Raw genomic sequence first — 50,758 nt, 5'->3', positions numbered from 1 at the left:
TAGAGCAACTGACTTGTAATCAGTAGGTCCCGAGTTCGACTCTTGGTGCCGGCACCATAAAAAACAAAAAAGCCACTCTTTGAGTGGCTTTTTTGTATCTGTGATTTTAGCAATTTACTTTATCAGCTCATGCACTATCGGCCTATCCCCCGTTTGGACTTGATGCTGCAAGTGTCGCCAACCATGAGTTAACTCGCTTAGCGGCTCTTTTCGCTCAGGAAAGTGCGAAGATAATTTGTCGATCACTTCAATTTGCATTTTACACAATAACGACCAACGGTCTGCATTTGATAGGTACATAGCGTTTTCCTTAACGAAGGGGATGATATTTCCTTAATTGATTAACACTAGGTCATAAACCTAACGTTGCCAAATTAAAATTGCGTGTTAGCGCACTGTTAAACATTGCTACTCCAGAGTATCTTTATTCTATAAACATAAGATAGGAGACATCATGACAGCTACGATTTTTAAACTTATTTTTATCGCAATTGGTTTGTTTCTGGTTTATAAGCTGATATTTGGTGGTAAGAAGGGATCGACTATTTTCGAAATGCACTTTAAAGACGGCCGTATGACTCACCACAAAGGCAAAATCCCCGAGCGTTTCGAGAAGGAATGTCGACATCTTGCTAAAGCAGATAAACTCACTTGTACTATCAGAGCCGAGAAAAATACCGACGTCCGACTACATATATCTGCCAATGTAAATGACAATCTACAACAAAGGATCCGTAATCAATTTCCCTTTGAGTATTACGATAAGAAGACAGTGGATAATAGTCGTCAAGCGGGTTAATTTTCCGAATCATCAGCCCTTATGTCAAAGTAAGGGCTGCACAATCCACTCAAACTCTATTGAGATTGATCAATCTTAGAATTTAATCGGATCCTTTGGCTCTAGCTTTCCATCTTCGCGCGCATCACGAACACGGCGCTCATTATCTTGCATCATAGGATCGCCACTCGATTGATGAGGATCTGCTTGTTTCTCTGAAGTGTCTTCGAAACGAAAATCAATGTTAGAACAAGCTGTTAATGAAATACTTGCTAACACAGCCAGTAACATCCAATACTTTTTCATTATATGATTCACGATAGATTGCTTTGAGCCAGTCTAGAGCAGTCAGAGAGCGATTATTAGCCAAGCCATACCGTTAACCATGGCAGCAAGTCGCTTAATCTAGCTTTTGGATCACTAAAGTCACCTTAGCAACGGTAACCCCCCACTTAATAATGTCGCTTTTATTGATGATGGTATTGTCATTAACTAAAAACATCCAATCATCAAAATGCACTTGGTATTCATCACCATCAACAGGCAATAACATATCGTAGCGCCAGCGCAGCGCGCTTCCCCTCGCCTCACCTACTGCAGTACCAATAATATCGCCTGCCGTGCCGGTATATTGTCCATCACCTAGGGAGGTTATACGCCAGATACGGGTTTGGGTTTCACCGTCATCATAGACAAACCATTCATCGATAACACCTTCGTTCCCTTTCCAACTCGCCTCCATAGTGACATTGAATTTACGGATCACTTTGCCACTAAAATCCTCAACGATGCCCGATGCCTTAAGCGGGCCATTAAAGAATTTTTCCAATACTAATGGTGGATTTGTACCTTGATAATCAGCTACTTCAACCGAGGAACAACTAGATAACAGGCTGAGCATCAATAAACTTAAGATGACATTTTTAGTCCAATTTAGCGTTAACAATCGCATGATTTTTCTCCTAGTAATTGCGCTCGCAAACTTGGACGACTGGTTTTAGTCGATAACCAAATCGCTAAAAAAGCCTGTGCAAATTGTGGTTCTTGGATAAGCCCGAGGGGTTGTTGATTAAAATAAAATTGACTCTGGTTTGCATCGATAATCTTAAAACTTAAATGATCACCTGGCGTGACATCAGGCCAAATACCTTTTAGTAAATTAAGCCAGCGACCAATATCACTATCGGCATAACCTAAATGTCGCCATTGGTCGGCTGTGGCTTCCAGTAAATCTGCAGCATCAATATCACGATAATATTCAATATCTAACAGTTGCGGATACTCCCCCTGCTGATACTGACCGGTTGGCGTCATCAGACGAGCTTTATATAAGTTGAACCACAGCCAATCCATTTCGCCGCGCCCAACCTCAACAAGATCCTGGGTCATCGAGTTATCGACCGTAGAGGTTGAATTTGCATATCCAGCAAAAGGGAGTAACAACCCAAAGATGACGCTAAGATAGGTTTTAGTCGATAGCATAGACATCCGATTCCTCCACTTGAAAATTAACGATCGCACAAGCGACGATGTTCAAGCCCATAACGCCTAACCGGCCTATAACTACGGGATATTTTGATAAACAGCGGCAATAAGATAGCCCAAACAACAGCAAGGATAATCATGGAAATACTTTCGCCAAAAGGAAGCGTCACCGCATTAAATTGCGCGCCCGCAATGTAGCTAAGACTGCCAAATACACCACCCAATATAACCTGCAAAATAATAGGTAAAGCACGCATAAAAATGAGGCTATGGTGCAGGCTCAAGGCAAAATGCAGCCATAGACAAGCAAGCCACCAAGGTAAAACGGTAAACTCAAATATCCCGAACAAAGTGAGCAAGGTATCAATCGCAATACCCAGCAACCCCACCTTAATCATGGTACTGAAGTCCCGAAACACAGCTTGTCGGTTTTCAACCAAAGCCAACAGTAAAAAATGAATCAATAACAATGAGATATTGAGTAACAACACTCGATTACCCCATAAGATGCTACTCCACCAAACACACTGAAAGCTCAAGGCGTTGTAGATAATAACCCCTTGAAGCTTAGACATATTTTGAATGTATCTGACCATAGGGAGCATCTCAGCGCGACGTTAACTACGGTTAATCGTATTAGGTAAACGATACCCGGGACGTACAGCCACTAAATGCACAGTGCTTGTGGTGCGCTCTAAAAATCCGCCTTCGCAGTAACTGAGGTAAAACTTCCACATGCGAATAAAATCTTCTCCATAACCAAGGGCTTGGATTTTGGCAACGGAACGATCAAAGTTGTCGTGCCAATCCTTTAAGGTTTTGGCGTAATCTAAGCCCATGTCATCAATCGACCAGACCTGCATATCGGTGCGCTTCGCCAAATGGCCAACCATTTGGTGAACCGAAGGCAAACAGCCACCAGGGAAAATATATCGCTGAATAAAATCAACGCTTTTACGATAACTATCGTAACGCTGATCTGAAATAGTGATTGCCTGTAATAACATCCGCCCTTCGGGTTTGAGCAATGATTCCAGCTTTTTAAAGAATCCAGGCAAATATTCATGACCTACGGCTTCAATCATCTCGATAGACACCAATCTATCGTATTGACCGCTAAGATTTCGATAATCCTCGGTCAGCAAAGTCACACTGTCACTTAGCCCTTCACGTTCGACCCGCGCTTTAGCATAGGCATATTGGGCATCGGAGATGGTAGTGGTCGTAACGTGCACGCCATAATGTTTAGCTGCGTAAATCGCCAAAGCGCCCCAACCAGTACCGATTTCTAATAGGGTTTGCCCCGGCTTTAAATCGAGCCGTTCGCAAATGGTTTTGAGCTTGTGTAGCTGCGCATCAGCAAGGCTTGCCTCGCTATGGGGATACAAGGCACTGGAATACAGCATTTCACGGTCTAAAAACTGCTCATACAACGCATTGCCCAAATCGTAATGGGCAAGAATATTACGCTTAGAGCCCTGTTGAGAATTACGATTAAGCAAGTGCTTAAAGCGATTAATCGAGCCAGTAAGCCAACTAAATTTAGCTTCAATCTGGTCAAGCAACGGCAAATTTCGAGCAAAAAGTTGCACGACTTTGGTTAAGTCAGGGCTGGTCCAATGGCCTTGAATATACCCCTCACCTGCACCGATGGAGCCTGAAAACATCACTTGACGATAAAAGCTCGGATGCTTCACGACTAGCGTTGCATGTAGCTCACTGTGGTGCTCACCAAAACGATAGCTTTTATCACCCTCGACTAAGGTTAAACATCCGTTAGGGAGATTTTCTAATGCCTTAAGCAGTAGCTTACGGGCAAGACTGTCAGGCAATTTTGCCGTAACAACTGAAGATTGCGATGCAGTGTTTTCCATATTATTTCTCCATTTGAGCAGGATGTGGCACAAAAGGCACTCGTTTGTAGAACAGCTTTAACGCCTGCCAGTAAATCCCACCGAAAATTTTCAACGTCATAAAAGGGAAGCGAAACAACAGCGTCCTAAGTGATGTGGCATTAATGTCTTGGCGAGTCATCGAAAGCGTTGCATTAAATAAACGCTTGCCTGAATGATTCGGCAGATTTTCTATACCAATATTTAAGCGTTCACTGGGTGGGGCAACATGCCACTGGTAGCGCATATCAAGATTCATAAAAGGCGAAACATGGAACACTTTATCCGTTGTTTCAGGAGCCGATAAATCCACTAAATAGCAGTGGCGCTGATCCCACGGGGTGTTACTCACTTCGGCAAGCATGTATAAAGGCTGTTGATTTTGATAACAAAAATAGAAATTTACCGGGCTAAAATACACGCCAAAATGCCGAATTTGCCCAACAAATAGCACTCGATTACATCGCTCTTCACCGCCCAATTCTGCCACTTGCTTCAACACTCGGCTCTTGAGGGCTGAAGCACTCGGCTCCTCTATATCGAGTTTGCGGTTAAGATTGTCCTTTGAGGTAAACGTAGTGAGATAGTCCGCAGGATTAAATCTCAGCAAGGCGCGGCGCTGACTAGCAAATATCCGCCCCATACGACTGATAGAATCAACTTCATCCAAATCAATCGCCAGCAACGCCATTTGGTAGCTAAAGTGATGTTTTATTGGGGTAAAGCGACTATGCGTCACAGTGCCGTAGTAAATACCACTATTGAGCTCACTCATAGGCTGATCCCAAAATGGTCGCAAACATCTAACGCACTACGTACACCATCTTCATGGAAACCATTGTGCCAATAGGCCCCTGCAAAATGGGTGCGGTTTTTGCCAGAAATCTCCTCCCGCCTTGCCTGTGCCTGTAAACTACGTTCGTTAAAGACTGGATGAGCATAGTTGAAACGCCGCAAAATTTTCGACTCATCAATGAGCTCACTCTGATTAAGCGTTACGCAAAAGGTTGGCGCGTCGCTAGGTAGGCGCTGCAGAATATTCATATTGTAAGTCACAGAGGCGGGGCGTTTTTTATCGCCATCTAAGCGATAATTCCAACTTGCCCAAGCCGCTTTACGCTTAGGTAAAATGCGGGTATCCGTGTGCAGCACCACTTCATTATTTTGATACTGTAAGTCGCCCAAAATAGCTTTTTCAGCGGAGGTTGCATCGGTTAGCATCCCAAGCGCTTGATCGCTATGGCAAGCTAGAATCACTTCATCGAACACATGCCACTCGCCATTAACCTGAAGCTTGACGCAATCATCATGGCGCTCGATGGCACTAACTGGGCTGTTTAAATGGAGATTATCTTTAAATGGTGCAATTAAATCAGGAATATAACTGCGTGAACCGCCCTTCAGCACATACCATTGTGGTCTGTCTGTTACATTTAACAGTCCATGATGCTCGAAGAAACGGATAAAAAAGCGCAGCGAAAAAGCCCGCATATCTTCAATGCTCGATGACCAAATCGCCGCGCCCATTGGCAAAATATAATGCTCCGCAAAAAAAGCTGAAAAGCGCTCTCTGTCGAGGAAATCCCCTAAATTAGCATCAGGATATTGGTCCAGCTGATAAATGGCTTTACAGCTTTTATTAAATTGAACAATTTCATTTAAAAAGGCCCAAAAGCGCGGATTCAGGAGGTTACGCTTTTGGGCAAACAAACTCGCAAAATGATGGCCATTGTATTCAAGCCCAGTGAGCGCATTGTGCACGCTAAAACTCATCTCTGTCGGCAAAATACTGACATTAAGGCGGGCTAATAACCGCTCAAAACGGGGATAAGTTCTATCGTTAAATACGATAAACCCAGTATCTATCGCATAGGTTTTACCTTGATAATCCACATCCACAGTGGCAGTGTGGCCACCGATATAATCATTAGCCTCAAATACAGTCACTTTGTGTGACTGGCTCAATAGATGAGCGCAGGTCAGCCCTGAAATCCCAGTACCTACAATGGCAATATTTTTCATCTTCCGGTGTCCTTTAGCGCTTTTGCTTGGCTATCTCTTTGGATCATTTTTTGCCATACAAATGCTGGTAAAAATGACATCAATTTCAACAAATAAGTAAATCGTTTTGGAAAATGGATCTCTGCGTCGCCGCGTTCGATACCAACACGAATCGCCAACGAAGCTTCATGCACATCAATTTGCATTGGCATGGCAAAGTCATTTTTGGCGGTTAAGGGGGTTGCTACAAATCCAGGGCAAATCACGCTGACACGAATATCATCTTGCGCAACATCGAGTGACAGACTCGCAGCCAAGTACTTAACGCCCGCTTTAGATGCGCCGTAAGCCTCGGCACGGGGAAAGGGTAAATAAATCGCGCTGGAACTCATCAAGGCTAATTTCGATCCTTTTGGCATTAGAGGCAAAAATGCCCCTAAACAGTAGCCCATTGCAATCAAGTTAGTGTGAATGACTCGCTCAAAGAGCTGATCATCAAAATGTTTTGCATCGTCGATATACTCACAACTACCGGCGTTGAGGATCACAATATCCAATAGACATTCACTGCTCGAGAGCATATCGCCTAGCTCAGTAGCAGCCTGCTGGACTTGAACACGATCGCTAATATCAAAACTCAAGCAAGTGGCGCCTATCAATTCCTTCTGCGCCAACAAATCAAGTTTTGAGGCGTCACGGCCACAGGCAATCACATGCCAACCCAAGGCCAGATAATCCTTTGCTAACTGCAAACCGATACCTGAACTTGCCCCAGTTATCAGCACTGTATTGATTTTTTTGGTGAGCAAAGAGGTCATTACTTAGCCGCCCTATCTTTAAGCAAGCGAATAAGTCCGCCCATACAAGGCAAATGTTCATACAGCATTTGCCCGAGGTCGAAATAGTCCCGATGAAAATAAATGCGCTGATGAAACTTAAGCTGGCTCATCCCATCAACCCGAACTATCTCTCCTTTATTGAGCTTAGGATGACGATATTGCATTTGCCAAAACAGCGATGCTTGAGTGTCATCCTGTAATACTTCTTTGATTTCAAAATGAATATAGCCAATATTTTGATAAAGCTTGGCAAAATACTGTGTCAACGCGTTTAAGCCATTCACTTGATGCATAGGATCGATAAAACAAATATTGTCATCATAGACATCTACAAGTAGATGCAGATTATCCTTATTTAACGCTTGATAGAGGCCGATAAAATCATCTACTAATCCGCTATGCTCAATCTTCGCTTGGTTTATCATCCAGACACTCCCTAAGGGATAAGTATTAAGGTTGAACTTGTGGTCTAAGCCTTTTTCAGCACACCCAGTACCGTCAGCGCTCTTGCTCTTGCCGCATTGTGCTCAACAATCGCATAGGGATAATCCGCTTGCGATGCAAATAATGGTGCTTCAAACAACGAAGGCGTTTTTTGCTGATTCGGTTGATGCAATCGCTTAACGCCCCAAGATGCGAGTTCTGGTAAGTACTTACGAATAAAGCGGCCATCTGGATCAAACTTTTCGCTCTGGCTCATAGGATTAAAAATCCGAAAGTACGGCTGCGCATCACAACCACATCCTGCCGACCATTGCCAACCGCCATTGTTAGCCGCCAGATCGCCATCGATAAGATGCAGGCGGAAATACCGCTCACCCCAACGCCAATCAATAAGCAAATGTTTGGTTAAAAAGCTCGCCACCACCATACGCAGGCGATTGTGCATCCAGCCGGTTTGATTAAGTTGCCGCATAGCTGCATCAACTATCGGATAGCCGGTTTTGCCCTCGCACCAAGCTAAAAACTCATCGTGATTGTTGCGCCACGGCACATGATCGGCTTGGCGATTAAAATTATGTCCCTTGGATAAATCAGGAAAAGCCACCAGCAAATGACGGTAGAACTCCCGCCAAATCAGCTCATTTAGCCATGTACGCCCGGGGCTAGTGTCATCAACCATTACCTCAGGGAAACGTTGTAAAAGCGCCGCGACACATTGCCTTGGGCTGAGCACACCAATCGCCAGATAAGGGGAGATAACACTGGTGCCATCAATGGCGGGGAAATCTCTATCTTGCTTATAGTCTTGCACTTTTTGCTGAATAAATTGATTAAGCAGCCGCTTGGCTTGCCCCTCACCTGCCGCCCACTGTTCACTCGAGATAAGCGGGGTTGATATGGTTTGATTTAAACCTGTTTCTGATGGCGTAGTGCCCTTGTTAGTCGGAGAATCAGCAAAGCCGATATTTTTAAAAAATAATGGCTTAGGCTCCGATAAGATAGGACCAAGCGGTGCTGGCACACCCAGCGGCACAATCGGCTGCTTTGCGGCAACCTCTCGCCACTTGCGGCTAAAAGGAGTAAACACCCGATACATGTCACCGCTTAAATTGAGCACAGTTCCCAGTGGTAATAAGCAATGTTCATCACTAAGCACCAAAGGAATCCCCGCTTCAATACAAGCTTGATCGCGCTTTTGCTCATTGATCTCAGGTTCTCGTCCTGCAAATACCCGTCCAATACTATGCTCTTCACAATAACCCATTAAAAATGCGGGAATATCTTTAAAGCTATCAAGTTGAATGAGTTCAAATTCAACCCCTAAACTCGCCAGTCCTTGGGCCAGTAGATTCACATGCCGCTGAATAAAGTCGAGTTGAATTGGCGCGATATCATGCCGACGCCATTGACTTGGGGTGGCAATGTAAATCGCTTTAAGCTTGGTGGCATGATGTTGCCTTACCCAATCACAGGCGGCCGTAAACGCTTGATTATCAGTAAGGCGCAGATCTTGGCGAAACCACATTAACGCCTGTTTCTCCAAACCGCATTGATTAATGCTCATCAGCGCTCCCTCCTTCAATCAGTGCGGCGTTAGCCTGGTTTTTCTGTCTACGATACTGTTTTTTATGTTGCTGCTTTGCGGCCGTTATTTGCAGAATGATCTCAGTAACGCTAGGGGCCATATAGTCCGATAAAGTGGTTAGTGTCGGCGCGAAAGGGCCAACGAGATAGCAAGCGAGTGACTTAGTTTCCAGCAACATTTGCAGCTCTGTCTGCTTTGATAGTGAGTGATTCGCCTCTGGCAATAACACTAACGCATCAACCTTAAGCCTGTTATTGATTAGCCCAAGACTGCTGATATGTTGCACGCCTAAGTTGACCACTGAGACTCTTAAATCGGCAAGTTCCAGTAATAGTGCAAGGCAATACAAACGGTTAGTAAGGCTTGAACTGGGCGCAAGCGTAGGCTCTGTATTTTTTTGCGATGTAACATAAGGCAAACGCACTAACGCAATCTGGGGCGAACTTGCTAGCCCCGCTACGCTTAAACGCCCACCGATACGGCTAGCTAACTCACTGTCTAACCAAGCAAGTAGCAGCTCCACATCTAAACGCGGCTCCAATAAAGGCATTAATTGTGCAAACCAAGCTTGTAGCAGTTTTTGTTTAACCAATTGAAATGGATATAAGCCCAAGGCTTCATCTAAGATTTGGTGAAACTTGAGCTGATCTAACTCAAAAAATGCAGTATTTAACGCCAATATCTGCTCATGCCAAAAATCAGACGATTGAGATTGCACACTCGCGACATCTATCGCTTTAGCCGAACTAATCAATAATGGCTTTACCTTACTGATGGCAACGCCTTTTGCTAACCATGCATTAATCTCATGGATTTGTTGAATATTTTCGGCAGTATACAGCCTGTGCCCCTTGGGAGTACGCTCAGGGATAACAAGCCCAAAACGCCGCTGCCATGCCCTTAATGTCACCGCATTAACGCCAGTAAGCCGCGACACCTCACCGATCGGCAGCAATTCGCTACTGCTGGGATTATCAGCTGCAAGCTCTAAATTATGATCTTCCATTTTTGTCTCTTAACTCATGAATCAGATTGGTTGGCCCAAGCATGTTGTGCTAAACCATTTCGTCAATCGTGGTTTGTATCTGTTAAGCCATTTTGATCAAACGCACCTATCAGCAAAAACCTAGTAGGCATAACGCAGTTTTAACTCCTCCGGATGGGGATTTAAGTACACTTGATCTTCAATATATGGCGTTGGGAATTGTCTTAAGTAATGGTTAATCAAGGTGATTGGCACTAACAGAGGCAAGAGTCCTTGACGATATTTCATAATCATTTCAGACAGTTCTTGTTTTTGCTCCTTAGTTAAGTGCTTTTTAAAATAGCCCTGAATATGCTGCAAGGTGCTGGTATGATTTCTACGGGTCGCATTGATTTTTAAGGCGGTCATAAAGCCTGTAAAATAGCGGTCAGCAGTCGCTTCAATATCCTCAATATTGGCCACAATCGGTCCAAGCTCGCGATACCATTTAGGACTGTGGGCCATTAATAAGTACTTATAACGGGAGTGAAACTTCACTAACTTATGCTTAGTCAGCCCCTCGTGACGCATTGTATGCCAATCGTGATAGGCGTAGACCCGAGTAAAAAAGTTTTCCCGCAGCACCATATCGTGCAAACGCCCTTCTTCTTCAACCGGTAAATGAGGATAACGTTCCATCAATTTGCGGGCAAATACGCCAATACCGGATTTAGAGCCGTTATTGGTGCCAATCTTGTACTCTGTCACACGTTCCATACCGCAGGTTGGGGATTTAGCACATAGTAGATAACCGCCTAAAAAATCTAACTCTTCTACTTTGCGCTCACTGAAATCATTGAGTTTTTCGGTGACATCTAAACTTCCATCCGCGCTCTGTACCCGTATTTGTTCACCATCGCGTACTAAACGAATACTTTTACGTGGTGCGCCTAGGCCAATCGCCATTTCTGGGCAGATAGGAACATAATCAAAAAATGGGGCAATTTCTTGATTACAATAGGAGGAATTTTTATGACCACCGTCAAAACGTACCTTCTCCCCTAACAGGCACGCACTGATCCCTATTTGAATACGTTGCGGATTAAACTTGTACATAATGAGATTCCTTGTATCAATTTAGATACTATTACGGACCAATCTTGTACAAGGATCAAGTTTTTGTACAATTTTTTATAAAAATATTTTTCTACTAAAAATCCAACGAAAGTCGCCAGAGTTTGGCCTTGATATTGCTTAATTTATTTGCCCTATTGGCGCGGCATCTGAAAGTGAAAATCAACGAGGAAAAATAAGGAAATGACTGTCATCAATCCCAATAGCTATGCGGCCATCGCGTTGAACCAATTAAAATCGTTGCAAACTCAGCAAACGCAAGGTGTATCAAGCCCAGCGGAGAATCCGAGAGCTCAAATGACAGCCCCGCAAGATACAGTCACCCTATCTGGCGGCGTGACTCGAGATGCTGAAAGCAGTGATACCTATGGTCAGCTTGCGCCTAATGCCAAACAACATTACACCGCCAATGTGCAACATATTGCCGGTACGGCAGAGACTGAAAAGCCGCATAATAGATTAGAAGACGCAATGCAGGCGATTCTCGATAAACGCACAGGCATTGATAGGGATAAGCTTAAACAGCTAGATGCGGAGATAGCAAAAATAGCAGGTGATGACAGCTTATCCGAAGAGGAAAAAGCAAAAAAAATTGAATTACTCCAAGCTCAAAAAGTGGAGCTAATTAAAGAAGCGACTGAGAAAAATGAAGAGCGACAACGCAATAACCAGGCTGAAGTGTATTTTAGTTAACCTGAACTCGGGGTAACGAGTGTCTGAAAAATCTAAATTTAACAATAAAAATCAATGCTATAAATGATTTTTTTGAAAAGAAGAATCTTTTTCCTGACTGAATGCGCAGATTTTTGCGCATATCAAGGCGCTCTGTTGTATGCCATAGCGAGCTATGGTTAGACAGAGCAACGCAGAGAGGCCCTAAAAGATGCCTATTCAGCGGCTCTACTTATCCCGAGCTCAGGTTAGTTAATAACGCGAGCGGTATGGCGAGCACAACAAGCCCAACTTAATCATCATGCAAAGCCATTGGTGAAATGATTATCCGCCCTATCAAAGGGCGGCTCGCTATCAGAAACAACCTTGTCGCCTTAATTAGCGCTTTTTACCACCTAAGGCGCGTTTTTTAGCCCGTTGTTTTTGAGCAGCTTTGCTATTGCGCCTTGGCTCGGAGACCATTTTGTTAAAATCGGGTTCAAAGCCAGGATACCATTGTTGTGGCAAACGCTTATCGAGCAAGGCTTCGACTTCTTCTAGCAGTAGCGCATCCTCTTGGCTAAAAAGCGTAATGGCCACCCCGGCACTGCCAGCGCGACCAGTACGACCGATACGGTGAATGTAATCTTCAGCAATAAACGGCAATTCGAAATTAATCACATACTGTAGTTCAGCAATATCAAGCCCTCTTGCAGCCACATCGGTGGCAACTAAGACTTGCACTTGTCCTTGTTTAAACTCCTGCAATACCTTTTCCCGCGCACCTTGGGACAAGTCGCCATGGAAAGCTTGCGTTGCCACCCCGAGTTGATTGAGCTGAGTGGTCAGCTTATCGACTCCCTGTTTAGTGCGACTAAATATCAACACTTGCTGCCAATTTTTGCTACGGACTAAATGGCTGACAAACTCAGTTTTACGATCGCTATCAATGGCATAGACTCGCTGCTCTATCTGGGCCGCGGTCGTATTACGTTTAGCCACTTCAATCAGCTTGGGATTACGCAGAAGGTTTTTGCTGAAACTAAAAATCGAATCATCCAAAGTGGCGGAAAATAGCAGGGTTTGTCGGTGAGCAGGCACTTGCTTAAGCACGGCTTTGATTTCATCCATAAATCCCATATCAAGCATCCGGTCGGCTTCATCAAATACCAGTGTGTTCAATTGGTTAAGATTGAGTGCTCCTTGACGTAAATGATCAAGCAAGCGGCCTGGGGTTGCAATCAACACATCGATCCCGGCGTTAAACACCGCTTGCTGCGCCTCGATACTGACGCCACCATAGGCTATGCCGACACGAATATCTGTGCCTTTCGCATATTTTACAAAGCTTTGCTGAACTTGTAGTGCCAACTCCCTTGTTGGCACTAAAACTAAGGCGCGGATTGCTTTTGGCGCCTTAAGGTTTTCGTTATCAGCGATTAAGTGTTGCAGAATGGGTAATGCAAAGGCTGCGGTTTTCCCCGTCCCCGTTTGAGCCCCCGCCATCACATCCTGTTTTGCTAAAATGGCGGGAATGGCTTCAACTTGAATAGGCGTGGGTTGTTGATAACCAAGTTCAGCTAAGGTGTTAACTAATTGGGTATTTAAGGAAAGCGCGCTAAAAGACATGAAACATCACCAAAAACAATCATGCCGCAATGTTAGCAGACCGGACTGACTGCGACCAGTTTACGATCGCGCCTTTAATATCATGCTTATCGGTCACAGCCACACCACTACTTAGGTTTGGTAAACAATTCCGCTTCAGTAAAAAAGGCCTCAACATCCGCTGGTAATTGTGGGCGGCTAAAGAGATATCCCTGTGCTTGGTCGCAAAAATTTTGAGTTAAAAACTCGGCTTGCTCGGTGGTTTCTACCCCTTCCGCAACAATATCTAATTTTAAGGCATGACCAAGGGCAATCACAGCTTTAGCTATCGCGGTATTGTTGGTATCGAAGGGAATGTCTCGTACGAAAGACTGGTCGATTTTAAGCTTATGAATTGGAAGTTTTTTCAAATAATTCAGTGATGAATAACCCGTACCAAAATCATCGACCGAGAGCTCAATGCCCAAATCACCTAACAATTTTAAATCACGAATCGCGACATCCGGATTATTCATCATCACACTTTCCGTCACTTCAAGCTCAAGGCACGTTGCAGGTAAGCCTGTTTGCGTTAGGATACGTTTCACGTCCTCCACAAAGGAACCACGTTGCAACTGCTGTCCTGCGACGTTAACCGCAATGCGGCCAAACTGTTTACCGACAGCCAACCAACGCACACCTTGCTGGCAAGCCGTTTCAAGCACCCATAAACCAATATCGTAAATTAAGCCAATTTTCTCGGCGACGGGAATAAACATCCCTGGGGAAATTTGTCCTAAAATCGGATCGTTCCAACGCAATAGCGCCTCAACTCCAACGGTTTTGCGGGTCACCAAATTTAATTTGGGTTGATACATCAAATACAGAGAATTTTGCTCAAGTGCACCATAAAGTGCACTCTGCAACTTTAAATGCTCGATCGATTCTTTGGTCAATGATTCAGTGTAAAAGGCATAATTATTTCGCCCCTCACTCTTAGCGCGATACATGGCGGCATCGGCATTGCGTAGCAGCGTATCAGCATTACTACCATCACTTGGGTAAAGGGAAATCCCCATACTGGCGGTAAGGCGTAAATGATCCCCGGTGCTTACCACAAAAGGCAGATCAAATACTTGGCGCAATTGGTTAATTGCCGCTGTAGCATCCTCATGGCCTTGAATGCCGGAAATCAGCGCCACAAACTCATCGCCACCAATACGTGACAACACATCTTGCTCCTGTAATTGGCTGCGAAGACGTTTAGCCAGTTCCACCAGCATTTCATCGCCAATACTATGGCCAAAACTGTCATTAATGTGTTTAAACAAATCCACATCAATAAAGACTGTCGCTAGTTGGGCATTGAGTCGTTTCGCATGTCTGAGTTCTTGCTTAAGCTGCATCATCAGCTTCATGCGATTCGGCAAATGAGTCAGTGGGTCAAAATAAGCTAAATGAGCAAGTTGCGCTTCACTCTGCTTTTGAGCGGAGATATCGGCAAAGACTGCGACAAAATAGCGGATCTCCCCAACCTCATCGTAGATGGCGCTAATAGTGATATTTTGCGGAAAAATAGTGCCATCTTTACGTCGATTCCAAATTTCACCATTCCACTTACCAGCATCGAGTAAATGATTCCACATGGTTTCAAAAAAAGCTTTATCGTGACGGCCGGAATTAAATAAGCGTGGATTTTGCCCAAGTAACTCTTCTCGCGAGTAACCTGTAATCTCGTAAAAGGCACCATTAACATCGGTAATATTACCGTGCCTATCAGTCACGACTACACCTTCAAGGGAGTGTTTAAAGACATTGGTAGCGAGGGTAAGTTGTTCTTCCACTTCTTTATGTTTAGAGATATTACGGGTCATGCCTATCACGCCCGCCAGTTCACCCTCGGGCGTTAAGGCGGGGATTTTAAGGGTCTCTAGCCATAAGTGTTTATTTTGATTCTCACCATCTAAACATTCGGCAACAATAATTGGCGCCCCAGTCTCAATAGCAAGTTTGTCACCATTAAGAAAAATATCCGCAATCGCTTTGCCAAATAACTCTTCGTCGGTCTTGCCAATAATGTCTCTACGGGGTAGCTCCCACGCATTTTCAACACTTTGGTTGCAAATGGTGTAAACACCGTCGGTATTTTTGACCCAAATATGCTCTTCAAAACTATCGATAAAGGTCTGCAAGTCAATAACATCCATCGGCTTCGCATCACCGCGCAAGGCGGCCATTTGCAGTCGTTGAGCCCTGTGCAACTCACTCAAATTAAGCTGTAGGCTATTAACCGTTAGGGACGCGAGTTGCAGTGCCTTATCATCTAACTGTAAAGGAGTATGATGATATAAACAAAATACCCCGAAATGCGCTCCAGAATTCCAGATGATAGGCAAATAAATTAAGCTTCCAAGTCCGGTATCACGCCATTTTGGCGTTGATTTTACATCTGGGATCAAGGCTTGCTTGAATGCAGCAGCATGACGTACATCTAACGGAATATTAACCTGATGATGGCTAAAGGTACTTGATTCGTTGAAGGGATAATGGGAAGCGGAGCGAGTGGATGGGGTATTAACTTTAGGTGTCGCATGTTGATAGAGGTTTAAATGAGCTTTATGATTAAAATGCCGAACCAGAGCTTCTATATCAACAAGTTGGCACCGTTCAGACTGAATTAACTGACGATATTCACCCGCTGCATTCGCAGTTAAAATCACCGCATGCGACTGAGTGATATTGGCGACTAACTGTAAGTCGTTTGCCCAATCTGTTAACTGCTTTTGTGAAATTGCAAAATCAATCATAAGCTTGCTAACTATAGCCTCTACAATTCCATGTTAAATAAGGACAACAAGCGCCCCCCCTAAAAAACACTACACCGACAACAATACCCACCCACTGTCTTAATAAGATCTGAGCCTAGGCTGAAGTACAAAACCAGTACAATCCCACCCTCAATTGACAGATATTACCGCAGACACTCAATCATCGTCATTCACTAATACATAATTATTTGAGTTATTAGCAGATTAGTTTGTTTCAGATAACGAAATTTAAACACCATTATCGCCAATAGACTCACTCTCGATAAAGGTTAGGCTCAAAGCTACTCAAAAATGAGTACGTCAGTAAAAGCTTAGCAATAAAACATTTGAATAAAAATCAAACATCTTCATCTTCGTTTTGCAAGCAAAAATTCACGCCTACAAACAGGGCAGAATCCCAAGGTATAGCCCCCTCGCATAAGGATTGTTTAAGTAGAAATTACCGTCTTTTCATTGACAATAACATTATCCTATTGTCTACAATGGAAATAATCAGAAAGAAAAACAAGGATTTTTATGCCTACCGTGCCTACAGCCACACCCGCCATCCCGTTAACGAGCCAGCAACTTTACCGAAAGTCAGAACTTAAACAGCTTAATACTGAGTGCCAATCTACAGCCCAACTCACGCCACTCGATGATATTGTTGGCCAAGAACGTGCCCAACAGGCGGTAGAATTTGCCATGGGGATAAAAGAAAAGGGCTATAACATCTATGCGATCGGCCAAAATGGTCTCGGTAAACGAACCATGATGCTGCGCTATCTCAATCGCCACGATCCCATAAAACCCGCGTTATTTGACTGGTGCTATGTGGTCAACTTTGACGATACCCGCAGCCCTAAAGTGCTAAAACTCACCGCTGGCACGGGGCAAGAGTTTAAGAAATCCATCGAGAAACTCATGCTCAAACTGGTAAGAGCATTACCCTTAGCCTTTGATAATGAAATGTATTATGCCAGAGCTGAAAAACTTAAAAGCCAACTGATACAAAAGCAAGAAGCCGCACTCACAGAGCTCAGCGAAGAGGCCAAACAAAAAAATATTAGTCTGAGCTTAACCATGCAGGGAGATTATCAAATGATCGCCCTCAATGGTGATGAACCCCATGATGAAGCCAGCTTCAGCGCCCTCACGGAAGCCGAGCGTAGTCAATTTGAAAGTAATATCAATGGGCTAGAAGTAAAACTAAGGAGCATTATTCGCCAAAACACTGAATGGGAAGAAGAATTTAGTGATACTCAGCAGGAACATGATGAACAAGTTGCCAAGGATGTGTTGATCCACTTTTTTAAGCCATTGAAGGATAAGTACAAACATCAACCAGATGTCAGAGCATTTTTAACCGGAATGCAGGCAGATATCCTAAGTAATTTAGATATTTTCCTTGAAGAAAGTGAAGAACAACTCGCCCTTGCCTACGCTTCACTTGAAAAGAAAATGCCCCGCCGCTACCAGGTCAATGTACTTGTATGCCAAGGCGAACAGAAATTCCCCATCGTGGTCGAAGAAAGCCCAAGCTACCACAGCCTGTTTGGTTATGTTGAAAACGCCACCTTCAGAGGCACAGTGTTTACCGACTTCTCATTGATTCGGCCTGGAAGCTTACATAAAGCAAACGGTGGCGTGCTGTTAATGGACGCGATCAAAGTGCTTGAACGCCCCTATGTTTGGGATGGGTTAAAGCGAGCATTGCGTTCACGCAAGTTGGATCTGAGTTCATTAGAGCGGGAAGTCTCATTGTCAGGCACCATTTCATTAGCACCGGAACCGATCCCGTTAGATGTTAAAATTATCCTGTTCGGTGACCATGAAACCTACCAACTATTACAGCATTATGATCCTGATTTCAGTGAACTATTTAGGGTAACTGCCGACTTTGAAGATGTCATGGATAGAACCGACGACTCCGAAGCCCATTATGCCCGATTTATTTCCAGTATTGTCCACGATAACAACATGCTGCACTGCGACCGTAGCGCCATTGCACGCATCATTGAATACAGCTCACGTGAGGCACAGGATCAACAGAAGCTCTCACTGCACTCTGCCAATATTGCCAACCTATTACGGGAATCTAACTTTTGCGCAAAAGCCGTAGCAAGTGCACAAATAGAAAAGCAACATGTTGAACAGGCACTTAAAAATCAAGAGAAACGCGTCTCCCGCCTGCATGACAACATCATGGAAAGCTTCGTTAATGGCACCACACTAATTAATACTCACGATAAAGTCGTTGGTCAAATCAATGCGTTATCTGTTGTTTCTACTTCAGATCATCAATTTGGTCTGCCTAATCGCATCACCGCCACGACCGCGTATGGTAAAGGAGAAGTGCTGGACATCGAACATAGGGTCAAACTGGGTGGGCGAATACATTCTAAGGGCGTTTTAATCCTTACCGCCTATTTAGCCTCTGTGTTAGGTAAAACCGCGCAAATTCCTCTCACTACTTACCTCACCTTCGAGCAATCCTACAGCGGTGTCGATGGTGATAGTGCGTCAATGGCCGAATGCTGCGCTATTATCTCCGCCATCAGTGAGTTACCCTTAAGACAAGATATTGCCATTACTGGCTCAATGAATCAGTTTGGCGAAGCCCAACCTATCGGCGGGGTTAATGAGAAAATTGAAGGCTTTTTCGATGTGTGTCAAATCAAGGGTAGAACCTCGAGTCAAGGAGTGATTATTCCCGAGTCGAATATTGCAAACTTAATGCTACGCCAAGATATTGTGGAAGCGGTTGAGCGTGGTGAATTCCATATTTGGGCGATTAACCATGTTACTCAAGCGATGACTTTACTATTAGGTAAAGCCGCTGCGATAGTGCAAACCGATGAGAGTAAACACACTGAGCACTATGCATCGGATTGCGTGTTCGGCATTGCCCAACACAAACTTAATGCTTTGAGAGCACTCAGCAAAACGAATTCATAGTCTCGATTGAACAACAGATACAAAAAGCAAAAAGGGTTAGCTTAGCTAACCCTTTTTTTACCAGCGTTGCAATCTAAACCTTAAATCAAGGTTGCTAACATCTCGTCACTATAAGCCACCAGCTCCTCGCCTTTACGCACTTTAGCAACATAATCGGGGTTAGCAATAAAGGGGCGACCAATTGCAATTAAGTCAAATTTATCCTCAGCAATGGCCTTGCTCGCCGTCTGTGCACTATAGCTGCCCACACCCACTAGCGTTTTGCCATAGTGTGCACGAACATAACTTGATGCAGAGCCGCCTAAGTAATCAAACTCCATACTGTCATCGAAAATACCGATATGCACAAAGGCCAGATCGCGTTTTTCTAACTCAGGAAGTAAATAATCAAAAACCGCACGGTCACGGCTATCGCTTGCCATATTGAAATAGGCGCCAGGGGAAATACGTAAACCCGTTCTGTCTTTACCGATACGTGTGGCAATTGCATCGACCACTTCTAAGGCAAACCGTGACATATTGGCTGGTGTGCCACCATATTCATCGGTACGACGATTACTATCATGGTGTAAGAATTCATCAATCAAGTAACCATTAGCACCGTGGATCTCAACGCCATCAAAGCCGGCTTCAATCGCATTCTCAGCCGCTTTTGCATAATCACGCACCAGCCCCTGAATATCTTCAACCGTTGCAGCTTTTGGCGTTACATAGGTCAATTCACGCATTCTTGGCACACTGCCTTCAATTTTCTGGGCAGAAGGAGCCAGCACATCACCACCACCGAAGAAATGTGGATGAGCAACACGGCCTGTATGCCATAATTGCACAAAAATCTTACCGCCATTGGCATGCACAGCATCAGTCACTTTGCGCCAGCCTGCAATTTGCCCTTGGGTAAAAATACCGGGAGTGTTTGGATAGCCTTGGGCATCAGGGCGAATAATCGTGGCCTCGGAGATAATCAATCCGGCTTCAGCACGGCGTGCATAGTAAGCCACCATATCATCGGTAGGAACCAAGTCGGCATCAGCCATGCAGCGCGTTAATGGCGCCATCAAAATACGGTTTTTTAAGGTTATAGTGTCATTAAGCTTATAGGTGTCGAATAGATTACCTACAGAGTTCACTGCATTTTCAATCGTCATTGGTTAAACCCCATTCTTGAATGTACGTTCAAGATATTACTATTTGAATGATCATTCAAGAACATTTTTGAATGTTTGTTCAAAATTAGTTAGAATCTCCGGCAAGTATCGGTAAGAGGTAAGAATGTAATGCGAAACGCAGAGTTTGATAGGGCGCAAGTACTCAGGGGAGCAATGGCGGCCTTTATGCGTAAGGGATATACCAAGACCAGCATGCAAGATCTCACCCAAGCCACCGGATTACACCCTGGATCCATTTACTGTGCTTTTAGTAATAAACGTGGATTACTCATTGCCGCTATCGAGCAATATCAACAGGATAGAAACGAGCAATTCAAGCTTATCTTCTCCAACAACCAGCCAGTGCTTAAAAATTTAAAAACTTACTTAGATAATGTCGTCGTCGAATGTATCAGCTGCGATAGCCAGCAAGCCTGTTTACTGACAAAAGCGTTAAATGAAATCGCCGAGCAAGACGATGAGATTCAACATATTATCAGTCAGAATCTCCACCTATGGCAAAACGCACTCACCGTACAATTTGAACTTGCAGCTTCTCAAGGAATGTTACAAGGGCAGCTCAATAGCGAGCAGAGAGCACAATATTTAATGATGGGAATCTATGGCTTACGAACCTTCGCCCACACCCATCCGCAGGCGGAGATATTGCAGCAATTAGCCAATAAACTGTTTGATGATGTTTGCAGATAACAGCCGAACCTGACGCTTATTTAACCGAACACATAAAGCAAAAGGACGATAAATCAACTTATCGTCCTTTCAATATGATGTTTTGCCAGTATATTTTTTCTTAACCTATATTTGCCTGTGCAAAAACACGCTCACCGAGTGAGTTCAAAATCTTACATTCACCTTCTAATACGGCAATAATGGATTTTCCTTTGCGAAAACTTGCAGGAATCATCACACGACCTGACTCGCTAACAGGTAAACCTTGTAACACCGAATTGTGCATAATTAACCCAACGGGCGCATCATAATACAAAACTGTAACAGTCGCTTGTGTTGCTTGCATAACTTTTAACTCACATTAAGCAGAATCTACTGCTATCGATCAAAGTGGCAAGAGTCTCCATTCATCTCTTATGAAAACAAAACTCAAAACTTGTTTTACCATTTAAAATCAACAAATTAAAAACTCAAAGCGATATAACTTTGTACAAAAGATAAAGACATCATCGCGCCATGAATATCACATCATTTAAGCACTTCGGCAAATAGATGCCAATCTATTTCTATTTTGTTAATCAAATCCGCGCAATCGATCACACTTAAGTAACAAGGGCAGATGAATATTTATCTACAAAATAAAAGCGTTAATTCTATATTAAACTACTGTTACTTCGCTTTAAACCCTACTCGAAAACCGCCCCAGTGTTTACCATTAACATAAATGGGTACTGACAAGTCATGCATAATCTCCCCGGTATCTCGCTTATAGGTTTGCAGTAAAACAGGATCCGTATGTGTCCCACAACGGCTGCCCGTTGGGTCATTAAATAAGCGTTTAGTGCGATTATGCACCATATCAACCTCAACTTTGCCCGTTAATGCTTGGCTAAAGCGTTTATTATGGGTTGGGAAATAACCTTTTTTATCAACGGCTCCAGCATAAATGATCTCACTATGCTTAGCTAAAATCGGTTCTTGAATCGCGGGGAAATGTTGATCGGTGAAACGGTCAAATGCTGTGGTATATTTCTGCGGCTGAGTATTGGCAATTGGCTGATATTTGGGACTAAACAACTCTGCTTCCGTAAAACTACCATTAGCTAATCCTTGCGCAAGTTTCTCTCCGCAAGCTTTTGCCGCTTCATTAGCGACTAATAGCACTTGTTGATCAAAGGTTTGAGTATCCCAATGAGACAGTGCTTTAAATATACCCTCTGTCGTTAATGACAGGGTAAACGCCTGCTCAGAAACCGTCATGCTTTGTCTTCCTGTTGCAGTCAGCGAGTCACGGATCTGCGCTACCGAGTTGCTAATCTCATTGGTGGTATGATTGTATTGCTTAAGGGAGTCCTCCATATCTCCAAGGGCATGCGCAGAACGAGTTACAGAGGTTGAGATATCAGTAAAGTGACCATCCAACTCCCCCATCGCACCGACAACATCAGCAGTTTGCAAAACCACTCGTTCCATTAACGCTGAACTTTTGTCTGTTTCAGCACGAATTTCGAGCAGCATCTTACCGATATCTTGGGTCGCTCCAGCCGTTTTTCCGGCAAGGCTTCGAACCTCATCAGCTACCACAGCAAATCCTCGCCCTTGCTCTCCAGCTCTTGCCGCTTCAATAGCAGCATTTAATGCCAGTAAGTTTGTTTGTTCCGCAACCGAATTAATGACCTCGGTGATTTTTTGAATTTGTTCAGCTTTTGACTTTAAGGCCTGCACTTGCTGAGCGGCAGTGTTGATATCAGCATTTAATGATTCGATAGCAGATACGCCCTTTTGTGCTTGAGTTCTGCCTTGCACACTCAAGCGCTCAGCCTCTTGGGTTTGGACTAAAATGCTGCTGGCATTATCACCAAGCAAAGCAGTTGTGTTACTCAATTGCGCCGCAGCCACCGCGATAGCACTCGCATGTTCACCATTGGACTCAATCGATTTATTCAATAAATCAATAAAATGTGAGACCTCAGCTGCACCAATTGCAATCTTACTGGTTTGGACGCTGATATCATGCTCAGGAGAGCTTAACCGATTGAGCCTAAGAGCATTTTCATCAGGATTTGGCGCCTTGATACTCAAAAAACGCTTAACAATCCATAATACCCACACACAAACTATCCCGCCTAAAACCAAGGCATGTGTCAAACCGGATAAGGAGATGGCATTAAGTAAAAGGCTGCCAAACACAACTAAGACTAAACTCAGTGCAATGACGATTTTATGTTGTAATTCCATATTTGTATCTCACCAAGAAAACGCACATGCAAAGTGAGAGAAGTGAGTATTCACTTGCTATCCATTGCTATTTGATTGGCCGCAGTAAGCAGAATAGACAAATTCAAACACTGCGTAGTGAGTCTATCCTTCTGACTAAATTGAACTATTCATCCTAAAACCCATAGTCTATCTTCAGCGCTCTAACGCGCTTATGGCATTAGACATTAGTATAGATTTCGCCAAATTACCCAATAAATCCTTCCTAAAATCCTCTGGCCATTTTTAGCTGACAAAATGTGGTGCTTATCGCTTTATTGACAAGAATTCCAACTCGAGTGACTGCACATACGGCAAGAAAACTGCTACTATCGGCGCAATTTTTTTGAGCTAACGAGATCAAGATGGGCAGAGCATATCAAAACCGTAAAGAATCCATGGCGAAAACAGCTGGCCAGAAAACCCGCCTTTACTCACGCTACGGTAAAGAAATTTACGTAGTCGCCAAACAAGGTGGTGTCGAGCCGGACGGCAACTTATCACTCCGTCGTTTAATCGAACGCGCGAAGAAAGATCAAGTACCAGCACACGTTATTGAACGTGCTATTGATAAAGCCAAAGGTGGTGGCGGTGAAGATTATGATACTGCCCGTTATGAAGGTTTCGGCCCAGGTAACTGTATGGTCATCGTTGACTGCTTAACCGATAACGTAAAACGTACTTTTACTGAAGTACGTCAAGCCTTCGTAAAAAACGATGCCAAACTTGGTACACCCGGTACAGTAGGCCATATGTTTGACCAGTCTGCCGTATTCGTTTTTCCTGGTGAAGATGAAGATGCCATTCTTGAAATTCTGATGATGGCTGATGTCGATGTGAATGACGTTGAAGTGGAAGATGGCATGATCAGTGTTATCGCACCACACACCGAGTTTTTCAAAGTTAAAACGGCACTGACAGATGCAATGCCTAACATCAACTTTGAAGTCGAGAACATCACTTTTGTGCCTCAAACCATGACCCCAGTGTCCGGTGAAGATGTGGCAGTATTCGATAAATTTATCGCCGCTTTAGAAGATTGTGACGACGTGCAAAACGTTTATCACAATGCAGAAATTCAAGATTAATTAAAATCTTACTTAACAAAAACGCAGCCAATGAGCTGCGTTTTTATTTGCGATCATGCATGAAATTCAATCGCAGCACACTTGGCCAAACGCGCGAGATCTCGTAGCGCGCTTCATGGAGGGACTCATCATCGCGATGAGCCATAATCATTAGGGAAAATAGTTGCCACTGCCGAAAGCGGCGCCATATCCATACAATACCCACCGACCACTAACACCTGCGAGCAACAAAGCGTTACCGCATCCGGCAATTGGTATCGCAATGCCAAGGTTACATTCCTACTTTCACTAACTCATTACCTCATAGGCTAACGACACCGCCACTCCCGCTTAATAAAAACAACGTAGCTTGGTTTTATCAAAAACGCTGCTCACATGGAGCCATTTCACTAAGCAATTGATTTAAAATAAATATATGACATCACTATATAGCTGGCGTTATTAGGCGTGGTTAATAAACCACATATCAGATAAAACTTTACAAACTGAATTAAATAAATAATTCAAATAACTTAGCGGATTAAGACTTTGCCTGCGTGATAGACATAGTCTCTTATGGAATACTTGCCTTAGAATGGATGATAAATTGTGATTGAAGGAAGCAAATAGGTGCAAGGAAATCGATTAACCAAAGCAGAAACGATGCTAATTGGTGCGGGTACCCTCACTTGGGCACTTGTCGCTTGGCTGGGATTTAATCAAGATATTCAAGCCAAGCTACCCACGCTCAACAAAAGTTGCCATATAGCACTTTATGCATTGTTTATATTATTGTTTTTATTGCTGACAATCTTCGAACATTCTCGTAAAAGTCTCAAGATAAATAGGTTTTTAACCATAGTACTTGTTTGCTGTACCCTCGGCTTAATGCTGTTAAGTGAACATTCCTTGTTACCCATCTTGCTCGTACTGTGGGCGTCACTGTTACCCGAGTTCTTTAGCCGCAATGCTGCGATAGGACAAATCCTGTTAGCCAATCTTAGCTATTACTTCATTCTGCACTCACACACCTCAAACAGTATTATCTTTAATGTTCTTATTTATATGGGATTCCAGCTATTTGCATACAGCAGTAGTCAAGCGAGATTGTCCGAGCGCGAGTCTCGCCGGATACAGGAACATCTTAATCAACAACTTATCGCCACGAGAGCCTTGCTGAGTCAAACCAGCGAGCAGCAAGAAAGGTTGAGGATCTCACGGGATTTGCACGATATTCTCGGCCACCAACTCACTGCGTTATCATTGCAACTTGAGCTATTAAGTCATCAAGCACCTACGGATCTCAAATCCACAGTCAATCAGAGTAAATCACTTGCCAAGGAATTATTAGAGAGTATCCGCGCCGTGGTTCGTGCGCAGCGGGTTAATATTGGCCTCGACTTAAAGCCTCCGCTTGATGCAATAGCAAGCCGTTTACCTAATGTTAGCTTGCGGTATAAATCATTAGTGCCGCTACAGTCGACTGAACTGGCTCAAGCCTTATTACTGGTATTGCAGGAAGGGATCAGTAATGGGGTGCGCCATGGCAAGGCCAATCAGTTCACGCTGTCGATGCAACAGCAACAAACCGAACTTATCATTCAACTTAACGATAATGGTCAAGGTATCAACCAAACCGCTTCAACAGGTATCGGGCTCAATAGCATGCAGGAAAGGTTATCAGCCTTTAATGGAAAGGTGTGTTTGCAGCCCAATGAAGATGCTCAAGGTTGTAGCCTTATTATCCGGCTGCCACAAAATACAACAATGTAAAAGACATCCCAACAAAACGGGTTACAAGGAATAAGTCGCTACTTATGGAAAAACTTCAATCGGCAATCACAACTGATAACCCATCTGCACCTCACTCTATCAAGGTGGGATTAGTGGAAGACCAACAGTTAGTTCGTCAGGGGATCGCGAGCCTGATTGCCATTTCTCAGCATATCAAGGTGACTTGGCAGGCCGAGAATGGTCAAGAAGCACTTAGGCTGCTGGAAACTGAAGCCGTAGATTTACTATTAAGCGATATTCGCATGCCAGTGCTCGATGGTATTAGTTTGCTAAAACAGCTTCGCGCCGCACAAAATCCCTTACCAGTAATAATGTTAACCACCTTTGATGACAGCGAATTGTTTTTAAATAGCTTACATGCCGGCGCAAATGGCTTCTTATTAAAGGATGTGTCTCTGGATAAGTTACTGCATGCCATTGAAACGGTTGCCAAAGGTGAGTATCTAATAGAACCTTCAGTACTTGAACAGATGCAGCACCTATCTCATGCATCTCTATCTCCTGCACCTCTCAACATTGCAACTCAAGCGTTGTTATCAGCTCGCGAGCAAGAGATTTTACGCTATATGGCGGGAGGGTTTTCCAATAAAGAAATCGCCGATGCAGTATTTTTGGCCGAAGGAACCGTGAAAAACCACGTTTCAACCATTTTGGCTAAACTCAATTGCCGAGACCGTACTCAAGCAGTACTAAAAGGCTTACAAATCGGCTTAATTTAGAACGGGCCCACCAACGAAAAAGGGCCTTAAAGGCCCTTTTCAATGCAATCACTGCCGCGAAAAACTAGCGTAAATCCATCTCTTGGATAATTTCATGGGCAATAGGTGGCGTTGTGCAGGTCGGCTTTTCATGTAAATCGGCCTTTAACTGACCTTTACGGTGTTTTAGTGCAGCATCCAATTTTTTAGCTGCTGCAGCAATCGCGGGGTACATGATTTCATCCGTACCTGAGGCGGAGATGCGACTGCCTTCGTAATTTGTTCGAATTTCAACCTGAAACTCGCCATGCTCCTTAGCAATAATGATATCGAGCCCAATGAGAGTGGGGAAATGAGTGGCGATTTTTGAAAACTTTTCGTTAACGTGTTCTTTGACAGAATCAGTAACATCGACATGGTGACCAGAAAGATTAATTTTCATAGGTTGTCCCTTTTAGTGTCTTTACTTTTTTTTCGCTTCACTATTAGAGCTTGGGGCATGGCAAATAAAACACAAGCCCCCTAGACAAATATTTCGAATGAAACAGGTATTAGCAGCAGCTAAATGTGAGGCTCATCAAAGAAATAGCACAATACGGGAACGTTAAAATAAATTAACTGGTTGATTTATAACCGACAAAAAAAATAAATTAACTGGTTGATTTATAACCGACAAAAAAAATAAATCAACCAGTTGAATGCCAAGTGCTAATACTTACGCTGCACGCTTTGTTGCCAGAATTGCTGCGATAGGTGATGAGTTTTTGTCGATAAGCGCGAAACCTGCTCGCCCCTTGCCGCCGCATCTTGAGTCTGCTCTAAACTCTGCTGTGCCAAATCGCTGATCACATGGATAGCACGACTAATTTCCGCCGCTACAGATGTCTGTTGAGTCATTGCTGCGGCATTGTCATCACTTAAAGAGTTGATCCGAGCGATAGAGGATAACAACTCACCAAAAGCCACACTGGCATCCTGTGCTAAAGAGACTGAGCGCTTAACCTGCTCCTGTCCGGCCGTCATCGTCGATGTCGCTTTTTGCGTGCTGTCTTTAAAGCGACTCACAATTTGCTCAATTTGTGAAGTTGACTGACTGGTTCGGCTAGACAATTGCCGCACCTCATCGGCAACGACAGCAAATCCCCGGCCAGTCTCCCCAGCCCGTGCCGCTTCAATTGCCGCATTAAGCGCCAGTAGATTAGTTTGGTCGGCAATAGAGCGAATAACTTCTAACACTTGATAAATCGCTTGGCTATCCTGCTCTATGGTTTGGACGACATCTGAAAAATGGCTCACCTGTACACTCAGTTGATGGATAGCTTCGATAACAGTTTCAAGCCGTGAATGGCCGCGCTGTGCAGCCTCATGGCTGGAGACCATTTCAGATGCCGTGCGATGGATATTATCTGTTACCTCAGCAAAACTGGCACTCATTTGTTCCATAGCCGTTGCCGCCTGAGTGGTTTGCACGCTCTGACTATCGGCATGCTCCCAGGTATTAGTGATGGTTTGTTTGAGATTGACGCTCTGCTCTTGTATTTCACTTGCAGAATCCGCCATCCGGCCAACAACCCCACCGATTTCAGTAATTAAAAACCGCAGAGCCAGATCAATTTTCCCGATTTCATCCTGTCTACCGGTATAAATCCCCATCGCGACGGGATCATCAATAATATGAGTAGCAACGCTAACTAATGCTTGTAATGGTTGCATAAGCTTGTACCACAATACCCAAGCAACTAAAGCCCCCACAAGTGCGGCTAATAAAGGGGAGTAACATGCCAAAAACGCCGTCGCCGCAATAGCTAAAAACATGGAGGATAGAATTTTCCCCCGAAATCCTAATCTATCTTTTTTTAATGCTTTAGGTTGTTTACCTTGATTAATGCCTTGATAAACATCTTCAGCTGCTCTGATTTGCTCAGGTGTCGCCTGGCGACGTACTGATTGATATTCATGAATTTTGCCATCTTCATATACAGGTGCAACATAGGCATTGACCCAATAGTAACCGCCAGTTTTGGTCTTGTTTTTGACTATGCCCATCCAAGGTTTGCCGCTTTTAATTCTATCCCAAAGCATTTTAAACGCAGCGGCAGGCATATCCTCGTGACGAACGATATTGTGAGGACTCCCTTGCAACTCAGTAACGCTATATTCACTTATCTGCGAAAAGGTTTGATTAACGTACTTAATATTTCCTTTCAAATCGGTCGTAGAGAGTAGGATTGCGTTTTCAGATAGGTGTTTTTCACCTTTTTTTGAATGTGTTTGCATAGGGATATCAAAATGACTCCAAGTGAAAGTTGCAGGGGATTTTGCCAAAATGACAGAACACCTACTTTGATTAAGTTCACACTGAAAGCAGAAAATTTAACCAAATGCTAAACAAGTAAGATCAATCTCATCAATAAAACCAAACATTTGTGACATATTGCACAGGGTTACGCATAACGCGAGCTAGCACTCAAAATGCGTTAAGGATATTTTGTGCACCGCCTCAATAAATGCAAATGATATTGTTTATCATTTAAATCAACTGCGTTATAATCATCAAAACAATAGCCTGATAGCTCATTAGAATGCCCGCTGTATTCAGCTATGGCTGAATTGGCATTTGGATTAACCGTTTAATATTGACTGAAATAAGTAGCACTTATGTCACATATCCCAACATCAAATTCCTCCCTCTCAGCGATAGCTGTACGTCCTGTATCGGGTTATTTTCAAGCCGCCATTCGGTGGCTAAAACAAGAGCAAACTCAATTTGGTTTGCAGGTATTTGTTCGCGCGAGTGCTGCGTTATTGGCTGGCTATATTGCAGCGGCAACGCTGGCCTGTTTACTGACTCAAATACTGCCAATGTCTCGATTTGAGAGCACATTAACGGCCAATATGCTGGCATTCTTGTTTTATGCTATCGCCATTATTTATGCCTTTTGCGTACGTAAAACCTGGCATGCGTGGCGGGATCTGATGTTATTTAGCCTCCTGTGTTTTACTCTGCTTAAGGTGTGTGGACAGTAAGATGAAAGAAACCTTTTTTAGAACCTTATCTTGGCTACACACTTGGGCGGGTTTACTCGTTTGCTGGGTATTATTGCTGATCTTTTTTGCAGGCAGCCTGAGTTATTTCCGCCATGAAATCAGCCTATGGGCTGAGCCAGAACTTCACCGCGGTACATTTCAAGACTATCAAGCAAATCAATTGATAAGCCAGCTTGATAAGGGCCAACACTATATCGAGAGTCATTCGCCAGCGGAAACACAACGCTGGTTAATAAACTTTCCGACCCAGCGTAGCCCTATGCTTAGCTTTGCTTGGCAACTGCCGCCTGAAAAAGGGCAACGTCGTGGCAAAATCGAGCAACATACGGCACTTGCTGATGGGAGTGGCGTCATCACTGACGTCCGCGATAGTCGTGGGGGTGACTTCTTCTATCGTTTACATTTCGACCTGCACTATATGCCCGCCATTACAGCGCGCTACATTGTGGGCGTCTGCACCATGTTTATGCTGATTGCCCTTATCAGCGGTATCGTTATCCATAAGCGTATCTTTAAGGATTTATTTAGTTTTCGTCAAAACAAGGGCGCACGCTCTTGGCTCGATGCCCATAATGTCAGTTCTGTTATTGCGCTGCCTTATCATCTAATGATCACCTATACCGGCCTTATTACCTTGATGCTGATCTATATCCCATGGACGGTAAGCACAGCTTATCCTGAGGATAATCAAGCCTTTTTAAAAGAACTCAATCCGGCAAGACAAACGGAGAAGGCCTCAGGCATTTATGCCGAGCAAGTACGTTTAAGCCAACTGTTACCCCAAGTTAAGGCTGAATGGGGCAATGCGCCAATCAAGCAGGTGATTGTTTCCTATCCTCAAGATAAAAATAGCCAAGTGACCTTCTATCAAAATACTGGCAAAGATGTCACCGATGAATCAACACTCCTCGTGTTTAACGGCGTGACAGGTGAACTCAAATACGCCAGTCCACACGAAGTATCAGGAACGGTGGCAACCTACGACACTATGATGTCACTGCACACCGCGCGTTTTGCTGCGCCGTTGCTGCGTATTTTGTTCTTCTTTTGCGGCTTACTCGGCTGCGCCATGGTAGCGACTGGCACCTTAATGTGGGCAATTCGTTTGCGCCAGAAACAGCAAAAGGCAATCGATAAAGGCGAGAAACCGAGCAGTGGCCTGCGCTTAGTTGAGGGATTAAACTTCATGTTTATCTTAGGCTTGCCCTTGGGTGCAGCTGCGTTTTTCTATGCCAATCGCATATTACCCGCCGATTTTGCAACGCGTTCTGCTTGGGAAGTACATAGCTTCTTTATTGCTTTAGGTGCTATGGGCGTGTGGGCATTTTTCGGGCGCAGCAGACGCGATTGGCAAATAGCTCTGGTGCTGATTGGCACACTCTATTGTGCGCTGCCCATACTCAATGCACTCACATCGCCAAGCCACTTTATTGATAATATCCAGTCTCAACAGTGGGCTTTGGTTGGTTTTGATGTGTTAGCGGTTTTAATCGGTGTAGTAATGCTATTTGCCAGCACCAAACTCTCAGTGGTGGCAAAAACACTGCAAAAACCGAATCGAAAAAATACTATTTCAGATAAAAAACCTATGCGAAAACCCGTTGAGACCACTTACGCAACCGAACTTACCTCATCGCCCTTGGAGGAAGCAAAGTCATGATGCCAGAATTTATCCCTATGCTCGGCATTCTCGGGCTTAGTTATCTCTCCCTTGCGCTGTTTGCGTTAGCTAAGTTTGGCCACTTTAAAGATGTGTTTAAACGCCCACCGTCACAATGGCAGAGCCGCCTGTTAACCCTGTTTGCTTGGCTGTTATTAATCATTAGCTTAAGCACCTGCGCCCACGGACAAGGCTGGACCTATGGCAGTATTCTGTTTATGGGGATCATCTCACTAGCCGCCATGTTAGTGATTTTGACCCTAAGCTATAGCCCACGCCACCTTCCCATAGGGATAGTTACTGGCAGTGTATTGACTGGCAGCTTACTGTTAAGTGGTGGGATCTAAACCGTTTCACAGATGGCGCACTAAACTGTGCGCCCCATGCTGGAGAAGTCTTTTTAGCTAAGCTATAGTGCCCTGATGTCCTGCAATAAGGAGAAAAACATGGGCTTTAACTTAACAGTGAATTGGCAAACCTCGCCAGCAGAAGAAGGCGAATTTTGCCGTGATCACAGTATTACCTTTGGCAGCGGTCAAACGATTCAGGCATCCTCAGCCCCTGAATACAAGGGCAATGCACATTTTGTCAATCCAGAGGAAAGCCTACTCGCGGCGCTGTCTTCCTGCCATATGCTGACCTTCCTCGCCATTGCGCACCTCAAACGCCTCCCCGTCGTGTCCTATGTCGATGAAGCATCTGCGGAACTAGGAAAAAATGAAGCTGGTAAACTTGCCGTCACTAAAATGATCTTAAATCCTAAGGTCGTTTTTGCTGAAGGTGTGGAAGTCACTCAGGAAACACTTGAGAAAATTCACGAAAAAGCCCATGTAAACTGCTTTATCGCTAATAGCTTAGCAACGGATATTCAAATAAAGTTTTGATGGTTATAGGCAAGTTCATGCAGATAGACCTGCCGCAAAAATAACGATAAACCGTTAACCAGCACCAAATCTATAGGCAAAAAAATGGGCGTGGTCTTGGGAACTACAAGACCACGCCCTAACATTGAACAGACTCAGCTTAGCTGAATTAGCTTAAATTTCGGTTAAAAATTTACGTTAAGCCAACTACTTAGCCTTTATATCTTCCGCCATACCTTTCGCTGGCATAGGTTGCGCCTTCAATGCGGGAATAGGCTGCTTAATCAATTCATCCTTAAGATAGCTAATGGCGGTTTCGAGCTGTGCATCGTGGCCGTTAAAGGTCGCAAAGGGTAAGTTATCCACCTCGATATCCGGTGTTACACCATGACCTTCGAGTACCCAGCGACCATCCATCGCATATTGCGGATATTCGGCGACCCGCGCCATCCCTTTATCTGTGAGTGAGTTACGACCCGATAACCACACGCCAGCGCCCGCCGTTTGCTTACCGATGAGCGGAGCAATCCCCAGCGCCTTGATCCCCGCCGAGAAGGTTTCACCATCTGAGTAAGTCAGCTCGTCGGTTAACACCACTAAATGCCCACGGAAAGTTTGCTGCATATTGGTATTAGGCGTGCCATGGGTTGGCTGCCAAAATGCCCAAGCGCGGCGTAACAGTTTTTCGATAATCCAACTATCAATATTGCCACCACGGTTACGGCGAACGTCGATAATCAGACCGTCTTTGTCATAATTGGTGTAAAACTCACGGGCGAAGCTCTCAATATCGCCGCCGCCCATGGCATATAAGTGCAGATAACCCATCTTGCCCTGGCTCGCCTTGGTCACGACCTCCGCATTATGGTTGACCCAATCTAAATAACGTAATTGGCCATCGACCAGAGTGCTCACAGGCATCACTACGGTTTTATGGCTTTGGCTACCACGTTTAAGCTCCAGTAACACTTGCTTATCCTGTTGATTACGCAATAAGCGGGTCACATCAGCCACATTCCCCACCGGCGTGCCATTGATGGCGAGTAGCACATCGCCTTCTTTCGCATCGACTTCGATACGGCTCAAAGGTGATGCTTGGCTCGGCAGTTCAGGATCATTTCGATAAATGTGGGCAATTTTCACCCCATCGCTAGTTTGCTGTAATCGAGCGCCTAAACTCGCGCCCTTCGCCGCGTCAGGGTCCTTCGGCAAATCACCACCACGCACCTGCGAGTGCAACGAATCTAACTCGCCCATCATCTGCATAAAGATATCGTTTAGCTCATTACGATCCGTTAAACGTGCGAGTAATGGTTGGTACTTAGCCTTGGTTGCCTGCCAATCGAGACCGCGCATTTTTTTATCGAAGAAGGAATCTCTATGCATTAACCACGCATCTTCAAACATTTGTTGCCATTCTAAGCTTGGCGAAATCGCTAATTGCCATTGGTCAGTCTGTACCTTGGCATTGTCGGTATCGCCGAGTTTCTCGCCCACATCAACAATCATCAGCGACTTTTCATCACTTTGTTTACGCAGCAACAACTTTTGACCATCAGCAGAGACACTGTAGTTAGCCACATCTTCAGCAAACACTTCGACTTTAGGGCGCTGTTCAGTGAACTTAACTGTCATGAGATTAGGTTGGCTTTCGTCACCAATCGCTTGGTCGAGTACATACAAACGACCATCAATGGCGGATAGCTGGCTGTAATTACCCGAATCAACAGGTACTTGCCATAAACGCTCGCTAATTCCCGCCCAATCAATTTTTACAGGCGTTGGTTTATCTTTTGAGTCAGCGTTTTCTGCCGCCTTTGCCACTAATTCCGTTGGTTTACTGAAGGGGAACTTGGCATTCTTTACTAAGGCAATCGCAAAAATCTGGCTGCGTTTATCAAACACTGGCCCCATATTGCGGTCGCCCCACGGTGAGCTTGGTGTTGCAGTAAACTGGCGATTGGAGAGGAAATATAACCACTGGCCATCACTACTAAAAGTCGGTGAATAGGATTCATACTTGTCACTGGTGAGTGCTTGGGCCTTATTCTCATCCACCGAATAGAGTACGATTTGTGGTCTTTGCTTGCCGATTTCAGCTTTGGTTAGCGCAATAAAACGACTGTCAGCCGACCAGCGAATATCAGCGTATGGACCGAGTCCCTCACCGTTGCTGATGATTTTTTGGTTTGTATTTTTCTTTAAATCCAATAGCCACACATTACCGTCGTTATCGTCATGGGCAAGATAACGACCATCGCTTGACTGACTCAGCGACATTCTAAAAGTATGACCATCTTTAGTAAGCTGTTTAGCACCACTGCTACCATCGGCAGGAAATTGCCAAATTTCCTGTTGGCCGCTCATATCGCTGATGGCGTAAACCGACTTGCCGTCCTGACTCAGAATGGCATTGCGTACACGATAAGTGCCAGGAAGCGCGACTTGCACTAACCGCGAGCCATCAGTCCCAGCAATCGCCACATGACTGCGGGCGGTAATCACCACTTTATCGCCAGCAAGGGCAAGATTAGCGGAGGTAGCATAATCCATCGGGTCTTTTACCCAATGTTCGCGACGTTGGGCAAAATCGGAGGTTAATTCAATATCTAATAATGAGTCTTTAGCGGAGGCGATATCAAAAACATGAATATCTGCGCCCTGCTGGAACACCACTTTACCTTGATCCATGCGGGCAGCGCGCATTTGCCAATCTTTATACTGAGTCAACTGTTTAGCATCACTGCCATCAAGCGCCATTGACCAGAGATTGTCGTTACCATCGCTATCGCTAATAAAATAGAGTCTGTCTTGCCATAGCATAGGTTGGCGGACCGAGCCTTGGTGCTGCTTGCTAAGTAATTGTGCCTCGTCTTTACCACCCAGTTTAAAGCGCCATAATTCGCCCTTAGCGCCGCCGCGATATACCTTTGCATTATCGCCCGTCACCTGCAGGCCGAAACGGGTAAAATAGACATACTGATTATTGGCATCGATCACCCCTTCCACCGCATCGGCTAAGGGCAGATCGGTTGTGGTTAAGCTCTCGGGATTGACAAGACGCAGCATCCAATTATTCGCGGGGCCAAAGCCAGTGTCGGTGGAATAAAGCACCTCTCCTTTACTGGTCCACCCTTGCACTCGCACTCGGCTATTTTCAAAACTCACTCGTTTTGCAACACCGCCCGTCACAGGAATAACATAGACCTCACTCGCACCTTCGTAATTGGCCACATAGGCCACCCATTTACCATCGGCAGACATTGCCGCGCCCAGTTCTTCAGCTGGCAAGGTAGTCAAGCGCATCGCCGCCTTTTGGCCTAGGGTTTGCGTCCACAGGTCCCCTTCAGCGGTAAACACTAAGGTCTGGTCATGCAACGCTGGCGCGCGGTAATAACCTTGATTGCTAGTCGATTGTGCTGCAAATACCTGCGCTGCAGACAAAGTGCCAAGGGCGAGCATGCAGCAGGCAACGGAGTGACGAAGTTTCATGTGTAATCTCTATCCTATTGTTATTGTTACCAATGGACTTTCAAGTGGGCAAAATTCACCAATAATGACCCAAAGTCTAACCCAGTAACCCAACAAGCTAGCAGAAATTGATAGAGAGAGCAGTAACTTAAAATAAGAGATGTTTTAGCAAATGTGTCATAGACTTACCATTTTGCATACTCATTAGAATAGCGCTTATCTTGCTATATCAAACGTTAATAACCCAGCATACAAGCGATAAAATGGACCATGTTGATTGCTGATTTTCGATTGCTGTGCCAGCGAAATTTGCTGCCACTTATAGACAATTCGCGCAATTTCACCATTGATTGTTAACGCCTTAATGGCACGATTAAATTGCGCTAACTGTAGGGGAGACATACTCTGCTTACTAAGCATTAAGTGTATCGGATTATGGTCCAATATCGGTTTAAGTGCTGATAACCTGATCCCTTGGTGTTGACTTGCAATATAGGGCATCGCTATAGCATCCCCAATCATCAGATCCGCTCTGTCATAAGTGAGCATTTGCACTGATTTGTCGACATCAGGACTCAGTATCAATAAGTTTTCCAGTGCTAAACGTTCTCGTGTGTTCTCATAATCCGCACCATACCAACCACTGATTGGCACTAAGAGCCGCAACTTTTGAGTAAAAATATCCTGCCATCGTTCTAACTTAACATTGTCTTTGTTTTCATCTAATACGAATAAGCGCACTTCTTCATCACGGTAGGGATCTGAAAAAAATGAATATTCTTCACGCTCGACGGTTTTTGTAGCACCCATCATTATATCTAGTGAGCCACTTTTCAGCATTTGATGTGAACGCTTCGCAGGGACATTGATAAAGTTAATCTCACATCCCAAAAACTCAGCAAACGCACGCAGTAATTCAACATCCAGTCCTTGAGCATCCCCCTGCATATCTTGCCAGGCATAGGGAGGCCAATCGTTATAACCGACTTTAATGGGATTCGAACAAGCGGAAGCATTCGCTTCGGATGGAACACTCCAAGCGGGGAAAATAAAAATATATAACAGCAAGATATGGCTAAACTGAAAAATGCACTTTGGCATTATCGTTGCCCCGTCGCGAGTTATTCTTCGATGATTTTACGGCTTAATACTCAGTTTTTACGGCTTAATGCTATGTAAGCTACTACGGCTTATTTATGACTCGATCTAAGCTTAGTCGGCATCCCAACTTGATGCCATCAAGTTGCTCAGTACAGTCCATTGGTCGAACTAGCGTGAACAATAATAAAAACATCTATACAAAAGGAGTCAAACGACTCCCTTTGTATTTCATCTAGTTAGTGTTTATCGTCGTTTAAAAGATTAGGGCGAGTTGACGTTTCAGGGTTATTTTTGCAGCAATTTGGCTGATGTTTATGCAAGGCAAAGTCAGTGCTGTGTAGCATTCTACATAAACGGACGATAACGCAGCAGAAACTTCAGCCAAGTGCTCCCCAAAGGGTTCGTCTGGCAAGCACTTGCTCTTTGTCACTTGTCACTTGTCACTTGTCACTTGTCACTTGTCACTTGTCATTTGTCATTTGTCATTTGTCATTTGAGTAGAATAACTACACTTCATTCCTCGCTTCGCGAGCATGAGCTTGCCAGAACGAACAAAATTTAATCACGAAACGTCAACACACCCTAGTTTAATACCGCAAATAAATGGTTTTTTAGCTGGGCAAAATCAGCTGCTAATTCAGCCGATAATATTGTTTTGTGCTCTACCACTTTTAATTCAGGCGGAAGGGGTAAGTTAAGGGCAAGCTCCCTGTCGACCACATCCTTAAACTTAGCGGGATGGGCCGTACCTAAAAATATCCCTACTTCATCAGGCACTAAGTTAATGGTTAACGCTTTAGCCGCAATCGCTGCATGCGGCTCAGATACATAACCTTTAGCATAAAGATCTGCTAACGCCTCCGAGGTTTGCACCTCTGACAGGCGAATCCCCACTAAGTCTGCCAATGGCCAACCGAGTTTCTCGCAAATAGCTTCAACGCGCGGCCAGTTGCTTGGCTCACTCACATCCATCGCATTGGACATAGTGGCTTGAGTGGGATTAGGCTGCCAATCGCCACTCTCTAAATAGCGTGGCACTGTGTCATTCGCATTAGTAGCAGCAATAAAACGTTTAACGGGTAACCCCATGGCTTTAGCAAACAAACCCGCGGTGAGATTACCAAAATTACCACTGGGCACGGCAATCACAGGAGCGGCCTCATGACGCTGTTTTGACTGAGCAACCGCTTCGAAGTAATAACAAATCTGTGCCAGTAAGCGACTGATGTTGATAGAGTTAGCTGAGTTTAAATGCAAACCATCACGCACATCGCTATCTTCAAATGCCTGTTTGACTAAGTGCTGGCAGGCATCGAAATCTGACTCAACCGCGACTGTGTGGATGTTCTTGCCTAAAGTAGTGAACATTTTTTCCTGTAGCTCACTGATTTTGCCCTTAGGATAAAGCACCACAACATTGACTTTATCTAGACCATAAAAAGCATCGGCCACTGCCGCCCCAGTGTCACCCGAGGTCGCGGTTAGAATGGTTAAGCGCGAGTCATGGGCAAAGGCATTGATGCATTGCGCCATAAAGCGCGCACCAAAATCCTTGAATGCTAAAGTTGGCCCATGGAAAAGCTCAAGGCACGAGCGCTGGTCATCGACCGCCACCAAGGGCAAATCGAAATTAAAGGCACGCTCGACCAGTTTATCTACCGCGTCTTGTCCAAGCTCTGAGGCAAGCCAAGCGCCGAGCACTTTTTTACTGCGCTCGACAAAAGGCATCGCCAGCAGCGCCTCGATGTCGTGCAACACTGGGATTTGAGTAGGAAAAAACAGCCCTCTGTCTTTACCAAGTCCTAATTGCACCGCTTCCTTAAAGCTCACTTTCTGCGAAGGGTGTTTTAAATTATATAGTTCCATGCTCACTCGACCTTATCAGTGCCAAGCTTTTAAGGCTTGGGCTTAATGCTTTTAAAAGTAAGAAAATTAATCGACTCGACGCGTACCTTGCTCATCGAGACGGCACACATGGGCAAAGCCCCCCGCTTCGGTCAGATAATGAGCCTCCAACCACGCCTTGGCGGCGTTAGCGGTCGCAAGAACGTCTGTCACCGAAAACAGCGTTGGCCCGCTGCCCGAGATGCCAGTAGTTAACATGCCTAATTCGGCGAGCGCCGCCCTAGCATTGTCATAACCCGGTATCGCCGCCGCGCGGTAAGGTTCGGCCAGCACATCCTTCAAGACTTGAATCGCAAGCTTGGCGTTTTGCTGATAAGAGGCGTGTACAAAGGCACTCAAATAACGCCCAAAATCGATGGCCACGGACTTATCGTATTGTTCTGGCATGAGTTTACGCATCATGGCCGTTGAGAGTGAAATTCCAGGATACGCCACCACCCAATACCATTGTTTAAAACTGGGAATCGGCTCACAGATAGCGCCGGGCACATTGAGCATCAGCTGCATGCCGCCCAGATAACAGGGCGCGACGTTGTCGTAATGCACGCTACCGCTGATCTTGCCCTCAAACTCGCCCATGAGTTCGAGTAGCGCTTGCTTATCGTATGGACGCTCAAAATGCTCGTTAAGCGCGTAAAGCGCTGCAACCACAGAACTGGCGCTCGAACCTAAGCCACTGCCGACGGGCAAGTTTTTTTCTAGGGTTAATGCCACGCCTTGGTTTTCTTTCCCAAGGGCTTTTAAGAAAAACACCGCGCATTGATGGACGATATTCTCCTCGGGATTGCTGGGTAACTTATGCGCCCACGCTCCCACTTGAGTGAGGCTCACCCCAGCATCCGCTGCCGCAATCGTGACTCTATCGCCCAGTAAACTGCCATCGATGGGCGCAAGTGCTGCGCCCAATAAATCAAAACCCACACCCACATTACCCATAGAGGCGGGAGCGTAAACGGTCAAACTCATACACTCACCTCACGAGTCCAATTTAAGGTTCTTAATACATCGGCAAAGGCACCTGCCGCAGTCACTTCTGTGCCCGCACCATATCCACGCAACACAAAGGGAATCGGCTGATAATAACGGCTGTAGAATGCCAAGGCATTTTCACCGCCTTTTACGCTATAGAGCGGATCGGTTGCATCGACTTCGGTGATACGCACATAGCACGCGCCTTCTTCAATCTGCCCGACATAACGCAGCACTTTACCCTGCGCTTTCGCCTCCGCCACTCGCGCCGCAATCGCAGCATCGGCCTCGGGTAAACGCGCCATAAAACTTTCCACATCGCCTGAATCATCAAAACCTGCGGGCAAGACTGAGTCGACAACGATATCACTTAGCTCAAGTTTCAAACCCACTTCACGGGCCAAAATCAGCACTTTACGCGCCACATCCATACCACTTAAATCATCACGGGGATCGGGCTCGGTAAAGCATTTTTCCCGCGCCAGTTTAGTCGCCTCAGAAAGTGACATACCCTCATCGAGTTTACCGAAGATAAAGGATAAGGAGCCTGACAAAATGCCATTAAACTTGTGCAATTTATCACCGGCGAATAACAGTTTTTTCAAGTTATCGATAACGGGTAATCCTGCGCCCACGTTGGTCTCATACAGAAACTGCCGACGTTGCTTTAATGCTGTTTGACGCAAAGCTTGGTAATAGGCGTAATCGCGAGTGTTAGCCTTTTTATTCGGCGTCACCACGTGCATGCCCGCGTTCATCACCTCTAAATACTGGTTCGATACTTGATCGCTTGAAGTACAATCCACCAGCACAGGGTTTAATAACTGTTGCTCTTTCACCCACGCCAATAGCGCAGGTATATCGCTTGGCTGCTGGCTATCGGCAAGCAGGTTTTGCCAATTGTTTAAATCAATACCCGCACTATCGAGTAACATTTTGCTTGAATTGACAATACCGCAGACACGGATGCTAATGTGCTGCTCTTTTAGCACGCTCGCCTGTTGTTTGATCTGCTCCAGTAAGCCTGCGCCAACGTTACCGCAACCCACTAAAAACACATCTAAATACTGCTGCACATCGAAAAAGCCTTGATGACAGGCGGCTACAGCATGTTTGGTCTTACGTTGTTCGATCACCGTTGAAATAGAGCGCTCGGAGGAGCCTTGGGCAATCGCGATGATATTCACACTCGCCTGCGCTAAGGCTTGGAAGAACCGCGCCGCCACACCCTTATGGGTACGCATACCATCACCGATCAAGGAGACGATTGCTAAGTCATGGCGCATTGCAATCGGTTCTAGCAAGTCACTTTTAATTTCTAACTCAAACTCTTGCTCTAGCGCCGATTTCACCTTGGCGGACTCACTGGTCGCCACACAAAAGCTGATGCTGTATTCGCAAGAACTCTGGGTGATGAGTGACACAGAAACACCGCTACGGGAAATCGCCGCCAGTGTGCGGCTCGCCATACCGACCATGCCCTTCATACCAGGGCCTGATACATCAAACATGGTTTGATTATCCAAATTAGAAATGGCCTTCACCTGCAAGCCGCTCTGATCGGCCTGATTCGATACCAGAGTGCCGGGCGCATCGGGATTAAAGCTGTTTTTGATATAACAGGGGATGTGGAACTGGGCGATAGGTGCAATGGTTTTAGGATGCAGCACCTTAGCCCCAAAGTAAGACAGCTCCATCGCCTCTTGATAACTGAGCTGTGACAACAACTTAGCATCGGTAACAACCCGAGGATCGGTATTGTATACGCCGTCAACGTCGGTCCAAATCTCGCAGCTTGAAGCATCTAAACAAGCGGCCAGCACGGCAGCAGAGTAATCAGAACCGTTACGGCCTAAGGTCACAACCTTGCCGTCTTCATCGGCGGCGGTAAAGCCGGGCATCACCCAAACCCGCTTCTCATCGAGGGCAAGATTTTTGAATCGCGGTTTGCTGACGGCAATATCGACCACGGATTCTAGCGGACGACCACGGCCTAAAAATAGTTCACGTGGGTCTAGCTGCGCCGAAGTAATGCCTTTTGCCAGCATGACTTGCTCCATCAACGCAGCAGACAAACGCTCACCCGCAACCACGATCTCGGCGCGCACCCCGTCTGGGCATTCCTGCAACAGCGTAATACCGCGTAATCTGTCCTGCCAACGTGCAAGCTGCGCGCTTAGTCCGGCGAACAGCACTTCGCTCTGGCTACTAGAGAGTCCAGAACTAACCGCATCCTGATAGAGCGAGGTAAACACCCGCTCAACGTGTTGAATGACTGGTGAATAATCTTCCCCTTTCACCGCCACATCGACCATTTCTAGCAGAGCGTTTGTCACTGTTGCAGGCGCAGAGAGCACTGTCGCGACCGGCTCAGCTTTCGCTGCCTTGGCAACAATATCCGCCGCCATTGAAAATCGCTGCCAATTTGCAAGCGAGGTACCACCAAATTTCATCACTTTCATCTTGATCTCCTGTACCGCGCCCGACTAAGAAACATAAGCTAAAAACAAAAAAGCCCGCTTCTTTGTGGGAAGCGGGCTCGTCGTTAAAATTCTTTAGGGTGTATCAGCCCGCCCCCACTCTGGTTGTAGTGGTGGTTGTAATAATGGTAATTACTACGAAACCAAGGCTATGCATACGTTTAGACTTATCTATGTCAATGTGATGTTAAACAGAATTGCCTTTTTCACCTAACCTTGTCAACCCCCAAACTGGATTATTTATGCACAAATCTTTCACTTGAGTAAATTAGTGATTCAAGATTAATAAATATCAAGTTTTCATAGGCTAAAAATACGTTTTCATCAATATAAAACTGTTTACGTAAACGTAATGCCAGACAATTACAATCAATTTAACCTATTAAAAAATAAATAATTTATAATGATATTTTTTCATCATTCGAAAATTAAAGCATTTCAGTCTGTTTCCGCACATAACAAAGGGCAACTCATAAAAAACCACAATTCATCTTTTGTATCGTCCTTAATCTCAGTAAATCGAACTCACAAAAAGCTGTGCGATATCTAACATAAGCAACTTCAAATTATCGCCAGCACCCTAAAAGCGCGTTATTATGCGCGCACATTCCGAACCGGAGGCGATATGAAGATCACCCAACACAGCGCGGTAACCATTCATTACCGTTTATCAGATCAAGAAGGCAGACTTTTAGAAGACTCTTTTGATGCCGAACCAATGTTGTATCTGCATGGTACAGAAAACCTAATCCCAGGATTAGAAGCCGCATTAGAAGGTAAAATTAAGGGCGAAAAACTGGACGTGACGATCAGTGCCGAAGAGGCCTATGGTCCGTACCATGATGGCCTTCGCCAGGCAGTACCATTAGAAGCATTCGGTGATATCGAAGACATCGTGCCAGGTATGCGCTTTATTGCAGAAACCGAAATGGGCCAGCGTCCAGTTCAAGTCATCGAAGTTAAAGATGATGTTGTGATTGTTGATGGCAACCATCCATTAGCAGGCCAAGCACTCAGCTTTAACATTGAAGTCATCGATGTACGTGAAGCGACAGCTGAAGAAATTGCCCATGGACATATTCATGCACACGGCGGATGTGGCAGTCATGGACACAGCCATGAACATGACCATGGCGGCGGATGCTGTGGTGGCTCAGGTCATGATGTTGGTGGCTGCTGCGGGGGTTCTGATGACCATGGGCATCACCACCATGACCATGATCACGAAGCTTGTGACACACCTAAAGCGGGATGTGATGGCAACGGTGGCTGCGGCTGCCGCGGCTAATGTAGGTTCACAAGCCTAATAGCCCTCCCAGAGGAGCTGATAAAAAAGCACTTCCTTAAATAAGGAGGTGCTTTTTTTATCGCCAAATGATTATAATCAGCAGGTAAATAGGGAAGTTTAAAATCAAACAGCATTTTCAGCTAAAAAAAACAATATTTTCAAATCGATATAAACATCACGCAACGGAGTGCATATGTTAGCAAAACCAGTATATGAAGTTTTACCCTTTGGCTATATGGTACTAGGCTGTTTAAGCTTTATGCTGCTAGAACCTGATTATGCGCTGATTGCTGCTCTTGTTGTGTTTGTTTTGGGCGCCAGAATTTACAATTTACGTTCTCAAAATCGCCGAACCGATCCTGTAAAACGCCGAAAATCTGGATATCTACCTAAGACAATTTACGATTTATTGCCTTTTATTTATCTCTTTTCTGCCTTAGCTATTTTTAAATTTTTCCCTAAAAATCTTTATCCTTTGTTGGCCATTATGTTACTCAGTTATAGTTTTTATATTCTCGTTAGACGCTCCATCCACCGCCGACATAAAATACCGACAACTCCCCAGTTTTAATCAAATATCTAGTCCAATGGAGCCCAAATAATTAACTGATAAGCTGTTGGATTTTATCCCTATGGCTGGGTGCCATATTCTTTAAATAGTTAGAACAACGGGTAATAGTCGCAATACTCACCTGATACTCGGCAGCAATTTGTCTCTGGCTCATTTCTCCATTTAGCAATAGCTGGAAGACTTTTAGCCGACCGGCAATAGCGCTGCGCTCTTCCTCGGTCAGCAATAAATGAAACAATACCGACAGCTCTTCATAATTCCCATGGCTCAAAATTTTTTCTAATACTAAGTCCCAATTGGCTCGCATAATCGCCCCATAAGTATTGTTTAAGCATTACAACGGCAGTTTAGCAGATTTACTCTGCCGGCAAATAACTTGTTACGTTTATCCCTCTTATCTAGACAAAAACTGACAAATTTGCTTCTAGTACATTGAGTTAATTTGTGTACAATAGCAGAGCAATGTCACACTTCGACGCTAATTTGTGAGAATACGATGAAAAAATTACTCCTAACTCTCGTTGCCGGTACCTTATTGGCTTCAACTGCTCAAGCACACAATTTTGAAGATGCAAAAGATGCGATTCAATATCGCCAATCTGGATTCAGCTTAATTGCTTATAACTTTGGTGATATGGGCGCCATGATGAAAGGTAAAAAGCCTTTCGATGCTGAAACCTTTGCGATGCGCGCAAAAAATGTCGCTGCGCTTTCACACATCCCTTTCGAAGGCTTTATTGAAGGTTCAGATAAAGGCGATACCGAAGCCCTAGCCAAAGTATGGCAAGACAAGGCTGACTTTGACGCTAAGATGAAAACCTTCCAAGAAAATGCTGCAATTTTAGCGACTGTTGCTCAAAAAGGTGACCAAGCTGAAATCAAGCAAGCCTTTATGGATACTGGCAAGAGCTGTAAAGGCTGCCATGACGTTTACAAAAAAGATTAATGTTCTCGTAATCTCTTGTAAAAAGCCTGCAATATGCAGGCTTTTTACTCCTAAGCATCCGCTAAAGCACTTGCACTACAGGCCACATCAAATAAGTAAATACAACCCCTGCGATAATTAACAGCAGAATTAATGCCAGCCACAGTGATTTAAAAACCAACGGAGACTCTAACTTTGCGTATTCAAGCTTAGATACACGCTTGTAACCGCTAACCATTGCACCTATTAACTTGTCACCTTTAAGCGCGTGCACAATAACTGCCAACACATGCACGGCAGTTAAGGCTAAGATCAGGTTAAAATTCATCTTATGTAACCAAGTGAGAAACGAACCCGTATCAGCACTCACATAGCTGTATAGCGGACCTTCGGTAAAAACATCATCCGTAGCAAACAGTCCAGTAATTAGCTGTAAGCTAATAATGGCAATCAACACAATCACCATATAACCGCCCATCGGATTATGTCCTAATACCACAGACACGCCCTTTGATCGAACTTCGTTTAAATACTCAAACACAACCCTAGGGTGGTGCACGAAGTGGCTAAATCTGGCTGTATCACTGCCAATTAAGCCCCACAAAAGACGAAAGCCAATCAAAATCAACAGACTATAAGCAAAGATCTGGTGCCATTGCATTTCGCCCACTTCGGCGCTCCACCACAATAAGGCCATTAGGGCCACCATGCCCCAGTGAAAAAAGCGTATGGGTAAATCCCAGACCTTAACTTTGATATGTTCGGTTTCCATAATACCTGCCACTCGACGAAACAATGAAATAAGTGAAGGTATTTTATCGGAATCTAATGAAAAACTTAAAGTAAAGATAGGTAAATGATAGGAAAGACTGCAGAGTTATCCCATCAAATATGGCCTGTTCTGATAGCCAATACAAGCCTTTTTGGCTAAGAATCACCGAGATTTGTCTAAGCGATCAAATATCCAACGAACAGTATCTAACCGGACAAAAAATGTGATTTAGATCTCGTTTTTAAAGGTGTAGATTGGTAATCTGAAACTGAAGAAAATAAATAGAAGGTTCGACATATGCTAAAGATTACGAGCAAGCAATTAGAAGTAACTGCCCCAATCCGTGAACGCATTGAAAGCCGTTTGGAGAAACTTTCTAGACATGATGTGCAGTTGATTAATCCCCATGTCATTATTACCGAGGAGAAACCTGGTTTCAAAATTGAAGCGTCGGTTGGCATCCCAAATGGAGAACTTTTTGCTCAAGCTAAACACGATAATCTTTATGCAGCTATCACTGCTATGGGCCAAAAATTAGAGAAGCAACTCAATCGATTAACCCACAAACCTGAAGCACAACGTTTTACATCCATTGCTCATCCCGAAGAGGCTATTAATGTCGAGGATGATTACGAGGAGGAAGATGCAGCTTAAGTTACTCGATGTAGTGCGAGACCACATCACTTCGAGAGCATAAAAGTAGATAAGGTTTAATAGGTCACATTTTTTAGCAAAAGTTTGATAGGCCATCCTAATGGCCAGTAAAAAGAGTGTGAACCTTTAAAGAACTACTACACTTTACTAAGTGACAGCAGAATCGAAGTGATGTGAATTTCAGCTTAATAGCATTTAATACCACCACAAGAAGGAGTACGCCGCCATACAAAACTCACACTCAAAAACAGTGACACAGGTAGTCACATAAAGCATTAAAGCAGCCACATAAATTCGGTAACGCCAAGCTGTAATGTTTATGCGTTTCCCATCTGGTTATCAAATGAGATGCGAGGTTACTAAAAGTACAAACCGATGACCAAAAACTAACGACAAATACACTAAGGGGTGTTAACTCACGAGTCGATCATTAAGGAGTAACCTACTACATCATATTGCCAGTTTAAGTCTTACACACTCTTCAAGCACAAATGTAACAACCAAGAGGAGGACGTTAGCAATAGAGCCACATAGGTACCATGAAAGGCCACTTTAGGTGAATTAGCTTCTTAACAGTCAAACAATATGAGGAGGTTAATAGCGTTATCGGTAATATGAGCAAGTGGGCATATTACAAATAGTGAGTAAAAAGAATTTAGATAACACGGAACAAGGCGAGCTGCTTAACAGCAAAATACCCAGTACCTTTTTGAGTACTAATATCGGCCAGATTTCTTTATCTATGTTCTAAAGTGTAATCGTAAGTGAAAATGTAAGCTAAAGTTGTAAGTTGAAAAGTGAGTTAACATGCTGAATAAACAAATCTAATGCAATATCTGTTTGTTTATTCACAAAGCGTCAATGAATCCTTTAATAACAATGCTCAATAACCTAGGAGGAATAGTTTGTTTGACCAGTCTTTCAACCAGCGCACCTTCGGGTGCGCTTTGCTTTTATACTCCATAGTCGTTCAACCATTTACTTAAGCACTTAGTATCAAGCTTGTTCTTAAGCTAATGCACATTTCGCACAGTAACTGTTTAAGTGAAACACCAGTCCCCCGTAGCTTAATCTACCGCTAAAAACCCCAGAGCTAAGCGTTAACCCAGCTCGAGTTTTAGTGTAGACTTACCCGTTCATCCATAACTCAAAGCAAGGCATTGAAATCATGACTCAAGCGCTGTTTTATCTACTGCCGCCGATGGGCGTGAACACGGCCTTTAGTGACATGTATCAATTGGCTTGCCGCTTGGCCCAACAGGGATTTATAAACCAGCAGCAGGTCTATATTCACTGTCAGGACAAGAACATCGCCTTCGAAATCGACGAGTTACTATGGCAGTTTGAACCCAGTGCATTTGTCCCCCATAACCTCAAAGGTGAAGGCCCAACCACGGGTTCCCCCGTTGAAATCGGTTTTGATCGACTTGGACCTAACAAAAGTCGTCAACTTCTGATTAATCTTGCAGACCAAGTACCGCCATTTGCGGTAAACTTTGGTCAAATCTTCGATTTTGTAGCTAATGACGACCAACATAAGGCGATAGCACGTGAACGCTACCGCCAATATCGTGGCTTAGGGATTGAATTAACAACCCAAAATTTAGCAACACATCCACTTAATTTAGCTTGAGACAGATACGTTCCCATGGAAAAAACATACGATCCTCAGTCCATTGAGCAGACTCTTTACCAAAACTGGGAAGAGCAAGGTTACTTTAAGCCCCACGGCGATGCCTCACAGGGCAACTATTGCATCATGATCCCACCGCCCAATGTGACGGGCAGTCTGCACATGGGTCACGCTTTCCAAGATACCATCATGGATACCCTGATCCGCTACCAACGTATGAAGGGTAAAAACACCCTGTGGCAAGTCGGTACTGACCATGCGGGTATTGCGACTCAAATGCTGGTTGAGCGTAAGCTTGAAGCCGAAGAAGGCAAGAGCCGCCATGATCTTGGCCGCGATGCTTTTATGGAAAAAGTCTGGGAATGGAAAGCGCAATCGGGCGGCACCATCACTAAGCAGCTACGTCGTATGGGCGCCTCTGTGGATTGGGACCGTGAGCGTTTTACCATGGACGAAGGCTTGTCTAAAGCCGTTCAAGAAGTGTTTGTCCGTCTCTATGAAGATGATTTGATTTACCGTGGTAAACGCTTAGTAAACTGGGATCCCAAGCTGCATACCGCGATTTCTGATCTCGAAGTGGAAAACAAAGAAAAGCAAGGCCACATGTGGCATCTGCGTTATCCATTAGCCGATGGCGAACTGACTGCTGACGGTAAAGATTACCTCGAAGTCGCCACCACGCGTCCAGAAACTATGTTAGGCGATAGCGCGGTTGCAGTTCATCCAGACGATGAGCGTTATCAAGCACTGATCGGCAAATTTATTCTGCTGCCTATCGTTAATCGTCGCATCCCAATCGTTGCCGATGACTATGTGGACATGGCTTTTGGTACAGGTTGCGTGAAAATCACCCCTGCCCACGACTTTAATGACTATGAAGTTGGTAAGCGCCATAAGCTGCCCATGTTCAACGTGTTGACCTTAGATGCGGCCATTCGCGCATCAGCCGAAGTCGTCAATACCGATGGCACCATCAACACCACCTTAGATGGCAGCCTACCTGAGCGTTTCGCAGGTTTAGATCGTTTCAAAGCCCGTGATGCAATCGTGGCAGAGTTTGAAACCTTAGGTCTGCTCGAAAAAATCGCGCCACACGGCCTAAAAGTGCCCTACGGTGACCGCTCAGGCGTAGTTATTGAGCCGATGCTGACCGACCAATGGTACGTAGCTGTGGCGCCTATGGCCAAAACCGCTATCGAAGCCGTTGAAAATGGCGATATTAAGTTTGTGCCGCAGCAGTACGAAAACATGTACTTCTCTTGGATGCGCGACATTCAGGATTGGTGTATCTCTCGCCAATTATGGTGGGGTCACCGCATCCCTGCTTGGTACGATGCGAATGGTAAGGTTTATGTGGGCCGCACCGAAGCTGAAGTACGTACTAAACACAATATCGATGATGCTATCGCCCTGCGCCAAGATGAAGACGTACTGGATACTTGGTTCAGCTCAGCCCTGTGGACATTCTCAACCTTAGGCTGGCCTGACAATGTTGAAGATTTAAAAACCTTCCATCCAACCGATGTGTTGGTAACGGGTTTTGACATCATCTTCTTCTGGGTTGCCCGTATGATCATGATGACCATGCACTTCATCAAAGATGAAGACGGTAAGCCACAGGTACCCTTTAAAACCGTTTATGTGACAGGCCTTATCCGCGATGAAGCGGGTAACAAGATGTCAAAATCTAAGGGCAACGTACTTGACCCATTGGATATGATTGACGGTATCGATCTAGAAGCCCTAGTTGAAAAACGCACCGGCAACATGATGCAACCTCAACTAGCCGCCAAGATCGAAAAGAGCACCCGCAAAGAATTCGAAAATGGTATCGAAGCCCACGGTACTGATGCCCTGCGCTTTACCCTAGCTGCAATGGCCTCAACTGGCCGTGATATCAACTGGGACATGAAGCGTTTAGACGGTTACCGCAGCTTCTGTAACAAGCTTTGGAACGCATCACGTTACGTATTGATGAATACCGAAGGCCAAGATTGCGGCCCGAACTCTCCTGACTACCAAGGTGGTGAGATGGAATTGTCGCTGGCGGATCGCTGGATCATCGGTTTATTCAACCAAACCGTAAAAACCTATGACGACCACATGGCAAACTATCGCTTCGACCTCGCTGCTAACACACTGTACGAGTTCACTTGGAACCAGTTCTGCGATTGGTACTTAGAGTTAACTAAGCCAGTGCTGCAAAACGGCAATGAAGCGCAAATGCGTGGCACCCGCCATACACTGGTCAATGTGTTAGAAGCGATGCAACGTCTGATGCACCCAATGATGCCATACATCACTGAAACCATCTGGCAACGCGTTAAACCACTGACAGGCGCCCAAGGCGACACCATCATGCTGGCACCATTCCCAAGCTATGATGCTGCCAAAGTAGATGCGACCGCGATGGCCGATCTCGAATGGGTTAAGCAAGTCATTGTTGCGGTTCGTAATATCCGTGCAGAGCTCAATATAGCGCCTTCTAAGCCATTAAATGCCCTACTGCGTGGCGTGAGTGCCCAAGACAAAGCCCGTGTTGAAGCTAACCAAGCCTTCTTCACAACGCTTGCGCGCTTAGAAAGTATGACGATTCTTGGCGAAGGTGAAACGGCGCCTATGTCGACCACAGGTCTGATT

The 50,758-nt window shown here is 44.8% G+C and carries 44 protein-coding genes; 17 read left to right on the top strand and 27 right to left on the bottom strand.

Going from position 1 to position 50,758, the window contains the following annotated elements:
- Positions 1-114 precede the first annotated feature (114 nt).
- The gene (locus tag L976_RS05150) at positions 115-300 is read right to left on the bottom strand and encodes a hypothetical protein (protein WP_037420841.1); all 186 of its coding nucleotides are present in this window, start codon (positions 298-300) and stop codon (positions 115-117) included.
- A 154-nt stretch (positions 301-454) separates the two neighbouring features.
- On the opposite strand from L976_RS05150, the gene L976_RS05145 reads away from it, so the two are divergent.
- Entirely contained in the window at positions 455-799 is a 345-nt protein-coding gene (locus L976_RS05145) for a DUF3634 family protein (RefSeq protein ID WP_037420843.1), read from the top strand.
- Positions 800-874: 75 nt separating this feature from the next.
- Here the strand turns inward: L976_RS05145 and L976_RS05140 are convergent, their stop codons facing one another.
- The 12 genes from L976_RS05140 to L976_RS05085 all read right to left on the bottom strand — a co-directional run bounded on the left by L976_RS05140 (position 875) and on the right by L976_RS05085 (position 11,104).
- The gene (locus tag L976_RS05140; protein WP_047540153.1) at positions 875-1,087 is read right to left on the bottom strand and encodes a hypothetical protein; all 213 of its coding nucleotides are present in this window, start codon (positions 1,085-1,087) and stop codon (positions 875-877) included.
- A gap of 91 nt (positions 1,088-1,178) precedes the next feature.
- Entirely contained in the window at positions 1,179-1,730 is a 552-nt protein-coding gene (locus tag L976_RS05135) for a DUF3833 domain-containing protein (protein WP_047534873.1), read from the bottom strand.
- Positions 1,718-2,266: a chalcone isomerase family protein gene (locus L976_RS05130; protein ID WP_047534871.1), complete on the bottom strand. Its 549-nt coding sequence runs from the start codon at positions 2,264-2,266 to the stop codon at positions 1,718-1,720. Before L976_RS05130 ends, L976_RS05135 begins: the two co-directional genes overlap by 13 nt.
- A 20-nt stretch (positions 2,267-2,286) precedes the next feature.
- Positions 2,287-2,838 (bottom strand): DUF2878 domain-containing protein, encoded by a 552-nt coding sequence (locus tag L976_RS05125; protein ID WP_252977845.1) that lies wholly within the window; start codon positions 2,836-2,838, stop codon positions 2,287-2,289.
- A gap of 42 nt (positions 2,839-2,880) precedes the next feature.
- Positions 2,881-4,137, bottom strand: coding sequence for an SAM-dependent methyltransferase (locus tag L976_RS05120; protein WP_047534869.1), 1,257 nt, complete (start codon positions 4,135-4,137; stop codon positions 2,881-2,883).
- Between the two features lies 1 nt (position 4,138).
- Positions 4,139-4,930 (bottom strand): DUF1365 domain-containing protein, encoded by a 792-nt coding sequence (locus tag L976_RS05115; protein ID WP_047534867.1) that lies wholly within the window; start codon positions 4,928-4,930, stop codon positions 4,139-4,141.
- Positions 4,927-6,177 (bottom strand): NAD(P)/FAD-dependent oxidoreductase, encoded by a 1,251-nt coding sequence (locus L976_RS05110; protein WP_047534864.1) that lies wholly within the window; start codon positions 6,175-6,177, stop codon positions 4,927-4,929. Before L976_RS05110 ends, L976_RS05115 begins: the two co-directional genes overlap by 4 nt.
- Positions 6,174-6,974: an SDR family NAD(P)-dependent oxidoreductase gene (locus L976_RS05105; RefSeq protein ID WP_047534859.1), complete on the bottom strand. Its 801-nt coding sequence runs from the start codon at positions 6,972-6,974 to the stop codon at positions 6,174-6,176. Before L976_RS05105 ends, L976_RS05110 begins: the two co-directional genes overlap by 4 nt.
- Positions 6,974-7,420 (bottom strand): nuclear transport factor 2 family protein, encoded by a 447-nt coding sequence (locus L976_RS05100; RefSeq protein ID WP_047534855.1) that lies wholly within the window; start codon positions 7,418-7,420, stop codon positions 6,974-6,976. Before L976_RS05100 ends, L976_RS05105 begins: the two co-directional genes overlap by 1 nt.
- A 44-nt stretch (positions 7,421-7,464) precedes the next feature.
- Positions 7,465-9,003 carry a deoxyribodipyrimidine photo-lyase gene (phrB, locus tag L976_RS05095; RefSeq protein ID WP_047534853.1) on the bottom strand — a complete coding sequence of 513 codons (1,539 nt, stop codon included), beginning with the start codon at positions 9,001-9,003 and terminating at the stop codon, positions 7,465-7,467.
- Positions 8,993-10,030 carry a MerR family transcriptional regulator gene (locus L976_RS05090; RefSeq protein ID WP_047534851.1) on the bottom strand — a complete coding sequence of 346 codons (1,038 nt, stop codon included), beginning with the start codon at positions 10,028-10,030 and terminating at the stop codon, positions 8,993-8,995. Before L976_RS05090 ends, phrB begins: the two co-directional genes overlap by 11 nt.
- Before the next feature lie 120 nt (positions 10,031-10,150).
- Positions 10,151-11,104 carry a YbgA family protein gene (locus L976_RS05085; RefSeq protein ID WP_037420865.1) on the bottom strand — a complete coding sequence of 318 codons (954 nt, stop codon included), beginning with the start codon at positions 11,102-11,104 and terminating at the stop codon, positions 10,151-10,153.
- 201 nt (positions 11,105-11,305) lie between these two features.
- Between L976_RS05085 and L976_RS05080 the strand changes: the two genes are divergently transcribed.
- Positions 11,306-11,815: a hypothetical protein gene (locus L976_RS05080; protein WP_047534849.1), complete on the top strand. Its 510-nt coding sequence runs from the start codon at positions 11,306-11,308 to the stop codon at positions 11,813-11,815.
- Between the two features lie 357 nt (positions 11,816-12,172).
- On the opposite strand, the gene L976_RS05075 is transcribed toward L976_RS05080, so the two are convergent.
- Together L976_RS05075 and L976_RS05070 are read right to left on the bottom strand one after the other, a co-directional pair.
- Positions 12,173-13,402 (bottom strand): DEAD/DEAH box helicase, encoded by a 1,230-nt coding sequence (locus tag L976_RS05075; protein WP_047534846.1) that lies wholly within the window; start codon positions 13,400-13,402, stop codon positions 12,173-12,175.
- Positions 13,403-13,509: 107 nt separating this feature from the next.
- On the bottom strand, positions 13,510-16,167 hold the full coding sequence (locus tag L976_RS05070) for a sensor domain-containing protein (protein ID WP_047534845.1): 2,658 nt from the start codon (positions 16,165-16,167) through the stop codon (positions 13,510-13,512).
- A gap of 537 nt (positions 16,168-16,704) precedes the next feature.
- Here L976_RS05070 and L976_RS05065 point away from each other — a divergent pair.
- Complete coding sequence (locus tag L976_RS05065) at positions 16,705-19,125, top strand: Lon protease family protein (protein ID WP_047534842.1); 2,421 nt, start codon at positions 16,705-16,707, stop codon at positions 19,123-19,125.
- 80 nt (positions 19,126-19,205) lie between these two features.
- Here L976_RS05065 and L976_RS05060 read toward each other — a convergent pair whose 3' ends face one another.
- Complete coding sequence (locus L976_RS05060; RefSeq protein WP_047534840.1) at positions 19,206-20,273, bottom strand: alkene reductase; 1,068 nt, start codon at positions 20,271-20,273, stop codon at positions 19,206-19,208.
- Between the two features lie 129 nt (positions 20,274-20,402).
- Between L976_RS05060 and L976_RS05055 the strand changes: the two genes are divergently transcribed.
- Positions 20,403-20,984 (top strand): TetR/AcrR family transcriptional regulator, encoded by a 582-nt coding sequence (locus L976_RS05055; protein WP_047534838.1) that lies wholly within the window; start codon positions 20,403-20,405, stop codon positions 20,982-20,984.
- Positions 20,985-21,084: 100 nt separating this feature from the next.
- Here the strand turns inward: L976_RS05055 and L976_RS05050 are convergent, their stop codons facing one another.
- Positions 21,085-21,309 carry a TIGR02922 family protein gene (locus tag L976_RS05050; protein ID WP_037420886.1) on the bottom strand — a complete coding sequence of 75 codons (225 nt, stop codon included), beginning with the start codon at positions 21,307-21,309 and terminating at the stop codon, positions 21,085-21,087.
- Between the two features lie 323 nt (positions 21,310-21,632).
- Positions 21,633-23,201, bottom strand: coding sequence for a methyl-accepting chemotaxis protein (locus tag L976_RS05045; protein ID WP_047534835.1), 1,569 nt, complete (start codon positions 23,199-23,201; stop codon positions 21,633-21,635).
- Positions 23,202-23,584: 383 nt separating this feature from the next.
- Between L976_RS05045 and L976_RS05040 the strand changes: the two genes are divergently transcribed.
- The 3 genes from L976_RS05040 to L976_RS05030 all read left to right on the top strand — a co-directional run bounded on the left by L976_RS05040 (position 23,585) and on the right by L976_RS05030 (position 26,799).
- Positions 23,585-24,307 (top strand): YebC/PmpR family DNA-binding transcriptional regulator, encoded by a 723-nt coding sequence (locus tag L976_RS05040; protein WP_037420892.1) that lies wholly within the window; start codon positions 23,585-23,587, stop codon positions 24,305-24,307.
- A gap of 609 nt (positions 24,308-24,916) precedes the next feature.
- Positions 24,917-26,059 (top strand): sensor histidine kinase, encoded by a 1,143-nt coding sequence (locus tag L976_RS05035; RefSeq protein ID WP_156143153.1) that lies wholly within the window; start codon positions 24,917-24,919, stop codon positions 26,057-26,059.
- A gap of 44 nt (positions 26,060-26,103) precedes the next feature.
- Positions 26,104-26,799 (top strand): response regulator transcription factor, encoded by a 696-nt coding sequence (locus L976_RS05030; protein WP_050991362.1) that lies wholly within the window; start codon positions 26,104-26,106, stop codon positions 26,797-26,799.
- A gap of 64 nt (positions 26,800-26,863) precedes the next feature.
- Here L976_RS05030 and hpf (L976_RS05025) read toward each other — a convergent pair whose 3' ends face one another.
- Both hpf (L976_RS05025) and L976_RS05020 read right to left on the bottom strand, forming a co-directional pair.
- Positions 26,864-27,220, bottom strand: a complete 357-nt coding sequence (hpf, locus tag L976_RS05025) for a ribosome hibernation-promoting factor, HPF/YfiA family (RefSeq protein ID WP_023266557.1) — start codon at positions 27,218-27,220, stop codon at positions 26,864-26,866.
- Between the two features lie 266 nt (positions 27,221-27,486).
- Positions 27,487-29,055: a methyl-accepting chemotaxis protein gene (locus tag L976_RS05020; protein ID WP_037420899.1), complete on the bottom strand. Its 1,569-nt coding sequence runs from the start codon at positions 29,053-29,055 to the stop codon at positions 27,487-27,489.
- Positions 29,056-29,436: 381 nt separating this feature from the next.
- Between L976_RS05020 and L976_RS05015 the strand changes: the two genes are divergently transcribed.
- The 4 genes from L976_RS05015 to L976_RS05000 all read left to right on the top strand — a co-directional run bounded on the left by L976_RS05015 (position 29,437) and on the right by L976_RS05000 (position 32,370).
- Entirely contained in the window at positions 29,437-29,805 is a 369-nt protein-coding gene (locus L976_RS05015; protein ID WP_047534827.1) for a DUF3649 domain-containing protein, read from the top strand.
- A gap of 1 nt (position 29,806) precedes the next feature.
- Positions 29,807-31,486 carry a PepSY-associated TM helix domain-containing protein gene (locus tag L976_RS05010; RefSeq protein WP_047534824.1) on the top strand — a complete coding sequence of 560 codons (1,680 nt, stop codon included), beginning with the start codon at positions 29,807-29,809 and terminating at the stop codon, positions 31,484-31,486.
- Complete coding sequence (locus tag L976_RS05005; protein WP_037428781.1) at positions 31,483-31,833, top strand: DUF3325 domain-containing protein; 351 nt, start codon at positions 31,483-31,485, stop codon at positions 31,831-31,833. Before L976_RS05010 ends, L976_RS05005 begins: the two co-directional genes overlap by 4 nt.
- 99 nt (positions 31,834-31,932) lie before the next feature.
- The gene (locus tag L976_RS05000) at positions 31,933-32,370 is read left to right on the top strand and encodes an OsmC family protein (RefSeq protein ID WP_037428778.1); all 438 of its coding nucleotides are present in this window, start codon (positions 31,933-31,935) and stop codon (positions 32,368-32,370) included.
- Positions 32,371-32,556: 186 nt separating this feature from the next.
- Here the strand turns inward: L976_RS05000 and L976_RS04995 are convergent, their stop codons facing one another.
- The 5 genes from L976_RS04995 to thrA all read right to left on the bottom strand — a co-directional run bounded on the left by L976_RS04995 (position 32,557) and on the right by thrA (position 42,257).
- Positions 32,557-35,841 (bottom strand): S41 family peptidase, encoded by a 3,285-nt coding sequence (locus L976_RS04995; protein ID WP_047534821.1) that lies wholly within the window; start codon positions 35,839-35,841, stop codon positions 32,557-32,559.
- Positions 35,842-36,036: 195 nt separating this feature from the next.
- Positions 36,037-36,921 (bottom strand): substrate-binding periplasmic protein, encoded by an 885-nt coding sequence (locus tag L976_RS04990; protein ID WP_047534818.1) that lies wholly within the window; start codon positions 36,919-36,921, stop codon positions 36,037-36,039.
- A gap of 582 nt (positions 36,922-37,503) precedes the next feature.
- A complete protein-coding gene (thrC, locus tag L976_RS04985) occupies positions 37,504-38,787 on the bottom strand; it encodes a threonine synthase (RefSeq protein ID WP_047534817.1) in 1,284 nt (427 codons plus the stop codon).
- A 66-nt stretch (positions 38,788-38,853) separates the two neighbouring features.
- On the bottom strand, positions 38,854-39,792 hold the full coding sequence (gene thrB, locus L976_RS04980; RefSeq protein ID WP_047534814.1) for a homoserine kinase: 939 nt from the start codon (positions 39,790-39,792) through the stop codon (positions 38,854-38,856).
- A complete protein-coding gene (gene thrA, locus L976_RS04975) occupies positions 39,789-42,257 on the bottom strand; it encodes a bifunctional aspartate kinase/homoserine dehydrogenase I (protein WP_047534811.1) in 2,469 nt (822 codons plus the stop codon). The genes thrB and thrA overlap by 4 nt, the downstream gene beginning before the upstream one ends.
- Positions 42,258-42,900: 643 nt before the next feature.
- Between thrA and slyD the strand changes: the two genes are divergently transcribed.
- Together slyD and L976_RS04965 are read left to right on the top strand one after the other, a co-directional pair.
- On the top strand, positions 42,901-43,563 hold the full coding sequence (slyD, locus tag L976_RS04970) for a peptidylprolyl isomerase (RefSeq protein ID WP_047534808.1): 663 nt from the start codon (positions 42,901-42,903) through the stop codon (positions 43,561-43,563).
- A 193-nt stretch (positions 43,564-43,756) separates the two neighbouring features.
- Entirely contained in the window at positions 43,757-44,134 is a 378-nt protein-coding gene (locus L976_RS04965; protein WP_037420926.1) for a hypothetical protein, read from the top strand.
- A 31-nt stretch (positions 44,135-44,165) separates the two neighbouring features.
- On the opposite strand, the gene trpR is transcribed toward L976_RS04965, so the two are convergent.
- Positions 44,166-44,441: a trp operon repressor gene (trpR, locus tag L976_RS04960; RefSeq protein ID WP_011073277.1), complete on the bottom strand. Its 276-nt coding sequence runs from the start codon at positions 44,439-44,441 to the stop codon at positions 44,166-44,168.
- Between the two features lie 189 nt (positions 44,442-44,630).
- On the opposite strand from trpR, the gene L976_RS04955 reads away from it, so the two are divergent.
- Positions 44,631-45,080: a c-type cytochrome gene (locus tag L976_RS04955; protein WP_037420929.1), complete on the top strand. Its 450-nt coding sequence runs from the start codon at positions 44,631-44,633 to the stop codon at positions 45,078-45,080.
- A 61-nt stretch (positions 45,081-45,141) separates the two neighbouring features.
- Here L976_RS04955 and L976_RS04950 read toward each other — a convergent pair whose 3' ends face one another.
- Positions 45,142-45,831, bottom strand: coding sequence for a cytochrome b/b6 domain-containing protein (locus tag L976_RS04950; RefSeq protein WP_047534806.1), 690 nt, complete (start codon positions 45,829-45,831; stop codon positions 45,142-45,144).
- A 297-nt stretch (positions 45,832-46,128) separates the two neighbouring features.
- Between L976_RS04950 and hpf (L976_RS04945) the strand changes: the two genes are divergently transcribed.
- The 3 genes from hpf (L976_RS04945) to L976_RS23130 form a co-directional block, all read left to right on the top strand.
- A complete protein-coding gene (gene hpf, locus L976_RS04945; RefSeq protein ID WP_037420938.1) occupies positions 46,129-46,485 on the top strand; it encodes a ribosome hibernation-promoting factor, HPF/YfiA family in 357 nt (118 codons plus the stop codon).
- A gap of 1,168 nt (positions 46,486-47,653) precedes the next feature.
- The gene (locus L976_RS04940) at positions 47,654-48,118 is read left to right on the top strand and encodes a DNA polymerase III subunit chi (protein WP_037420941.1); all 465 of its coding nucleotides are present in this window, start codon (positions 47,654-47,656) and stop codon (positions 48,116-48,118) included.
- A gap of 15 nt (positions 48,119-48,133) precedes the next feature.
- Positions 48,134-50,758 (top strand): valine--tRNA ligase (locus L976_RS23130; RefSeq protein ID WP_047540147.1); only part of this gene is annotated, 2,625 nt, incomplete at its 3' end.

Source organism: Shewanella sp. ZOR0012, from assembly GCF_000798835.1.
Classification (GTDB): domain Bacteria; phylum Pseudomonadota; class Gammaproteobacteria; order Enterobacterales; family Shewanellaceae; genus Shewanella; species Shewanella xiamenensis.
This window is presented reverse-complemented; position numbering and strand designations above follow the sequence as displayed.

Excerpts from the sequence above, each read along its gene's own strand:
- L976_RS05150 (WP_037420841.1), bottom strand. The coding sequence starts at position 300 with ATGTACCTATCAAATGCAGACCGTTGGTCGTTATTGTGTAAAATGCAA.
- L976_RS05145 (WP_037420843.1), top strand. The coding sequence starts at position 455 with ATGACAGCTACGATTTTTAAACTTATTTTTATCGCAATTGGTTTGTTT.
- L976_RS05135 (WP_047534873.1), bottom strand. The coding sequence starts at position 1,730 with ATGCGATTGTTAACGCTAAATTGGACTAAAAATGTCATCTTAAGTTTA.
- L976_RS05130 (WP_047534871.1), bottom strand. The coding sequence starts at position 2,266 with ATGTCTATGCTATCGACTAAAACCTATCTTAGCGTCATCTTTGGGTTG.
- L976_RS05125 (WP_252977845.1), bottom strand. The coding sequence starts at position 2,838 with ATGTCTAAGCTTCAAGGGGTTATTATCTACAACGCCTTGAGCTTTCAG.
- L976_RS05120 (WP_047534869.1), bottom strand. The coding sequence starts at position 4,137 with ATGGAAAACACTGCATCGCAATCTTCAGTTGTTACGGCAAAATTGCCT.
- L976_RS05115 (WP_047534867.1), bottom strand. The coding sequence starts at position 4,930 with ATGAGTGAGCTCAATAGTGGTATTTACTACGGCACTGTGACGCATAGT.
- L976_RS05110 (WP_047534864.1), bottom strand. The coding sequence starts at position 6,177 with ATGAAAAATATTGCCATTGTAGGTACTGGGATTTCAGGGCTGACCTGC.
- L976_RS05105 (WP_047534859.1), bottom strand. The coding sequence starts at position 6,974 with ATGACCTCTTTGCTCACCAAAAAAATCAATACAGTGCTGATAACTGGG.
- L976_RS05100 (WP_047534855.1), bottom strand. The coding sequence starts at position 7,420 with ATGATAAACCAAGCGAAGATTGAGCATAGCGGATTAGTAGATGATTTT.
- phrB (WP_047534853.1), bottom strand. The coding sequence starts at position 9,003 with ATGAGCATTAATCAATGCGGTTTGGAGAAACAGGCGTTAATGTGGTTT.
- L976_RS05090 (WP_047534851.1), bottom strand. The coding sequence starts at position 10,030 with ATGGAAGATCATAATTTAGAGCTTGCAGCTGATAATCCCAGCAGTAGC.
- L976_RS05085 (WP_037420865.1), bottom strand. The coding sequence starts at position 11,104 with ATGTACAAGTTTAATCCGCAACGTATTCAAATAGGGATCAGTGCGTGC.
- L976_RS05080 (WP_047534849.1), top strand. The coding sequence starts at position 11,306 with ATGACTGTCATCAATCCCAATAGCTATGCGGCCATCGCGTTGAACCAA.
- L976_RS05075 (WP_047534846.1), bottom strand. The coding sequence starts at position 13,402 with ATGTCTTTTAGCGCGCTTTCCTTAAATACCCAATTAGTTAACACCTTA.
- L976_RS05070 (WP_047534845.1), bottom strand. The coding sequence starts at position 16,167 with ATGATTGATTTTGCAATTTCACAAAAGCAGTTAACAGATTGGGCAAAC.
- L976_RS05065 (WP_047534842.1), top strand. The coding sequence starts at position 16,705 with ATGCCTACCGTGCCTACAGCCACACCCGCCATCCCGTTAACGAGCCAG.
- L976_RS05060 (WP_047534840.1), bottom strand. The coding sequence starts at position 20,273 with ATGACGATTGAAAATGCAGTGAACTCTGTAGGTAATCTATTCGACACC.
- L976_RS05055 (WP_047534838.1), top strand. The coding sequence starts at position 20,403 with ATGCGAAACGCAGAGTTTGATAGGGCGCAAGTACTCAGGGGAGCAATG.
- L976_RS05050 (WP_037420886.1), bottom strand. The coding sequence starts at position 21,309 with ATGCAAGCAACACAAGCGACTGTTACAGTTTTGTATTATGATGCGCCC.
- L976_RS05045 (WP_047534835.1), bottom strand. The coding sequence starts at position 23,201 with ATGGAATTACAACATAAAATCGTCATTGCACTGAGTTTAGTCTTAGTT.
- L976_RS05040 (WP_037420892.1), top strand. The coding sequence starts at position 23,585 with ATGGGCAGAGCATATCAAAACCGTAAAGAATCCATGGCGAAAACAGCT.
- L976_RS05030 (WP_050991362.1), top strand. The coding sequence starts at position 26,104 with ATGGAAAAACTTCAATCGGCAATCACAACTGATAACCCATCTGCACCT.
- hpf (WP_023266557.1), bottom strand. The coding sequence starts at position 27,220 with ATGAAAATTAATCTTTCTGGTCACCATGTCGATGTTACTGATTCTGTC.
- L976_RS05020 (WP_037420899.1), bottom strand. The coding sequence starts at position 29,055 with ATGCAAACACATTCAAAAAAAGGTGAAAAACACCTATCTGAAAACGCA.
- L976_RS05015 (WP_047534827.1), top strand. The coding sequence starts at position 29,437 with ATGTCACATATCCCAACATCAAATTCCTCCCTCTCAGCGATAGCTGTA.
- L976_RS05010 (WP_047534824.1), top strand. The coding sequence starts at position 29,807 with ATGAAAGAAACCTTTTTTAGAACCTTATCTTGGCTACACACTTGGGCG.
- L976_RS05005 (WP_037428781.1), top strand. The coding sequence starts at position 31,483 with ATGATGCCAGAATTTATCCCTATGCTCGGCATTCTCGGGCTTAGTTAT.
- L976_RS05000 (WP_037428778.1), top strand. The coding sequence starts at position 31,933 with ATGGGCTTTAACTTAACAGTGAATTGGCAAACCTCGCCAGCAGAAGAA.
- L976_RS04995 (WP_047534821.1), bottom strand. The coding sequence starts at position 35,841 with ATGAAACTTCGTCACTCCGTTGCCTGCTGCATGCTCGCCCTTGGCACT.
- L976_RS04990 (WP_047534818.1), bottom strand. The coding sequence starts at position 36,921 with ATGCCAAAGTGCATTTTTCAGTTTAGCCATATCTTGCTGTTATATATT.
- thrC (WP_047534817.1), bottom strand. The coding sequence starts at position 38,787 with ATGGAACTATATAATTTAAAACACCCTTCGCAGAAAGTGAGCTTTAAG.
- thrB (WP_047534814.1), bottom strand. The coding sequence starts at position 39,792 with ATGAGTTTGACCGTTTACGCTCCCGCCTCTATGGGTAATGTGGGTGTG.
- thrA (WP_047534811.1), bottom strand. The coding sequence starts at position 42,257 with ATGAAAGTGATGAAATTTGGTGGTACCTCGCTTGCAAATTGGCAGCGA.
- slyD (WP_047534808.1), top strand. The coding sequence starts at position 42,901 with ATGAAGATCACCCAACACAGCGCGGTAACCATTCATTACCGTTTATCA.
- L976_RS04965 (WP_037420926.1), top strand. The coding sequence starts at position 43,757 with ATGTTAGCAAAACCAGTATATGAAGTTTTACCCTTTGGCTATATGGTA.
- trpR (WP_011073277.1), bottom strand. The coding sequence starts at position 44,441 with ATGCGAGCCAATTGGGACTTAGTATTAGAAAAAATTTTGAGCCATGGG.
- L976_RS04955 (WP_037420929.1), top strand. The coding sequence starts at position 44,631 with ATGAAAAAATTACTCCTAACTCTCGTTGCCGGTACCTTATTGGCTTCA.
- L976_RS04950 (WP_047534806.1), bottom strand. The coding sequence starts at position 45,831 with ATGGAAACCGAACATATCAAAGTTAAGGTCTGGGATTTACCCATACGC.
- hpf (WP_037420938.1), top strand. The coding sequence starts at position 46,129 with ATGCTAAAGATTACGAGCAAGCAATTAGAAGTAACTGCCCCAATCCGT.
- L976_RS04940 (WP_037420941.1), top strand. The coding sequence starts at position 47,654 with ATGACTCAAGCGCTGTTTTATCTACTGCCGCCGATGGGCGTGAACACG.